The organism is Rhodovulum visakhapatnamense (assembly GCF_004365965.1).
GTDB lineage: Bacteria > Pseudomonadota > Alphaproteobacteria > Rhodobacterales > Rhodobacteraceae > Rhodovulum > Rhodovulum visakhapatnamense.
Map to the genome: position 1 here is coordinate 56,587 of NZ_SOEB01000001.1, position 55,419 is coordinate 112,005.

A 55,419-nucleotide genomic window follows, 5' to 3' on the forward strand; every position below is an offset into this window, starting at 1 on the left:
GCAGGCCCGGTCGGCAATGGCGATCTCGCGCTCGATCCGGTCGATCTGGTCCTGCAGGATCAGCGTGCTGGCATCGGCGGCCGAGGCCTCGGGCGGCGGCGCGGGGCAGAACGAGACACCCGCAAGCCCGCGCAATCCGCAGGCCGGGACCAGAAGCGCCACGATCGCGGCCAGCATCAGCGCGAGGATCAGCCAGCCGAGCCAGAGCAGCAGCGGCCAAAGCCCGATTCCGCCGCCCCGCGCCGCGACCGCAGCGGCGGCGCCGTCGGGCACCGTGCCGATCCCGGCGCCGGTGGCCGACGCCCCGGCCGCAGCCGCAGCGACCGGGGCGCGCGGCGGGGTCCGGGCCGCGCCGGTCAACTGCCCGCGCTCGGACCGCTGGCGGTCCCCGGTCCAGGCCCAGTTGACCAGAACCGGCTGCGGTGCAGGACCGTCTCCGATGGCATGGATGCAGTCCTCGCCCGGCACCTGCAGCGCATTCCGCAACGCCTCGGACAGCCGTTCGGCCGCAGGGCTCCCCTCGGCGCCGATCTCGTCGGCCAGCGCCCCGATATCCGCGCGCAGTGCCTCGAGCCTTTGCAGCAGTGCCCCGCGCTCTTCGGGGGTCAGCGCATCGAACCGCCGCACCCGGCCCGGCACCGGCGCGTACCAGTCGTAGCGGTCGCCCTGTTCGGTCGCCACCGGCTCGGCGAACAGCGCCGCGTGATCGGGGCCGAGCCGGTCGCGCACGGTATCGGCGATCAGTTCGTAGGACCGCTGTTCGCGGCTGCCCAGCGCGGTCAGCCCGGCCGACGAGGTGGTGACGATGAGCGCCTCGAACATCGCCGCCGTCCTATTCGCTGGGAGAGGAACGGAGGTTGAAGTTCGGCACCCCGGTCGAGGGCGCGGCCGCGCCTGCATCCTCCGGCGTGTCGGGTGTTGCGGGCGTCACCATCGGGCGCAGCAGTTGCGGCTGGCAGGGCCGGGTGACGGTCGCAGGTGTCAGCGCGGCGGATTCGAGGAAGGCCAGCAGATCGTCCGAAGAGAGCGCAAAGTTCAGATTGCGCAGCGCGCCCTGCCGCACGAAGGTGTTGACCCCCACGACCCGGCCGCACATGTCGACCAGCGGCCCGCCGGAATTGCCCTGCGAGATCGGCGCCGAATGCACGATGGCGGGCGTGCCCTGCGTCAGCACCTGTTCGGCATTGACGGTGCCGTCGGTGACCGCGAGGTCCGGCACCGGGTCGGTGCCGCCCCGCCAGTCGCCCAGCAGGTCGTCGGGATAGCCCGCCGCGATCACGCTTTGCAGCTTCAGCGAATGGTCGGGCTTCAGCAGGGTGAAATGGGGCGCATTCACCCCATGCACCCGCAACAGGGCGAAATCGCGCCCGGTGCTGCCGAAGGGGCCCGCGGTCTTGATGACCGTCACCGGATATTGCTGGCCAAGGCCGCGATTGGTGACGAAGATCCGGTCCTCGGGCGCGCCCTCGACCACATGGTTGTTGGTCACCACAAGGTCGGGGCCGACGAAGAAGCCCGATCCGCGCTCGGCCCGCACCTGCTGGCCGGGCTGGGTATCGGCATCGGCCATATAGCGCACGACCATCACCGTGCGCGCCTCGATCAGCTCCAGCAGCGAGGTCAGGTCCATCGCCGAGGCGCCGTCCGAGGGCACCTGCACCCGCGCCGGATCGGGCGGCAGGATCGGGCGCGGATCTGCGGCGGCGCGGCTGCCGGGGGCGTCGGCGGGGTTGCCGGGCTCGGGCGGCAGCAGCCCCTCGATGGTGCGTCCGTCGGGCATGGTCAGCGTCCCGTCGGGGCGGCATTGCGCGCCGTCCAGCGCGGCCTGCAGCCGCGCCAGCCGCTGTTCGAGCGAGGCGTTGATCTCGGCCACAGCGGCGGCGGCCTCGGCGCGGTCGATGGCCGGGTCGGGGGCGCGGGCCGGAAAGATCCGGGTGCCGGGCATGAGCAGCCAGGCCAGCGCGCCGCCCGCGATCAGAAGCAGGACCAGAAGCGGCACCCAGGCGATGGGGCCGGGCCAGACGCGCCGCGCGGGCTCGGGCGCGACCGGGTCGGGCGCGATGACGGCCCCGGCGGGACCGGCGCCAGAGACCGGAGGCGCCGCCTCGGCCCCGGCGGGCGCGGCATCGCCCCGGCGGGCCAGTGCCTCGGCGGCACTCAGCGGCGGGGCCCCGGCCAGCGGCAGGAACCGCCCCAGCGTCGCCGCGACATGGGCGCCCCGGGTGTCGGGGTCGCGGGCCATGCCGGGGGGCAGCATGCCCCAGTTCAGGATCACCGGCTGGCCGTCGACCACCCAGATATCGCCATCGGGATGGTTTGCCAGATGCAGCGCCGCGCCAAAGAGCGGCCCGTCCTCCGGATCGCCCAGATGGGCGCGGATGCCGCGCAGCCGTTCGCTCAGCGCCGCTTCGGCCCTGACCCGGTCGGCCTCGTCCAGCGCGCGAAGCGGCCGGCCTTCGCCGGGATGATCGGTGTACCAGGCGACGCTGGCCGGGGCGGAATCGTTGCCGCGGCTCAGCAGCGGCTCGGCAAACAGCGCGGCGGCCTCCGGCGAGACCCGCTCGCGCAGCGCCTGGGTCAGCGCGCCATGGCTTTCCAGCGCCAGCCCGCCGCCGATCTCGAGGCACTGGCTCAGCTCGATCTGGCACTTGGTCAGGAAATGCTCGGCCATGGTCACTGGTCCTCGGTTCTGCGGCGCAGGCGGACCTCGCCGCGGCCGCCGGTCTCGGGCTGGAAGTTCACGCAACTGGCGCTGCCGTCGCCCGCCAGCTCGCAGGTGATGATGCGCTGATGGATGTAGCCGCCGTCGGAACAGCGCAGATTGCCCGGCTCGCGAACCTCGAGACGCTGGTCGCCGGCCGCCGCGCCGCTTGGGTCGAGGAACTGGCCCGAGACCGCGCCCCGGCAGGTGGTGCCATTGGTGGCGGTCATCGTCTCGCGGCCGTTGCCCTGGCGGTCGAAGCACATCTCCCACTGGGTGTAATGGGTGATCCGGCCGGTCTGGATGTCGCGGGTGCGGAAATCGGAATCGAGTTCCCAGCAGCCGTCCAGCACGCGGATGTCGCCCCGGTTCCAGCTGCCCGGGTCGATCCCGGCGCTGTCCGGCGCGGGGGCCGGTTCGGGCTCGGGCAGAGGGGCGGGCGGGGGCGCGGGCGGCACCGCTTCGCATTGCAGCGCGGCCAGTTCGTTCTCGGTCCGGCGGATATCGCGCGTGAGCGCCAGATTGAGGTCGCGCAGCGCGTCGAGCCGCGCGGCCGCCGCGATGTCGGCATCCGACGGGCAGCTTTGCGGAAGCCATCTGTCCAGCACCGCAAGTTCGATCCGGCAGGCGGCAAGGGCCGCATATCCGGCTGCGCCGACAATGGCCAGAAGTCCCAGCGCCATTCCCAAAATCGCCGCACGCAGCATCTCAATCCGCCGTCATCAAACGCATTCGCAAAGCGAAATTATGCCTTGAGTTAATGGCATTTGAAACAGCGGGTCAACCGCCGCGCGGGTCCCGGACCCGACGGCCCGGGACTGCACGGACCCGGATCGCGTCCGGACGCCGGTCAGTTCTGCCGGAGGTTGAAATTCGGCATGCCGGTCCCGGTCGACGAGGTCGCATTGCCGCCACCGGCAAGGCCCCCGGTCCGCAGCGCGGCGCGCATCACCGCCACGCGCTCGCCGCTCTGGCTGGGCCGGACGGCAGGATCGGCGCCCCGGTCGAGCGCGTCGAAGGCGATGTCGTACCAGCCCTGCGCCTGATCGGGATTGCGCGCGGTGCCGTAGCCGCCGCGCAGGTGGTGGCCGACCAGCTCGGCATAGGGCCGGGCGCCGGTGCCCACCAGCATCAGCGCCGAGGCCAGCGCGACCTGGGCATCGTCGGTGCGGTAGGCGTAGCCAAGACAGACCTTAGCCACGTCCGAGATCTGGCGCATGTCGGCGCCGATGTCGCGGATGCGCCGGTCGGCGGCCTCGGTCAGTTCGACCGCCGAGCGGCTGCCGAGCATCCCGATCTGATCGGCCATCCGGTCCACGACCCAACTGCAATTCTCGGACAGCGCCTGATCGGTCATGCCGCTGCCGTCCAGCAGGTTTTCGGACCGGCTGAGGGCATAGCTGCTGGCGCTGCAGAATTGTTCGTCCATCGCCTGCCGGGCGCGGTCGGGGCCGGTGATCCCGGCCGGGGTCAGGACCGGACCGCTGGCATTGGTGACCATCTGGCTGCTGGCGCAGGCATTGGCCATCGAGGCGCTGGTCGTCGGCATGTCGGGCAGGCGGGGCTGTGTCGTTTGGCCGGTGGAAGCCGCCTGCACCGGGCAGCGTCCGGTCTCGCGGCAATAATCGCCGCCGCGCGTCTCGGTATGATAGGCGCGCAAGAGCTCCTGACCATAGATCCCGGGATAGGCCGCGCCGTGGCCGGCCTGCGCCCAGTTATAGGCGCCGACGAGGGTCTGGCGCTGATAGGGGTCGAGCTGGCCGGTGACGGGATAGCCCATGTAGGTCTGATAGCGCGAGATCGCCTGGCGGGTATTCCGGCCCATCACGCCGTCTGCGCTACCTGCGCCGTAATCGAAATAGTTCAGCGCCTGCTGGTCGGTGCGGACCGTCGGGTCGGCCTGGACAGGGGGCTTGGGTGTGGGGCCGGGGGTCGGTCGCGGAGTGGGCTGCTGGCTCTGGCCGCCCATCCCGCAGCGCTGGGGATTGGCCATGCAGAACAAGATGCCTGCGGCTGCCCCCAGCTTGACGACATCGCCGGCATCGGCCCGCAGGGGGGCGGGGGCCGGCAGGCAAAGGGCTGTGGCGGTTGCGGCGATCAGGAAAGCCCTGGCTGTCATTTCGGTATCCTCCAAGTCACATCCGGCGGCCGGACGGTCTTTTCCCGGATCATAGCGTACGGTCCGCCGGGGTCGACCGCGGATCGGCGCCGGAGATGTCGGTTGGTTTCGGTCTCGGCAAGCCCCCGCTGATGGAAAACCAAGGGGGCTGCCCTTGAGGTCCGATAGCGAGGCCTGGGCGGCGGGCGGGGCTCCGGAGGGTGCCCCGCCCGCGCGCGCCCCGGCTCAGTTGCCGATGTTGAAGCTCGGCAGCGCGGCCGGGGCCGACGCTGCGGCCCCCGCGGCCGAGGCACCGGTCAGCACCGGGGCGGGCGCTCCGCCATCGAGGGCGGCCCGCATGATCGCCACGCGCTGGGCGCTCTGGCTCGGCAGGAAGACCGGCGTGGCGCCGCTATCGAGCGCGGCGAAGGCCGTGTCATACCAGCCGCGCGCCCTGGCCGGATCGGACCCGACCCCGAACCCGTCGCGCAGATGGTGGCCCAGAAGCTCGGCATAGGGCCGGGCACCGGCGCCGACCAGAAGCATCGAGGCGGCCAGCACCAGATCGGAATCGTCGGTGCGGTAGCCATAGCCCAGGCAAACCTCGCCGGTCTGGATCAGGCCCTGCGGATCGGCGCCCGCGGATTGCCGGATCTTCTGTTCGGCCGCGGCGGCCAGATCGGAGGCCTGTCGGCCGCTCAGCGCGTCGGTCTCGGGCTGCATGAAGTCGACGACCTGCTGGCAGTTCTGGGCCAGCTGATCGTCGCTGACCCCGGCGCCGCTCAGCATGCTTTCGGTGGTGCTGACGGCATAGGTGCTGGCACTGCAGAACTGTTCGTCCAGCGCCTGGGTCGGGTTGGTCACCCCGGCCGGGCCGGTCACCGCCCCGCCATTGGCCGAGGACACCATCTGCACGGTCTGGCAGTGATCGGCGACCGAACGATACGCGGTGCTGTCGGGCAGCTCGAAGCCGGGCAGCGCGCCGCCCGTCGTCAGCACCTGGTTCGCGACCTGCTGGGGCGCCTGGCCTTGCGGCTGCAGGAAGGGTTGCGGCGCGCCCTGCTGCGGATAGGACGGCACCGGCACCTGCGACGGCATCGCGCCATAGCCGGTTTCGGAGGGGTAGCCGTTGCCCGACGGATAGCCGGTGCCGCCCGGATAGCCGGTGCCGCCCGGATAGCCGTTGGCTCCGGCATAGCCCTGTCCGGCGCCATAGGCGTTCTGGCCGCCATAGCCGCCGCCCGCACAGCGCCCGGTCTCCTGGCAGTAATTGCCGCCGCGGGCATAGCTCGAATAGGCGCGCAGAAGCTCCTGGCCCTGGATGCCGGGATAGCTCGCGTTTCCGCCCGATTGCGCCCAGTTATAGGCGCCGACGAGATTCTGGCGCTGATAGGGATCGAGCTGGCCGGTCACCGGATAGCCCATATAGCCCTGATAGCGCGAGATCGCGTCGCGGGTCCGGCGGCCGGTGACGCCATCGGCGCCCCCGGCATCGTAGCCGAAATAGTTCAGCGCCTGCTGGTCGGTGCGGACCGTGGGGTCGCCCGCCGGGCGGGCCGCGGTGCGGTTGCTGCGGCCCTGATTGCGGCCGTTCAGACAGCCGGTGACGGCACAGAGGATCGCCCCGCCCACAATCACCTTGCCCAGATCGTCGGCCCGGACCCGCTCGGCCGGCATCGTCAGGGCGAGGCTGGCCATCGCCGTGGTCACAAAAAACGTCCTGACACGCATTCCCTATCCCCCAATAATTGGAAGTCAAATCTTAATCCGTTTGATTATAGCGAATTACGCCGCACGAATCTTCCAACAAAAAGCCCCTGCGCTCAAGGCGTTCCGGGCTTTGACGCAGCGCAGGGCGCGCCGGTCCGGGGTGGCCGCAGAATCGGCCGCCCCGGTGCTTTTCCGGTGTTTTTCCGTCGCGTTCCCGATGCTTTCCGGTTGCTCTCGCGCTGTTTTCCCGGGCCGTTTCGCGGCCCGGTGCGGGCGCTTTAAGGCCCCGCGGAGCATGACCGGAACCGCGGCAAGCGCCAGCCCGATCCCCAGCGCGTCGCGAAGCAGGAGGCCCTCTTGGAACACCGGTACGCCCAGAAGCGCCAGCGCGATCAGCGTGGCCGATGCGTAAAGCACCGCGACCAGCGCCAGGGCGTGGCCGCGCATCAGATAGAACCAGGCGAAGGCGGGGCTTCCGTAGCAGATCGCCCCCAGCGCGCGCCCCCGGGATGCGAGCCCCGTGGGCGAGGCGGATGCGATCTCGATGAGACCGCCACCGGCAATCGTCAATGCGGTTGCCAGGGCAAGCCAGACTTGCATTTCCAGTGAAAACCCTCCCGTACCGGCGCCGGACCTGCGTGACACAGTCGGCGTTCCGGCGGCAGCAACGTGCAACGACCTTCCTCGCACACGCGGCACCATCCTCCGCCGGATTTCGACCGGACGTCAACGCGGCGCAGAGGACGGAGGTCGCGGCCGGAGGCTGGCGCCTCCGGTTTCGCCGCGCGGCCCGGCCCGGAGATCCCGAGACATCGCCGCGCGGAGAAGGCAGGACGCGATCTAGAAATCCTGCCAGTCGCCGCCATTTGCGATGCGGCGCGGGGTCGGGCTCATGGTCAGATCCGCCGCCGGTGCGGGCGCGAAGGCCAGAGGCGTCGTTTCGCGCGGGCGCTGCCCGCCGCCGGCCCGGGTCTTCAGACGGAACCGGGCGACGAGGCTTTGCAGATTGCCCGCCTCCTGCTTCATCGTCACCGCGGCGGCGTTGGCCTCCTCGACCATGGCGGCGTTCTGCTGGGTAACCTTGTCAAGTTCGTTGATGCCGACATTGATCTCGCCCAAGCCCACCGACTGTTCCTGCGCACCGGTCGCGATGTCGCCGATCAGCACCGCGATGTTGCCGACACGCTCGACGATGTCGGTCAGCGCCTCGCCGGTCCGGTTCACCAGCGCGACACCGGATTCGACCTGATCGGAACTGGACGAAATCAGCGTCTTGATCTCTTTCGCGGCCTCGGAGGACCGCTGCGCCAGCGCCCGTACCTCTGACGCGACGACAGCGAACCCGCGTCCGGCCTCGCCCGCCCGCGCCGCCTCGACGCCCGCGTTCAGCGCCAGAAGGTTGGTCTGGAAGGCGATGTCGTCGATCACCCCGATGATCTGGCTGATCCCGTCGGAGGATTTCTTGATCTCGGACATCGCGCCGATGGCTTCCTTGACCACCAGACCCGATTGTTCGGCATTGCCCCGCGCCTCGCGCACCACATTCTCGACCTGGGCCGCGCCATCGGCCGCGGCGCGCACGCTGGCGGTCATCTCGTCCATGGCGGCGGCGGTCTCTTCCAGCGTGGCGGCCTGGTTCTCGGTCCGGCGCGACAGGTCGTCGGAGGCGCCGCTGATTTCCTCGGCCCGGGTGGTGATCTCGGTCGAGTTCTCGACGATTTCGCCCATCAGCGCGTTAAGCGTGTCGACGGTGGCGTTGAAGTCCTGACGCAGCTGTTCGTAGGCAGGGGCGAAGGTCGTGTCGATCGTCCGGGTCAGGTCGCCCTCGGACAGCGCCCGCAGCCCGACGCCCAGATCGGTCACCACGCGTTCCTGTTCGCGGCGGTCTTCCTCGCGGGCGGCGGCAAGCCGTTCGGACTCGGCCAGCTTGTCGCGGAACGCGGCCAGATCGCTCCCCAGAACGCCGATTTCGTCCTGGCGCTTTGCGGCGGGGATGTCGGCGTCATAGCGCGCATTGGCGACATCGCTCATGGATTTCACCAGCGCTGCAAGCGGCCCGGTGACGCTGCGGATCAGCACGGTCGACACCGCCACCATCAGCAATATGCCGATCACAAGCGTGATAATGGCGGGCGTCCGGATCGCGGCCAGTTCTTCCTCGATATCCGAGACATAGGCCCCCGTGCCGACCATCCAGCCCCAGGGCGTGAAGTCCTCGATGAAGCCGATCTTCATCTCGGCCTCGGCGCCGCCCGGCTTCTTGAACCAGTAGCGCACCGAGCCCTTGCCGTCGGTTTGCGCGACCTTGCGCATCTCCTGGAAGATCTTCATCCCGTGGACATCGGAATAATCGGCCTGGCTCGTGCCCACCCAGTCCGGCATGGTCGGGTGCACCGTCACCACCAGATCGTGGTCGATGGCGAAGATATAGCCCGACTCGCCGAAATGCAGCGAGGTCAGAAGCGCCTGGCCGCGTGCCTTGGCCTCTTCAAGCTCGATCTCTCCGGCCGCCACCTGCCGGTCGAGGCTTTCCAGAAGGCTGACCGCCTGTCCGGTCAGATCATGCAGTCCGGCCTCGCGGATCTTGTAGGCCAAATCCGTGGCACGCGACATCAGCAAGGCAAAAAGTAAAGAAGACAGCACCAGCGACAAGACCACGATGGCGTAGATCCGCACGGGGATCCTTCTGAAGACAGCGGACATGGGACACCCTTTCCCGAACTCGAATGCAATCAGATCTAGAGTAACAGCCCTAAAGCGATCCTTTCGCGCAGCGGGCACGCGCCTGGAGCAGGACCCGCTAAGCCCTTGGGACGCCGGGTGCTCGTGACAAATGGAAAGATCATTTCGGTAACTCTTGCGCGCCCGGTCCCGGCCTTCGCGGCCAAAGGCCTGTCCGATTCGGCCTTCAGGGGCCGGGTCGGGGCTTGCGGTCGGATGCCCCGCGGCGGCAGTCTGGGGCGGCAGTCTGGGGCGGCACAGGGGGGACAGGCATGCTTGACGGGATGATGCGCCGTCTGATCGATCCGCCGCTCGACCGGCTGGGCCAGCGGCTGGCGGCGCGAGGGATCACGGCCGACGGGGTGACGCTGGCGGGGCTCGGCCTCGGACTCGCGGCGGCGGGGCTGATCGCGCTGGGGGCGCCGGGGCTTGCGCTTTGGCCGATGCTGGCCGGGCGGCTGGCGGACGGACTTGACGGGGCGGTGGCGCGGGCCAGCCGCAAGACCGATTTCGGCGGCTATCTCGATATCGTTGCCGATTTCCTGGTCTATGGCGCGGTGCCGCTGGGCTTCGTGCTGCTCGATCCGGCGGCGAACGGGGCGGCGGGCGCGTTCCTTCTGACCAGCTTCTATGTGAACGGCGCCACCTTCCTCGGCTTCGCGATCCTGGCCGAACGCCGCAAGATGGAGACCCGCGCGCGCGGCGTGAAATCGCTGTATTTCACCGGAGGGTTGCTGGAAGGGACCGAAACCATCGCCTTTTTCGCCGCGATCTGCCTGTTCCCGTCCTGGTTCGCGCCGCTGGCCTGGGGCTTCGGCGCGCTGTGTTTCGTGACCGCGCTGTCGCGGGTGCTGCTGGCGCGGCGGGTCTTTCCGGGGGGCTGAGGCTCGGGGCGCCCGGGCTCAGGGCGCCCAGCCGAGGAAATTGGCAATCAGCCGCAGCCCGGTCGCCTGGCTCTTTTCCGGGTGGAACTGGGTGCCCACCATGGTGCCCCGCCCGACGATGGCGGTGACCGGGCCGCCATAGTCGCAATGCGCCAGCCTGTGCGCCGGATCGGCGACGCGGAACTGGTAGGAATGGACGAAATAGGCGTGATCGCCGGTGGCGATGCCGTCGAGAACCGGGTGGCCCGCGTCCAGCACCAGATCGTTCCAGCCCATATGCGGCACCTTCAGATGGGCCTCGGCGGGCTCGATCCGCACCACCTCGCCGCCGATCCAGTCGAAACCCGGGGTGTCCTCGTATTCATGGCCGCGGCTCGCCATCATCTGCATGCCGATGCAGATCCCGAGAAACGGCCGCCCGCCCGCGACAACGGCCTCCTCGATGGCCTCGAAGACGCCGCGATGATCGAACAGCGCCCGGTGGCAGGCCGGATAGGCCCCGTCGCCCGGCAGCACCACGCGGTCGGCGCGGCGGATCGTATCGGGGTCAGAGGTGACCGCGACCGTGCCCGCCCCGGTTTCGCGGGCGACGCGTTCGAAGGCCTTCTGGGCGGAATGCAGGTTGCCCGAATCGTAATCGACGATGGCGGTCAGCATCGGTTTAAAGCGCCCCCTTGGTGGACGGAATGGCATCGGCCTTGCGCGGATCGGTCTCGACCGCGTCGCGCAGCGCGCGCGCCACCGCCTTGAAGGCCGCTTCGGCGATATGGTGGCTGTTGAGCCCGTGCAGGGCATCGACATGCAGCGTGATCCCGCCATGGGTCGACAGCGCCTGGAAGAACTCGCGCACCAGCTCGGTGTCGAAGCCGCCGATCTTCTGGGTCGGGAAATCGACAGTCCAGACCAGATAGGGCCGCCCCGACAGATCGAGCGCCGCGCGCACCAGCGCGTCGTCCATTGGCAGAAGGCAGGACCCGTAGCGGCGGATGCCGCGCTTGTCGCCCAGGGCGTCGGCCAGCGCCTGACCCAGCGCGATGCCCACATCCTCGACGCTGTGATGGTCGTCGATATGGGTGTCGCCCTGACAGCGCACGGTCATGTCGATCAGCGAATGGCGGGCCAGCTGGTCCAGCATGTGGTCGAAAAAGCCGACGCCGGTCGCGATGTCGTAGCGTCCGGTCCCGTCGAGGTCGATCTCGACGGAAATGTCGGTCTCGGCCGTCTTGCGCGTGATCTTCGCCGTCCGCATGGGTGCCTCCGCCAGTGGGTCCGGGCCGCTTATAGGCGCGGGCGGGCGCCGGGCCAAGAGGGGGGCCGTGCGGCGCGGGCGATTGCGGCTTGAAGGTCCCCGGGGCTCTGGTAGGTTTGCGCGGCATCAGCCGAGAAGGAGCCGCCCATGACCACTTGCGTCTTCGTGCAACTGCGTTGCCGCCCGGGCAAGACCTATGAGGTGGCCGAAGAGATCGTCCTGCGCGAGATCCATTCCGAGCTTTACTCGACCAGCGGCGATTACGATCTGCTGATGAAGCTTTACATCCCGAAATCCGAGGATGTGGGCAAGTTCGTCAATGACCGGCTGCTGGACATTCCGGGCATCGACCGGTCGCTGACCACGCTGACCTTCAAGGCGTTCTGAGCCGTCCGGCCGTTCCGGGGCCTTGCTCAGCCCGCCTGAACCGGGTCGGGCAGGGGGCGCGACCGGCCGGTCTCGTCGATCGCGACGAAGGTGAAGAGGCCCTTGGTGACCTGTTCGCTCCATTCCTGACAGCGCGGACGGTGCCAGGCGCGGACCTCGATGGTCATCGAGCTGCGGCCGCGTTTGACCAGCTTGGCATAAAGCGTCACCTCGTCGCCGACCTTCACCGGCTTCAGAAACTGCATGCCCTCGACCGCGATGGTCGCGGCGCGCCCGCGCGCGACCCGGGCCGCCACGCTGCCCGCGGCAAGGTCCATCTGCGACATCAGCCAGCCGCCGAAGATATCGCCCGCCGGGTTGGTGTCGGCGGGCATGGCGATGGTGCGGATCACGGGCTCGCCGCGTTCGGGGGAAAGCTCGGGCATGACTGGCGGTCTCCTTCGTCCTCGGACCGCCTATAGCGGGTTGACGACAGGCTGAGAAGCGCGCGGCGGGTACGCTTTGCCGCAGGCGGGCCGTCCCGGGCGGCCACGCGCGCAGGTCGAAAGTTACCGGAAAATTAACGATGGCCTGACGGAACCGGGTTAGCGTTAAATCAAGACCAGTTCGAATGGATCATTCGAATCGGAGCGCGGGTCCCGGAGCCGGGGTCCGCCGGGCCTGTCGCTGACGTCTGGGGGGACGGACATGACCGGGAGCGAGACGGGACGCGGATCTGCGCGGTTGCACCTTCTGGGCGCGCCGTGCCTGACCGATGCCGAGGGGCGCGACATCACGCCGAAAAGCCGCAAGGCGCAGGCGCTTCTGGCGCTGCTGGCGCTGTCGCCGCGCGGCACGCGCACGCGGATCTGGCTGCGCGACAAGCTCTGGAGCGAAAGCGACGAAGGCCGCGCCTCGGGCAGCCTGCGCCAGTCGGTCTATGAACTGAAGCGCGCGCTGAAGGCGGTGGACGACACGCTCCTGACCACCGACCGTAACGCGCTCTGCCTCGATCTCGACCGGCTCTGGGTCGATCTTCGGGCGATCCGCGAGGGGGGCGGGCGGCTGCCCGCGGGGGTGGACCCGGGCGCCGACCTTCTGGAGGGGCTCGACATTCCCGACGAGGAATTCGAGGACTGGCTGACGCTGGAGAGGTCGGCCTGGGCGCGGCTGCGCGACGAGATCGGGTCGGGCGGCCCCGCGGCCCGGAAGGCCGAACCTCCCACCGGACCCGCGGGCCCGACGGCCGCACCCGCCGCGCGGCGGATGCCGCGGGGGATCGAGATCGGGCTCTTGCCCGGCATCGTTCATGGCGGGCTCAGAAGCGGTGCCTTCATCGGCGATTACATCATCGAATCCGTGGCGCGCGCGCTGCGCGACTATCACCCAGTGCAGATCGTCGATCTGCGCGAGGCGGGGGCGGGCGGCGCCTGCGAACCGCGCCAGGGCGAACCCGATTTCCTGATCCGGACCCGCACGCTGGTGGTGGGCGACACCGCCTCGGTCAGTTTCCTCGTCTACGAGAACGGCACCAATTCGCTGGTACTCAGCCAGTCGATGCAGACCCGGCAAAAGGATTTCTACGAGGACGAATTCGCGCTGACCAACCAGTTCGTGGCGCAGAATGTCGACCATCTGGCCAAGATCATCGGCAGCACCCGCGACGGCCCGACGGGCATTCGCAACGACTACAGCGCGCTGATCGGCTATGGCGTGCTGGCGGGCATGTTCGACCTCGACCCCGCGCGAATGCAGGCGACGACCGAGGTTCTGGACCGGCTGAACGAGCGCACCGAGAACAGCCTGTTCCCGAGCCTCAGCGCCTATGCCAGTTCCTTCGCGCTCGGCGAGAATATCGGCGGCTGGGACGCCGAGCGGCGCGAGCGGACCGAGGCGCTGGCGATGAACATCCTGCAGGACAATCCGTTCAACTCGATCGCGCTGGCCTGCATCGGCCATGTGATGGGCTTTGTGCTGGACCGCCACGACATCGCCGCCGAGATTTTCGGGCGCGCGGTCGAGCTGAACCCGATGCAGGCCTTCGTCTGGGACCATCTTGCGCTGCACGAGCTTTACTGCGGCGATCTCGGCCGCGCCCGCGCGGCCTCGGAACGGGCGGTCAATCTGGGCAAGTACAGCCCGATCAGCTATACCTACGAGACCACCGCCTGCATGGTCGCGACGCTTGCGGGCGATCACGCCCGCGCCGTCCAGCTTGGCCGTTGCGCGCTGGTCAAGCAGCCGCGGTTCAACGCGGCGATGCGCTACACGCTGGCGGCGCTGGGCCATCTGGACGACGGCGGCGCGGCCGAGACGCTGCGCGCCGATCTGCTGGCGCTCGATCCCGGTTTCGCCGACCGCGAAACGCGCGAAATGCGGTTCCGGCTGCCGCGGCGCGAGGCCTGCGACCATGTTCTGGAGGGCCTTGCCCGTGCCGGACTTTAAGGGGGGAAAGGTGAGTAATTCCTTTGAGATATTGAAGAGGGCCGAATTCGTCGTCTCGACGACGGGTCTGGTTCTCAAGGGCGCGGGCGGCAGCCTGAGCGATGCCGGATTTCCCGGCTTCGACGCCGGAGAGGCGGCGGCGGGCGGGTCCTTGTCGACGCTTCTGGCGATGAACCGGTCCAGCCTGAACCGGAACCGCAATCGCAACCGGAACAGGAACCGCAACCGGAACGCCAGCGAGAACCGCGAAAGCGGGGCCGATACCGACGGCGCGCAGCTGACGCTGGAACCCTGGCGCGAACGCGCGGCGCTGTACGGGATGGAGCCGAAATGGATCGACCTGCCGGTGGCGCTGCCGCCCGCGCTCGACCAGCTGCGCGCCGAGGCCGTCGAGCTTCTGAAGAAGCAGGTGCGGCTCAGGCGGGGCGAAGAGGCGCTGCGCCGAGAGGAAATCCTGCGCGAGAGCCGGCTGGAGCTGTCGGCCTATCTGCGCCCCTATGGCATCGAGGGCCGCTCGGGCTATTCGGCCACCATCGGGCTGGTGCTGCTGGTGCTGCTTCTGTGCGACGAGATCGGGCTGCGCTACAAGGAGCGCTTCGACGTCCCGCGCCCCAACGCGGTCGAGCCGCGGCTCAGGCCGTTCCTGCCGATCCCGGCGCATGCCTCCTATCCCTCGAACCATTCCTTCCAGTCCTTCACGGTCGCCTTCGTGCTGTCGCGGATCGTGCCCGAGCACCCGGCCAGTTCCGAGGTCTTCGTCGCTGCGCGCCGGGTGGCCGAGAACCGCGAATGGGCGGGGCTGCACTATCCCAGCGATACCCGCGCGGGGCACGACCTTGCCCGGATGATCCTGCCGGTCCTGGAAGTCGTCTGCCGGGACCAGATGCTTGCCGCCCAGAAGGAGTGGATCTGAGATGTTCGGAGACGAGACCCGCCGGCCGCAGGGCCGCGAGATCTATGACGACTACGCCGCGCTCTGGCACCTGGAAAGCATTGGCGTGCTTGGCCTTCTGCGCGACGGTCCGAAGCCCCGCAAGGGCCGCAAAAGCCGCGTCGCCGTGATCGATACCTCGGTCGCGGTCGATCATCCCTGCCTGGTGCCCGCGATCGACCGGACCCTCGCGATCGATTTCTTCTCGAACCGCCTCGGCGCCTTTCCCTGCCATCCGGGCGATCACCGCCTGACGCTCGATCTGCCCAACCTGGCGACCACGGTGGCCGACGATCTGCCCGAGACGCGGGCGCTGCTGGGCGAGCTGGTCGACCGGCTGTCGCCCGGGGCCATCGCCCATGTGAATGGCGTGGCGCCCGCGACCTCGCCCGATTTCTCGAACCACGGCACCGCCATCGCGGGGCTCGTCGGCGCGCGTCCGGCGCTGGTCGAGATCGCGGCCGAGTATCGCGGCGCAGGCGCGCAGGCGCTGACGGTGCCGCTGCCCTATGCGGGCGTCGATCCGTTCTGCGAGCTGGTGCCGATCTCGACCAATTTCGACACCGATCCCGAGATGCTGATCCTGGCCTTCCTCTATGCCGAGATCATCGGCGCCGATGTGGTGCTGCTGCCCCGTTCGATCCCCGATCCCGGGCGGATCGTGCCGGAACTGGCCAGTGTCGATCTGGACGGCGAGGATCTGGGTGCGCTTGCGACCCAGGTCGAGATCCCGCCGCGCGAGAGGGCGCTTTGGGACGAACTGGCCCGGCTGATCGTGGCGGTCTCGATGCGCCGCCCCGTCATCTGCGCGGCGGGCAATTCGCAGGAAAGCGGCGGCATCTACCCGGCCAATCTGGCCAGCGAACATAACGGCGTCATCGCGGTCGGCGCGGCCAATGCCAAGGGCATGGTCGCGGGCTATTCGCAGGTCGCGGGCGCGACGCTGCTGGCGCCCAGCAACGATGCGGAAACCTTCGACCGGGTCTCGATCCGGCTCGACGAACAGCAGGCGCGCTTTGCCGACCGGCTGTGCCCGCCCCATAACGACAACCGCAAGTTCTCGCATTTCGAGATCGTCTCGACCGACGTGCCGGGCCGCCACGGCTATTCCTACAGCCCCTATGCCAGCGACGAGCCGCCCGAGGGGCTGCGCGAGTTCGGGTCGTATTTCTGCCGCTTCGGCGGCAGTTCGGCGGCCTCGGCCATCGTCGCGGGCTTCGTGTCGCTCGGCCGCTCGCTGGGCGAGATCGACGCCTGCGCCGATGGCCCGGCGGCCCGCAACTGGCTGTTGTCGCGCTGTGTGTCGATCGACACCGACGAGGGCAGCTTTCTTTACCCCTCCTGGACCGGCAAGGTCAGCTTCCCCGATCTTTACGGGCTCTGATCCGGCCCCTGCCGGACAGGGTGCCGCGGCCCGGGCGCGAAGGCCCGCCCGGGCCGCGTGTCGGGCCGCCTTTCGGACCGTCGAGCCCCTTGCCCCACGGGGCGGGCTCGCGTAGAAGGCGCCGGAAGCGTTTCCCGGTGTAACCGACCGGCGTACCCCTGTACCCGGACCCGTGCCCCGGAAACGAAGAAACCAGATGGTTGTTTCCGAACGACCGGCGTCGAATGTTGGGGCTGGCGCCGCCTGGCCTTGGGGGATCTCCCCGCCGGTCCCGCCCGGAATGGATGAGAAGGACGATACGCAGATGCAGGTCACCGAGACCCTGAAAGACGGCCTGAAGCGCGGCTACACGATTACCGTGACCGCCGCCGAACTGGAGGCGAAGGTCAACGAGAAGCTCGCCGAGGCCCAGCCCCAGATCGAAATGAAGGGCTTCCGCAAGGGCAAGGTGCCGATGCCGCTTCTGAAGAAGCAGTTCGGCGAGCGCCTGATGGGCGAGGCGATGCAGGAAACCATCGACGGCGCCATGAGCAGCCATTTCGACGAGTCCGGCGACCGCCCGGCGATGCAGCCCCAGGTCAAGATGACCGACGAGGACTGGAAGCCCGGCGACGACGTTACCGTCGAGATGACCTACGAGGCGCTGCCCGAGATCCCGGAAACCGACCTCAAGGCGATCAAGCTTGAAAAGCTGATCGTGGAACCGGCCGAGGCCGAGATCACCGAGGCGCTGGAGAAACTGGCCGGCACCGCCCAGACCTATGCCGACCGCCGCAAGGGCTCGAAGGCCAAGGAGGGCGATCAGGTCATCATCGACTTCGTCGGCAAGCTGGGCGACGAGCCCTTCGAGGGCGGCTCGGCCGAGGATTATCCGCTGGTTCTGGGTTCGGACAGCTTCATCCCCGGCTTCGAGGATCAACTGGTCGGCGCCAAGGCCGAGGATGAGGTGACCGTCACCGTCACCTTCCCGGAAAACTACGGGGCCGAGAACCTCAAGGGCAAGGAAGCCACCTTCGACGTCACCGTGAAGGCGGTGAAGGCGCCCAAGCCCGCCGAGATCGACGACGATCTGGCCAAGCAGTTCGGCGCCGAGGATCTGGAGGCGCTGAAGGGCCAGGTGGCCGAGCGTCTTAAGGCCGAATTCGGCGGTGCCGCCCGCGCGGTGATGAAACGCGCCCTGCTGGACGCGCTGGACGAGGCGGTGCAGTTCGAGGTGCCCCCGAGCCTGCTCGAGGCCGAGGCCGGGCAGATCGCCCACCAGCTGTATCACGAAGAGCATCCCGACGATCACGGCCATGACCATGGCGCGATCGAGCCGACCGAAGAGCATCTGAAACTGGCCGAACGCCGCGTGCGTCTGGGCCTGCTGCTGGCCGAGATCGGCCGCAAGGCCGAGGTGTCGGTGTCGGACAACGAGATGACCCAGGCGGTTCTGGCCCAGGCGCGCCAGTTCCCCGGTCAGGAACGTCAGTTCTTCGAATATGTCCGTCAGAACCAGGCGCTGCAGCAGCAGATCCGGGCGCCGCTCTTCGAGGACAAGGTCGTCGACTATGTCTTCGAACTGGCCGACGTGACCGAAAAGCCGGTCAGCAAGGACGACCTGCAGAAAGCTGTCGAGAAGCTCGAAGAAGAATAAGACCCGCGGCTCCGGGAACGCCGGAGGCCAGCGAGAGGACAGGCCGCCCCCTCGGGGCGGCCTTTTTATTGCGCGCCCGGCTGTGGGGCGATCAGGCGACGCTGCTGTCGAACTTGCCGTCGCGGACCATGGCGTACATGGGCTTCGGGTCGTCCTCGACCTTTTCCATGGTGTTGATCGAAATGTGCGGCCAGCGGATCAGCCCGGGCGAGCCGTCGCCGCGCGGGAAGAAGTCGAGGAACACGAACTGCGCATATTGCAGCAGCATGCGCGGCTTGTCGGGGCTGGTGCCCTTGACCTTGTGGATCCAGAAGATCGAGCGCATCGAGGTGGCATTGGCCTCGTCCACGACGAAGGGAATGTTCAGGATGCCGCCGCTTTCGATGGTGGTGTCGAAATCGAGCACCGTGGTTTCCAGCACGGTCTCGCCCGCCAGCGCCTCGCGCAGCAGCCGTGTGGTGTCGACCGGCTCGAAGCCCGGGAAGTCGGGAAGGCCCGCCAGCGTGCCCTTGAACGGGGCATGGTAGAAATGGCGGTAGGGCGCGACATAGTCGTTGCGGTTCGTGGCGTCGGCCGGCTTCAGAACCTCGTCCAGAATGGTATGGCCGAGGCGGGTCCCGACCGGCAGGCCGCTCATCGGCGGGATGCCGAGGCTTTTGTGCACGGTGCCCAGCGCCAGCACGGAATCGCCATGGGGGATGGTCCCCAGCCGCGCCACGTCGAAGGTGCCCAGCGCTTCGTCGGACCTGGCCTTGTTGGTCATGTGCAGGAAGAGGCCCGGCTCGTGGTGGATCGGTGTGTCGTTCCTGGCCTTCAGCCCGCTTTCGGGAAAATCGGCGGCGGCGATCTGGGTGGTCACCTGCTGATAGTCCAGCGCGACGACGAACTGGTCGCCGCTGATCCCGGTCGCGGCGGTCTCGACGCCGCGGTTCGGCACCCCGGTATCCGCGATCTCGAAGGTCAGGTCCTCGTTATACTGGTTCATCAGCAGGCGGTAGCCGAACGGCCCCTCGAAGAAGGGCAGGGCGATGATGTTCCAGCCGCGGCCGGGCAGGGCGTCGTTGCTCCAGCGGCCGGGAAGGTCCTTCAGCGGACCGAGCTTGGTCTTGTCGGCCTCGACGGCCGGGGTGATGACGCGGCCGGTCTCTCGGATGTCTTCAATGGAACTTTCAGGTAACATTTTTTCCTCCGGGAAATGAAATTACCAAAAACGAAGCCATTCTATCCGAATCTGCGTCAAAGCAGCATCATCGGGCCCGACGCGGTCTGTCTTGCGGTCCGCGGTCAGGCCCGGAAACGAAAAGCGCCGCCCCCGAAGGGACGGCGCGTTTCAAAGGCGTGAATGCGGTGTCGCGGTCGATCAGGCCTGCTCGTCGTCCTCGTCGTCGGAGGCGGCCGACCCGATATCGTCGAACAGCTCCTGGATCTCGAACTCGGCCGCGGCTTCTTCCTCGGCGGCCAGTTCCTGGATCGACTTGCCCGAAGCCTGCAGTTCGGCCTCTTCGGCCGAGCGGGCGACGTTGACCGCCACGGTCACGTCGACCTCGGGGTGCAACAGCACATGGACCGTATGCAGGCCCAGTTCCTTGATCGGACCGGCCAGCACGACCTGCTTGCGGTCGACCGAGAAGCCGGCCTCGGTCGCGGCGTCCGCGATGTCGCGGGGCGTGACCGAGCCGTAAAGCGCGCCGCCATCCGAGGCAGAGCGAATCACGACGAATTGCTGACCGTCGAGCTTCGTGGCGAGCGCTTCGGCTTCTTTCTTGGTTTCGAGGTTGCGCGCCTCGAGCTGGGCCTTGTCGGCCTCGAAGCGGGCGATGTTGGTCGCGTTGGCGCGCAGCGCCTTGCCCTGCGGCAGCAGGAAGTTGCGGGCGTAGCCGTCCTTGACGTTGACGACTTCGCCCATCTGGCCAAGCTTGGCCACGCGTTCCAGAAGGATCACTTGCATGGGGTCGCTCCTTACTTCACGGCGTAGGGCAGCAGGGCGAGGAAGCGGGCGCGCTTGATGGCGCGGGCCAGTTCACGCTGCTTCTTCGCCGAGACGGCGGTGATGCGCGAGGGCACGATCTTGCCGCGCTCGGAGATGTAGCGCTGCAGCAGACGGGTGTCCTTGTAGTCGATCTTCGGCGCGTTGTCGCCGGAGAAGGGGCAGACCTTGCGACGGCGGAAAAACGGTTTTGCGGCCATGGTTCAGGCTCCTTTGCTCAGGCGGACGGTCAACGGCGCTCGCGGCGGTCGCCGCGTTCTTCGCGCTTCTGCATCTGCACCGAGGGGCCTTCCTCATGGGCATCGACCTTGACGGTCAGAACGCGCATGACATCCTCGTGCAGCCGCATCAGGCGCTCCATCTCCTGCACCGCCGGCGCCGGGGCGTCGGTGCGCAGATAGGCGTAATGGCCCTTGCGGTTCTTGTTGATCTTGTAGGCCATCGTCTTCACGCCCCAGTACTCGCTTTCGACGACCTTGCCGCCGTTATCCGCGAGGACGGTGGAGAAGTGTTCGACAAGGCCTTCGGCCTGCGCGTTGGACAGGTCCTGGCGCGCGATGAAGACATGCTCGTAAAGCGGCATGCATACTCCAGTTCTGTTGCAGGTGCGCTTCAAAAGGCGGGGTCTTGCGACACCTTCCGTCCCGCCCACGAGAGGCTGCACCGGATACCGTTCGGTCGGAAGGACCCGCGCCTTATACAGGGATTGCCACCCGATGCAAGCCGGGCGCGGGCCTGGGTGTGTCGGGCGCCGGGGCAAGGCTTTCGCGCCCATGACCTCTGTTCAGAGCCGAACAGAGTCTGTGGGCCCCTGTGCAGTTGCGCAGAGTGGCGGGCAAGACGACCTCTGCCACAGCGGACCGCCCCCGGGCGGTGCGACCCAAGGATCCGACCCACGAACAGGAGCTGTCCATGAACCCGATCCACGCCGCGGCCGCCGCCGCCCTCGTCGCCCTGACCGCGCTGCCGGCTGCGGCAGACGCGGTCGACTACGATCTCGATCCCGGCCACAGCCAGGTGCTGTTCTCCTATGAACATCTCGGCTTCTCGACCACCTGGAACCTGTTTTCGGGCTGGCAGGGCAAGATCGCCTTCGATGCCGAGGACCCGGCGGCCTCCAGCGTTTCGGTCTCGATCCCGACCGACGCGCTTTTCACCGGCTGGGACGCGCGGTTCGAGCATTTCATGTCCGACGCCTTCTTCGACGCGGCCAACAACGATCTGGTGACCTTCACCTCGACCGATATCGAGGTCACCGGCGACGATACCGCGAAGATCACCGGCGATCTGACCCTGAACGGGATCACCAGGCCGGTGGTGCTGGACGCGACGCTGACCCGGCACGCCACCCATCCGATGGAAAACCGCGACTGGCTGGGCTTTTACGCGACGACCACGCTGAAGCGGTCCGACTTCGACATGGGCGAATACGTGCCCGCGGTCAGCGACGAGGTCGAGGTCCGGATCTCGATCGAGGCGGGCAAGGCCGCGAACTGATCCGGCAGGCGGGGCGCGGCGGCTGGCATCCCGGCCGCCGTCCCGCTAGTCTCGCGCCGGTCCAGTCTGTCCGGAGCGAGCATGCGCAGGTTCTTCAACCGGCCGATCACCAAGCTGTCCTTCGCCCCGCCCGCGCCCCGCCCGGGCCGTGCGGGGCTTGCCATCGTCCTGATCGTGAAGAACGAGGCACGCCATATCGGCGAATGGGCACGCTTCCACCGCGCCGCCGGGGCCGCCCATGTCTACGCCTATGACAACGGCTCGACCGACGGCACCGGCGCCGAACTGGCCGTGGCGCTTGGCGACCGGCTGACCCTTTTGCCCTGGGATCAGAAGCTTTTCGACGGACGGTCTGGGCGCGAGATCCACAATCAGGTGCTGGCCTATGCCCATGCCCTGCGGAATTTCGGCGGGGCCCATCGCTGGATGGCCTGCATCGATGCCGACGAGTTTCTGGTGCCGAAACGGGCCGACAGCCTCGATGCCGCGCTTGCGCATCTGGACGACATCCCGTCCGTCACGCTGCCCTGGCACAATTTCGGCCGCAATGGCCATGACGCCCCGCCCGAGGGCGGGATTGTCGCGAACTATACCCGCCGCGCGGCCGACCCTCTCAGCGGGGCGCGCGGGGTGACCAATTTCAAGACGCTGGTCGATGCGACGCGCGTGACCGCGCTCAAGGTCCACAGCGTCTGGGTCGACGGGAAGGCCGCTACCTGGAACGACCGGGGCGAACAGACCGATCACAAGGGCCGCGCCGATCCGGCCTTCTATTCGGCCGATCACCTGCAACTCAACCACTACTATACCCGCTCGGAACAGGAACTGGCCGCCAAGATCGCGCGCGGTTCGAACCAGTCGGTCGAAGCCCGCCGCCATGCCGCCCGGGTCCGGCGCAATGTCGCGAATATCGAGGCGCAGGAGGTCGAGGATCTGTGCGCGCCCGACTTCCTTCTGCGCCGCGGCTGATCGGCGCGAGGCGCCCTCGCGGTCCGCGCGCGCTTGGCAAGCCCGGTCCAAGCCGTTAGATCGACGCCCAGACAAATGAGGGCGAGGGGCATTCGATGCGTGCATTCGTATTTCCGGGCCAGGGGGCGCAGACGATCGGCATGGGCAAGGCCCTGGCCGACGCCTATCCGCAGGCCCGGGCCGTGTTCGAAGAGGTCGACGAGGCACTGGGCGAAAGCCTCTCGGCCCTGATCTGGCAGGGCGATCAGGCCGAGCTGACGCTGACCCGCAATGCGCAACCGGCGCTGATGGCGACCTCGATGGCGGCGATGGCGGCGCTTGGTGCCGAAGGCGTGTCGGTGACGGCGGCGTCCTTCGTGGCGGGCCATTCGCTGGGCGAATATTCGGCGCTGTGCGCGGCGGGCGCGATCAGCCTCGCGGACACAGCGCGGCTGTTGCGGCTGCGCGGCGAGGCGATGCAGGCGGCGGTGCCGGTCGGCGAGGGCGCGATGGCGGCGCTGCTGGGGCTCGATCTGGCTGCGGTGCGCGAGATCGCGGCCGAGGCGGCGGCGGGGCAGGTGGTTCAGGCCGCCAATGACAACGACCCGGCCCAGGTGGTGATTTCGGGCCATGCGGCGGCCGTCGAACGCGCGGTCGAGCTGGCCAAGGCGCGCGGCGCCAAGCGTGCGGTGATGCTGCCGGTCTCGGCGCCCTTCCACTGCGCGCTGATGGCGCCGGCGGCGGCCGCCATGGCCGAGGCGCTGGACGATGTCGAGATCGAGGCGCCGCTGGTGCCGGTCGTGGCCAATGTGCGCGCCTGCGGCGAGAGCGATCCGGCGACGATCCGGGCGCTGCTGGTCGAGCAGGTGACCGGCGCCGTCCGCTGGCGCGAATCCGTCGCCTGGATGGCCGGGCAGGGCGTCACCGAGATCTGGGAAATCGGCGCGGGCAAGGCGCTGTCGGGCATGGTCAAGCGCATCGCGCGCGAGGTCGCGACCCGGCAGGTCGGCACGCCCGAAGAGGTGACTGCGGCCGTCGACAGCATGAACGCGGCGGCCTGAACGCCGCGACCTGAACGGAGGTAAGACCATATGTTCGATCTGACCGGAAAGACCGCGCTGGTGACCGGCGCCTCGGGCGGCATCGGCGGCGCCATCGCGCGCGGGCTGCATGCCCAGGGCGCGACCGTCGGCCTTTCGGGCACCCGCGAGGCGCCGCTGGCCGAGCTGGCGGCCGATCTCGGCGAGCGGGCCCATGTGCTGCCCTGCAACCTCTCGGACCCCGAGGCCGTCGAGGCGCTGCCGAAGGCCGCCGCCGAGGCCATGGGCGGGCTCGACATCCTGGTGAACAATGCCGGGATCACCCGCGACATGCTGTTCATGCGGCTCAAGGACGAGGACTGGCAGTCGGTGCTCGACGTCAACCTGACGGCGGCGATGCGGCTGTGCCGGGGCGCGATGCGCGGCATGATGAAGGCGCGCTGGGGCCGGATCGTCAACATCACCTCGGTCGTCGGCACCACGGGCAATCCGGGGCAGGCGAACTACTGCGCGGCCAAGGCCGGTCTTGTCGGTCTGTCGAAGTCGCTGGCCCATGAACTCGCGTCGCGCGGGGTCACCGTGAACTGCGTGGCGCCCGGCTTCATCGAGACCGCGATGACCGACAAGCTGACCGGCGATCAGAAGTCGGGAATCCTCGGCGCGGTGCCGATGGGACGCATGGGCACCCCCGAAGAGATCGCCGCCGCCGTGGTCTATCTGGCCAGTCTCGAGGCGGGCTATGTCACCGGCGCGACAGTTCATGTGAATGGCGGGATGGTGATGGTCTGACCCCGCCGCCGCCTGCGACGCGAAAGCGTTTGCGTCGTGTAAACGATGTGTTATAGGCGGCGCAGTTTTTGCCGGGGGGCACCCCGCGCGTTGCATCTCCCGCGCCCAAGCGGGGAAAAGGGCCTCTCCTGGCCACCAGCATCAAGACGGGCTCGCTGCCTAAGCAAATGTGAGGAATGGAAATGAGCGACATCGCGGACCGCGTGAAAAAGATCGTCGTCGAGCATCTGGGCGTCGAGGAAGACAAGGTGACCGAGAACGCCTCGTTCATCGACGATCTGGGCGCGGACAGCCTTGACACCGTGGAACTGGTCATGGCCTTCGAAGAAGAATTCGGGATCGAGATCCCGGACGACGCGGCCGAAACCATCCAGACCTTCGGCGACGCGGTGAAGTTCATCCAGGACGCCGCCTGAGCGGCTCCGATCCGCTGACGGATCAGAAGGCGGTGCCCCCGGGGCGCCGCCTTTTTCATGTGAGACAAGCCGGGCCCGCTCTGCCCTACGGAGCCTTGGCATGGCGGTCGCGGGGCGCAGATCCGGCGCACTGCCCGCAGCCGGGCGGCCGCGCGAAGGCAGGCATCTCGGGCGGGCGGCCTTGGCCTGGGGCATCCACAGCTTTCGGCGCAGGATCTCCGGGGCGCCGGTCCGGCCTGTTTGGCGGTCGCTCCGCAAGAGGCGTCTGGCCACCGGCGCATGAAGCTGTGACAGGTACCGGTGCACCATCGGTCCGGTCGAACCCGGGCCTTCGGCGGCGGCCCTTCCGGTCGAACGGATCGGGCCGAACATGGGCGCCATCCGGTCGCGAGCCCCGATCGGGCGTCCCAGACAGGCCATTGAGACGCGCGGCGGCAACGGGACAGGGCGTTCGGGTCGGTTCTGGCGCGGCGTACAGCGGGTCCGGCCCGCCGCTGTCCGAGCAGACGCTTGGCGCGTGCCGTGCGGCGCGGGGCGCGGCAGCGGGGTCGGGGGCTCCAAGGAAAGGCCGTCGGTCACGGCGCCTCTGCCGGGCAGGTGGCGCCGTCAGCCGACGAAAGATCCAGGACAGGCCACCGCGACACTGCCGGGATGGTCTTCATAGGAACCACGGCTGAAGGGAAAGGTCCGGTTCGGCTTCTTCCGGGCGCGCGGGTGGATGCGCCAGAGCGGCCGAAGCGGGGTCCGCGCTTCGGTGTGCAATGCATGGCCCCGCCCCTGTCCGGAGTCCCGGAGCACGCCTCCCGATAGAGGTTTTTCCGGCGGACCCCGGGCTTACCGTGCGAGGCGTCGTGGGGGGCAGGGACGGCCTCCGGGTCGTCTATGTCTTGAGCGCGCGGCCCGCCCCGGCCGAGGCCGCTGCGGCGGCCGCGGAACCGCCAACTGGTCTGGCCGGTCCTCCGGCGGGGGTCGGCGGCTGTGCCGGGCGCGGCCTGTCGGTCTCGGCGGTATTGTCCCAGCGGTGCCAGTGCAGCAGGGTTTCGAACTCGGCCTTCTCAAGAGCGCGCAGAAAGACCAGCCCGACGAAGAAATGAGTCGACCAGGCAATGCGGCAAGGCACCTCGACGCCGCTGAGTTCCAGCGTGCCGCGCAAGCCGGGTTCCGGTTCGGTCGTGAGATTGAGCTTGGCACCGTTCGGGCTGATATCGACGGCAACGGTCGGGCAACGGCCGTCGGGCAGGCGCAGCACCGCGTTCATGTGGCAGGCCGTGCGCGGTGCCTTGCGTCGAAGCCGTGCGCGCAGCACCAGCACAGTTCCCGCTATCGCGGCCAGACCGGCGAGTCCGACGCCGCCCATCAGGATCCAGCGCAGCGGCCCGGCGGCCGCCCGTTGCTTCGGCATCGATGGCAGCCGGGTGCCGACCTGGCCCTGGCTGATGGCGTCTTCGGAAAAGCCGGGTTTGGCTTTCAGGGCCTCGGTGCTGGTGGCGGCACCGCCACGGGGTGCGGACGGAGCCTCCAGTGTGCTGTCTGCGGGCGTCTCGGGCGGCGTCTCGGGTTCGGCCCCCTGCGCCGCTTGGTCCGGCGTGGCCGCCACGGCATGCGCTGCGGACGGATCGTCCGCGGCATCGGGCGCGCCGGGCGCCCCATCGTCCAGCGCGCCTGCGGTGTGCCCGGGCCGTGCTTCGGTCCCGGGCGGGCCGGTCTCGGGCAGGGTCAGATCGGCCCGCCAGCCGGGATCGGCACCGCATCGCAGGTCCTGCAGATAGCCCTGCATGCGCTGCGCCACCTCCTGGGTGTCCGGTTCGGGGCGTGCGAAGCTCAGCCGCTGACCCACCAGCCCGACATAATCGGTCACGACCGGCAAGCCGTCGTCCAGACCGACCTTGCCCATCAGGCGCGACAGACGTTCGGTATCGGCGCTTTTGACCGCCCCGGAAAGCCGCAGCGCGTGATCAAGCCGGATCAGCCCGGGTCCGTCGCGGCCGAGGGTTTCGCCCTCGACATAGATCCAGACGAGCCAGTCATGCATCGGGCAGGGCGGTGCCGCGCGCAGGGCACTGCCTCCGGTCAGCAGGAAAAGCGCGGTCAGCGCAAGGAGGGGCAAGACAGACATGGCGCGGCCGGGTCCCTTGGCGCGTGTCAACCTTCGACGGCGAGCAGAGCGGAGTATTGCGTCAAACGGTTGACGAATGTTTGCCATGGCCGCGGCGGGCTGCCGAAAACGTCGCTGGGACAGCCGCTCCCTTGCCCATCGCGCCCAAACCGCTGTATCAGATCGCCGAAAGGGGCCTGGGCCGGGGCCAAGAGCGAGGAGAGGCATATGCGTCGTGTGGTTGTCACCGGGCTGGGGATGGTGTCCCCGCTGGCCTGTGGTGTGGAAGAAACCTGGAAACGTCTGCTTGCGGGGCAGTCGGGTATCGGGCCGATCACGCGCTTCGATGCCAGCCGCGTGGTCACGACCTATGCCGCCGAGATCCCGTACGGCGATGGCTCGGACGGCACTTTCAATCCGGATGACTGGATGGAGCCGAAGGAGCGCCGGAAGGTCGACGATTTCATCCTGTACGCGATGGCGGCGGCAAGCCAGGCGGTGGCCGATTCCGGCTGGGCGCCCGAGACCGACGCCGAGCGCGAGCGGACCGGCGTCATGATCGGCTCTGGCATCGGCGGGCTGAATGCCATTGCCGATACCGCCGTGCTGATCCAGCAGAAGGGGCCGCGCCGGGTGTCGCCCTTCTTCATTCCCTCGGCGCTGATCAACCTCGCCTCTGGGCAGGTCTCGATCCGCTTCGGCTTCAAGGGGCCGAACCACGCGGTGGTGACCGCCTGCTCGACCGGGGCGCATGCCATCGGCGACGCGGCGCGTCTGATCCAGTGGGGCGATGCCGACGTGATGGTCGCGGGCGGCACCGAAAGCCCGATTTCCGAGATCGGGATCGCCGGGTTCAACGCCTGCAAGGCGCTGTCGACCAAACGCGCCGATGCGCCCGAGACCGCCTCGCGGCCCTGGGACGCCGAGCGCGACGGCTTCGTGATGGGCGAGGGCGCGGGCGTCGTGATCCTCGAAGAGCTGGAACATGCCAAGGCGCGCGGCGCCAAGATCTACGCCGAAGTGCTGGGCTATGGCCTTTCGGGCGATGCCTATCACATCACCGCACCGGCCGAGGATGGCGATGGCGGGTTCCGGTCGATGCAGGCGGCGCTGAAACGGGCGGGGCTGAGCCCGGCGGATATCGACTATATCAACGCGCATGGCACCTCGACCATGGCCGATACCATCGAGCTGGGCGCGGTCGAGCGGCTGCTGGGCGAGGCGGCAGAGCGTACCACCATGTCCTCGACCAAATCCTCGATCGGCCACCTGCTGGGGGCCGCGGGCGCGGTCGAGGCGATCTTCTGCATCCTCGCGCTGCGCGATCAGGTGGCGCCGCCCACGCTGAACCTCGACACGCCGCCGGACGGCACCCGGATCGATCTTGCACCGAAGGCCGCGGTTCGGCGCGAGATCGGCGTGGCTCTGTCGAATTCCTTCGGCTTCGGTGGCACCAACGCCTCGCTCGTGATGGGCCGCGGGGACCGCTGATGTGGAAGGCCGTCGCCTCGAACGCGCTGACGCTGTTCATCGTGGTGCTGCTTCTGGCGGGCGGGCTGGTGATCTGGGCCAAGCAGAAATACGCCGAGCCCGGACCGCTTGAGACCGCGATCTGCCTGCGCGTCGAGCCGGGCTCGACCATGGCCGGGGTGTCGCGCGATCTGGGCGGCGAGGGGGCGGTCAGCCACCCGCTGATCTTCCGGCTCGGGGCGCGCTATGCGGGCAAGGATGCCGAATTGAAGGCGGGCAGCTTCCTGCTGCCGGCCCAGTCCTCGATGGAAGAGATCGTCGATCTGGTGACCCGCGCGGGCCGCTCGACCTGCGGCACGGACGTCAATTTCCGGATCGGGATCGCCAGCGCCGAGCTGCAGGTCCGGACGCTAGATCCGGCGACCGGGCGCTATCAAGAGGTGCTGGCCTTCGACCCCCGTGCGGGCGAGGTGCCCGAGGGCTATGACGCGCTGATGGCCGAACCCGATCTGCGCTACCGGGTAACGCTGGCCGAGGGCGTGACCAGCTGGCAGGTGGTCGAGGAACTGAAACAGGCCGCGTTCCTCAAGGGCGAGATCGCCGAGGTTCCGGCCGAGGGCAGCCTCGCCCCGGACAGTTACGAGGTGACGCCCGGGATGGACCGAGGGATCCTTCTGGCCGAGATGACGGAGCGGCAGACGGCGCTTCTGGACCGGCTCTGGGAGACGCGCGCCGAGGGGTTGCCGCTGGCCAGCAAGGAAGAGGCGCTGGTTCTGGCCTCGATCGTCGAGAAGGAGACAGGCGTGCCGGACGAGCGCCGCCGGGTCGCGAGCGTCTTCGTCAACCGGCTGGAACGCGGCATCCGGCTGCAGACCGACCCGACCGTGATCTACGGGCTGACGGACGGCAAGGCCCCGCTCGGCCGCGGCATCCGGCAAAGCGAACTGGCGCGGCGGACACCTTACAATACCTATCTGATCGACGGCCTGCCGCCGACGCCCATTGCCAATCCGGGCCGCGCCTCGATCGAGGCTGCGCTGAACCCGGAAACCACGGAGTATCTCTATTTCGTGGCCGACGGGACGGGCGGCCATGCCTTCGCCCAGACCCTCGACGAGCATAACCGCAACGTCGCGCGCTGGCGCAAGATCGAAGCCGGGCAGGGCGGCAACTGACCGCCCGCGCCCGCGCGCTCCGGCTCGGATTTTTCGCAGAAAAATCGCGCCCCGCCCCGGCGTTTCGCTCTCAGGAGGACAAAAGCGCCCGCGCCGCGGCCCGCGCCGCATCGGTCACGGTGTCGCCCGACATCATCCGGGCGATCTCGTCGACCCGCGCGGCGGCATCGAGCGGCGTCACCGTCGACAGCGTCACGTCCCCCTCGACACGCTTTTCCACACGCCAGTGATGATCGCCCTGTGCGGCGACCTGCGGCGAATGGGTAACGACAAGCACCTGCGCCGAGCCCGCCAGCGCCGCCAGCCTCCGCCCGACCGCATCGGCCGTGGCCCCGCCGACACCGCGGTCGATCTCGTCGAAGATAAGCGTCAGCGGGCTTGCCCCGCGCACGAGACACACCTTCAGCGCCAGCAGAAAGCGCGACAGCTCGCCCCCGGACGCGATCCGGTCCAGCGGCCCCGCGGGTGCGCCCGGATTGGTCGCCACGGTGAAGGCCACCGCATCGCGGCCCTCGGGTCCGGGCTCGGCCTCGGCGATCCCGGTCGAAAAGACCGCCCGTTCCATCTTCAGCGGCGCAAGCTCGCCCGCCATCGCCGCGTCGAGCCGCACCGCCGCCGCGCGGCGGGCCTCGCTCAGCGCCGCCGCTGCCGCGTCAAAGGCCGCCCGCGCGGTCTCTGCCGCGCGCCGCTGCCCGGCCAGATCGCCCTCTCCGGCGTCGAGTGCCGCCAGCCGGGTCTGCAGGTCTTCGGCAAAACGCCCCAGGTCGTCGGGCAGCACGCCATGCTTGCGCGCCAGCGCCCGGATCGCGAAGAGCCGCTCTTCGGCCGCTTCCAACGCGCCCGGGTCGAAGTCGAGCGCCTCAAGACAGTCCTCTACGCCCTGCACCGCCTCGCCCAGCTCGATCAGCGCGCGCGAGAGCGCGGCCAGCGGCGTGTCGAGCCGTCCCTCGGCCCTGTCGGCCGCGCCTTCGAGCCAGCGGAGCGCGTCGCCCATCCGTCCCTCGGCGCCCTCTCCGGGGCCCAGGGCGGCATGGGCACGGGTAATATCCTCACGAATGCGCTCGGCTGCTTGCATGGTCCGGCGGCGGGCGTCGAGTTCGGCCTCTTCGCCGGTCAAGGGCGACAGCTCGGTCATCTCCGCGACCGCGTGGCGCAGGAAATCCTCTTCGGCGCGGAGCGCGGCCAGCCGCGCTTCGGCCTCGGCGACCGCGCGCTCGGCGCGCGACCGGGCGCGCCAGGCGGCCCGCACCGCGTCAAGTTGCGCGTCGAGCCCTCCGAAGGCGTCCAGCAGCTGGCGGTGGCCGCGTGGGTTGAGAAGCCCCCGGTCGTCCTGCTGGCCATGCAGCTCGACCAGCGTGTCCGACAACGCGCGCAGCACCTCGCCCGAGACCCGGCGGTCGTTGACCCAGGCGGTCTTGCGGCCCTCGGCGCTGTTGACCCGGCGCAGGATCAGCTCGTCCCCGGCCTCGAGCCCGGCCTCGGCCAGAACCTCGCGCGCCGGGTGTCCGGCGGGCAGCTCGAACACCGCCACCACCTCGCCCTGGGCGGCGCCGGTGCGCACCAGATCGGCGCGGCCGCGCCAGCCCAGAACGAAGCCCAGGGAATCGAGCAGGATCGACTTGCCGGCGCCGGTCTCGCCGGTCAGCACGTTCAGCCCCGGCCGGAACGCTAGCTCCAGCCGGTCGATGATCAGCATGTCCCGGATGTCGAGACTGCGCAGCATCACCCCAGGTCCCGCGCTCGGATCAGAGCCACTCGCCCTTGATCATCTGCCGGTAGATCGTGCTGAGCCAGCCGTCGCCCTTGGCCTCGGGTTCCAGCCCCTTGGCCTGCAGCAGCTTGTAGCCGTCCGCGTACCAGTCAGTGCTCTGGAAGTTGTGACCGAGGATCGCACCGGCCGTCTGCGCCTCGCTGTCGAGCCCGAGCGCCAGATAGGCTTCGATCAGCCGGTAGAGCGCCTCGGCGGTATGGGTGGTGGTCTGGAAGTCCTCGACCACCACGCGGAACCGATTCACGGCCGCCGAATAATTCTTTCTTTTCAGATAGAAACGGCCGACTTCCATCTCTTTCGCCGCCAGATGGTTGAAGGCGAGGTCGAATTTGAGGATCGCGGACTGGGCATATTCGCTGTCGGGATAGCGCTCGATCACGGTCCGAAGCGCCTGCAGCGCCTGGAAGGTCAGCCCCTGGTCGCGGCCCACGAGGTCGATCTGGTCGTAATAGCTCAGCGCCAGCAGATACTGGGCATAGGCCGCATCCTCGTCGGCCGGATAAAAGTCGATATAGCGCTGCGACGAGGCGCGGGCGTTCTCGTAATCCTTGGCCTGATGATAGGTATAGGCCTGCATGATGAGCGCGCGCTTGGCCCATTCGGAATAGGGGAACAGCCGCTCGACCTCGCCGTAAAGACGCGCGGCCTCTTCAAGGTCGCGGTCCTTCTCAAGCTTGGTCTCGGCCATCTGGAAGATGGTGGGCGCGTCATAGGATTCGAGCGGCGGCGGCTTGCGCGATCCGATCGGATCGCAGGCCGCCGTAAGCGAAAGCACCAAGATTGCCGCTACCGCTCCGATGCGCCTGCTACCTGTCGCCATCTGCCCGTTACCCCGTCCTCAAACGCTGCCCGCGACCGGTGCTTGATGCGCACTCCTTCCGGGCCTTGGGGCTGTCCTAGCACAGAAAAATCCGGTGCAAAACGCCTTTGGCGCGGAAACTGCAGCGCTCAGGCAACGGCCTTCAGATCGGCGGAATTGACGCCGAAGCCGGGCAGGACCGCGCCCTGGTCGGGCGAACAGGTTTCCAGCCGGAACGCCCCCGGCTGCGAAAAGAGCGTGCGCAAAAGCCGGTTGGTCAGCGCGTGCCCGGCGCGTTCGCCGCGATAACGTCCAAGGATCGGGGCGCCCGCAAGCGCGAGATCGCCCAGTGCATCCAGCATCTTGTGGCGCACGGGCTCGTCGCGATGGCGCAGCCCGCCGGGGCTCAGGACCTTGTCGCCATCGAACACGACCGCGTTGTCGAAGGTGCCGCCGAGCGCCAGACCGGCCGCGCGCATCGCCTCGACATCGGCGTTGCGGCAGAAGGTGCGGCTGTCGCACAGCTCGCGCACGAAAGCGCCATTGGCCATGTTCAGCCGCCGGGCCTGATGGCCGATGGCGGTATCGGCGAAGGTGATCTCGAAGTCGATTTCCAGCGTCTCGGCTGGGCCGAGGCTGGCCCGGGCCTCGCCTTCGGACACCTCGACATGTTCGAGGACGCGCAGCACCCGGACTGGCGCGGCCAGGCGACGCAGGCCGCGCGACAGGATGCCCTGCACGAAGGGCGCGGAGGATCCGTCCATCACCGGCACTTCGGGGCCGTCGATCTCGATCAGGGCGTTGTGCACACCGCAACCGGCAAGCGCCGCCATCAGGTGTTCGACCGTCATCACCGAGGCCCGGCCATTGGCCAGCTTGGTGCAGAGCCGCGACGGCTCGACCGCATCCCAGCGCGCCGGGATCAGCGCATCGGGCCCGTCGATATCGGTGCGGCGGAACCACAACCCGTATTCGGCAGAGGCAGGATGGATCGTCAGGCGCACCGGACGCCCGGTGTGAAGGCCGGTGCCCGTGAAGGTGATCGGGGATTTCAGCGTCGTCTGCATTTCGGACCTGCTCTCGGTTGATCCGGGCTTCGCACGTCCCGGCATCTTGGATGTAGAGGCCCGCCCCGGTCTGCTCAATTCAAACATTGCAACGGTCTGAAACAACGGCCCGGCCCGGTCGGCGGGAACTCGCCTGCCTTGCAGGGACTTGAAATGAAATGGAAAATTCTGCACCTCCGATGGCGGGCCTAAATCCGACGTTGCGTCACGTCCGCACGAACACGCGAGCGGGCGAAACGAAAACGGGGCCGGCGAACCGGCCCCTGTCCCGCGATCTGCGGAGCTGCGCCCATGGCGCCCCCCGGGAGGGCGGCGGTCAGTTCGCCTGACGACGCAGGAAGGCCGGGATCTCGATCCGTTCCTGATCGGGGTCCAGATCCTCTTCTTCCTGATAGGCCGCAGGCCCGCGGCTATAAAGCGGAGGCTGCTGGCGGTAGGTGTGGGGGCTCCGCTCGGGTTGCTCCGGCGCATGGCCCGACATCCGGTTGATGAGCGACCCGATGCCGAACCGGCCCTTGTCGCCGCGCGGATCGTCCTGCTGAGCCGCGGTCATCGTGGCCTGAACCGGCTGGCGGGCCGGGGTCTTGGCGACGGCTGCGCGCAGACGGGCCAGCGTCTCGGGGGTCGGCTCGCCCGGAGACCGCGGACGCGGCGCGACGAAGCTCTCCGCTTCGGGCTCCTCGGCCGGCTGGTAGGCGGGCGGAGGCAGATCGGCACCGCCGCGGGCGGTTTCGACCAGATCCTCGACGCTCGACCCGGCATTGGCCGGATCGAAGCCCGAGAAAAGCGAGGGCTCTTCGACCGGCTCCTGCACCAAAGGCTCGCGGGCGACGGCCGCGGCGGCCGGACGCTGGGCCGGGGCGGGCGCCTGCACATGAGCGGGCTGGGCGGCCGCCGGGGCGTCCTGCACCTCGGCGCGGCGCAGCGGCTCGCGCATCGGGCGCCGCGGCAGCGGGATATCCTCGGTCCGCGCGGCGGCGTCGATGCCGGTCGCCACGACCGAGACGCGCATCCGCCCGTCCATGTCCGGATCGAGGGTCGAGCCGACGATGATGTTGGCATCGGGATCGACCACGTCGCGGATGCGGTTCGCCGCCTCGTCCAGTTCGAACAGCGTCAGGTCGTAGCCGCCGGTGATGTTGATCAGCACACCCTTGGCGCCGTTCAGGCTGATTTCGTCCAGCAGCGGGTTGGCGATCGCGGCTTCGGCGGCCTGGATCGCGCGATCCTCGCCATCGGCCTCGCCGGTGCCCATCATCGCCTTGCCCATCTCGTCCATCACCGCGCGCACGTCGGCGAAGTCGAGGTTGATCAGGCCCGGACGGACCATCAGGTCGGTCACGCCCTTCACACCCTGATAGAGCACGTCATCGGCCAACGAGAAGGCCTCGGTGAAGGTGGTCTTTTCGTTGGCCAGCCGGAACAGGTTCTGGTTGGGGATGATGATCAGCGTGTCGACGACCTTCTGCAGGTTCTCGACGCCGTCCTCGGCCTGACGCATCCGCTTGGAGCCCTCGAACTGGAAGGGCTTGGTCACCACGCCGACGGTCAGAACCCCCAGCTCGCGCGCGGCCTGGGCGATGATCGGGGCGGCGCCGGTGCCGGTGCCGCCGCCCATCCCGGCGGTGATGAAGCACATGTGCGCGCCCGCCAGATGATCGACGATCTGTTCGATCGATTCCTCGGCCGCGGCCGCGCCCACCGTCGGACGGGCCCCGGCGCCGAGACCCTCGGTCACCTTCACGCCCATCTGGATCCGGGCCTGCGCATTCGATTGCTGAAGCGCCTGGGCATCGGTGTTCGCCACCACGAACTCGACGCCTTCCAGACGCTTCTCGATCATGTTGTTGACGGCGTTGCCCCCGGCGCCACCGACGCCGAACACCGTGATCCGCGGCTTGAGCTCTTCCTGCTCAGGCATGGTGAGGTTTAGTGCCATAGGTTTTGGTCCGCCTGCTGTTTTCTTTGTGGCCCGGGGGCCGTTCTACGCAAAATCTAGTCTTATCCTACGCAACTAGTGCGTGATCGTCACGGAAAAAACGCTTTAATACCACAAAATCCATATGCGGCTTGACATCTGTCCGCGAGATTTTGCCGATGGCGCGATATCTTGCGGTCACCAGTTTTCCTTGAACCATCTGACGGCCCTTTTCAGCGACCGGGCCGGATACCGATCCATCGGCATCTCGAAATCCCACCATTCGTCCTGCGGCTGCGCGGCGAAAAGGCACAGTCCCACCAGCGCCGCGAATCCGGGGCCGGTCGCCGATTGCGGCAGCCCGTGCACGCGAAGCGGCCGGCCGAGCCGGACCTGGTTGCCGAGGATTCGCGCGGCCAGCCCGTCGAGCCCGGGGATCTGGCTGCCGCCCCCGGTCAAGACGATCCGCTGGCTCGGCAGATGCTCGAAGCCCGCGGCGTCGAGCCGCGCGCGCACCTCTTCGAGGATCTCCTCGACCCGCGGGCGCATGATCCCGATCAGCTCGGCCCGGCTGACCGAGCGGGTGTCGGTCTCGTAATCGCCGCTGTCGCCGCCCAGATCGATCATCTCGCGGTCGTCCATGCCGGTCGCGACCACGCCGCCGTAAAGCGTCTTGATCCGCTCGGCCGTCGACAGCGGCACATGCAGCCCCTTCGAGATGTCCGAGGTCACGTGCTCGCCGCCCATGCGCACGCTGTCGGCATAGATCATGTGCTTCTTGATGAAGACCGAGATGCCGGTCGCGCCGCCGCCCAGATCGATGCAGGCCGCGCCAAGTTCCTGTTCGTCCTCGACCAGCGCCGAGATGCCCGCAGCATAGGCCGACGAGGCCAGCCCGGCGGGTTCCAGATCGCAGCGCTTGATGCAATGGACGAGGTTCTGCACCGCGCCGCCATCGACTGTCAGCATATGCATGTCGCAGGCCAGCCGGTGGCCGACCTGGCCGCGCGGATCGACAAGGCCCGAGCGGTGGTCCAGCGCGAAATTCACCGGCTGGGCATGCAGCACCTCGCGGTTCGCGCCAATCTCGGGCATGTCGCAGGCGGCCAGCACCCGGGCGACGTCCTGTTCGGCGACCGCATCGTCCAGCACGGTGACCTGACCGTCGAGCCCGTAGGACCGCGGCTCGCCGCCCGAGAAGCAGGCGATCACCTGATCGACGCGCACCTGCGCCATCTTCTGGGCGGCCTGCAGCGCCGTGCGGATCGCGCGTTCGGCCTCGTTCATGCCGTGGATCTCGCCAAAGCGGATCCCGCGCGAGCGGGTGGTGGCGGCGCCGATCACCCGGAACCGCGACTGCCCGGCCAGCGCGCCCATCTGTTCGACCCCGCCGCGCGGCGCAATGCCGTCGAAGCGCAGCACCAGACAGGCGACCTTCGAGCTGCCCACGTCGAGGATGGCGATCACGCCCCGGTCCATCGCCAGCTTGCGCATCCGCCGCATCGCCCGCTGCGAGTGATAGAGGTCCGTCATCAATTCACCGCTCCTGCCTGTGTTGTCTGGATTTTCCGGAAGTCTTCGATGGCGGCCGGCGCCAGCCTCAGCGTCGGCCGCGACGGGTTGCGCAGGTCGACCGCGACGATGTCGCGCGCCAGCATGCCCGACACGTCCTCAAGCGCGATCACCCGTTCCAGCGCCGCGACCGCGCCGGTTTCGGGCAGAAGGATGCGCTGGTCGCGGTCCAGAACCACGTCCCAGCGGCGCTCGCCCATGCGCACCAGCCCGCGCACCCGTTCGGAAATCGGCGCGGCGGCGGCGAACAGCGCCACCGCCTCGGGCGCCGCGGTCTCGGCGCCATCGCCCGCGATCAGGGGCAGGTCGGCGCGGGATTCGCGGCTGTCGAGCGCGGCAACGCGGCGGCCGCCGGCATCGAGCAGGCTCAGCCCGTCGCGGCTGCGCCAGACAAGCGCCGCCTCGCGCTGCTGGATCTTCATTTCCAGCACGCCGCCGGACCGGATCCGCAACTCGGCCGATTTCACGGCATCGAGCGCGGTGACCGCCTGCCGCATCGCCTCGAGGTCCAGATCGAAGGACGAAGCGGGCAGGTTCAACGGCACGGTGGCGCGGATTTCGCGGTCGATCGGCGCCGAGGCGCCCTCGATCACCAGCAGCTTGACCATGAATTCGGGCCGGGTCTCGATGTCCCGGCGGATCTCGGCGAGGCCGTCGCCGATGGCGGCGCGGCGGTCGGCATCGGCCAGCCAGATCGTGGGGATCGCGGCCAGCACCACCAGCGGCAGCCCCTTCAGCACCGCCTTGCGGACGAAGGGCGTCAGCCACAGCCGCTGGGCGCGATAGGCCCAGCGCGACGGCGCGGGATCGCGGAACGCGGGCGGGCTCAGCGGTCGCATGAGGCGTCCTCCACCAGCCAGCGGCACAGCTGACCGAAGGAAATCCCGCATTGCGCGGCCTGTTCGGGCGCCAGCGAGGTGGGGGTCATCCCGGGTTGGGTATTGGTCTCCAGCAGGATCAGCCCGTCGAGCCCGCGGCTGTCGTCCCAGCGGAAATCGGTGCGGCTGACGCCCCGGCAGCCCAGCGCGTCATGGGCGCGCAGCGCGAAGTCGAGGCAGGCCTCGAAGACCTCGGCCGGCAGATCGGCGGGCACCACATGGCGCGATCCGCCCTGCGCGTATTTGGCGTGATAGTCGTACCAGCCGTCGGTCAGGATGTCGGTCACGGTCAGCGCCCGGTCGCCCATCACCGTGGTCGTCAGCTCGCGGCCCGGCGCATAGCTTTCGACCATGACGATCTCGGGCATCTCGGCGCCAAGCAGCGGCGGGGTGTTGGCGGCCTCATGGACGATATGGATACCGACCGACGAGCCCTCGTTGTTGGGCTTGACCACATAGGGAGGCGCGATGACATGGCGCGCGGAAACCTCGGCCTTGCTGGCCAGGCGGCTTTCGACCACCGGCAGCCCGGCGGCGCGATAGGCCTCTTTCGAGCGCTGCTTGTCCATCGCCAGAGCCGAGGCCAGCACGCCCGAATGGGTATAGGGAAGGCGCAGCCATTCCAGCAGGCCCTGCACGCAGCCATCTTCGCCCCAGCGGCCATGCAATGCATTGAAGACGACGTCGGGCGCAGACGCACGAAGCTGCTCGGGCAGGTCCTGCCCGGCATCCACCTCGATCACGTCGAAGCCTTCCCCTCGCAGGGCGATGGCGCATTCGCGCCCGGACGACAGCGACACCTCGCGTTCCGACGAGGGGCCACCCATCAATACCGCCACACGGGGGGCTGTCCTGCTCGACTCGCCCGCCACTGGTGCTGCCTCGTGTTGCGCGGGCCTTTTCGCTCCGCGCGCTTATGGTTTGACCGGGGCCGGTTCGCCGACCCTCAGTACCTCCCATTCTAGCTGTATTCCCGAGGATTGAAAAACCCTTTTTCGGACGTCCTCGCCAAGCCCTTCCAGATCCGCGGCCGTTGCGCCGCCGGTGTTGATCAGGAAATTCGAATGCTTTTCAGATATTTGCGCGCCGCCCTTGCGAAGTCCCCTTAAGCCCGCAGCATCGATCAGGCTCCAGGCTTTCAGCTCGTGGGTGTCATCTGCCGCACCGGTCGAACTGAAGCCCGCGGGGTTGCGGAAGGTCGATCCGGCGGTCCGCTCTTTGGTGGGCTGCGAGGCGTCGCGGCGCGCAAGCTGGTCGGCCATTCGCGCCGCCAGCGCCTCGGGATTGCCCGGGGGCCCGGCCAGCACGGCTTCGGCGATGACCCAGCCCTCGGGCAGGTCGGTCTGGCGGTAGCGGAAGTTCAGGTCTTCGGCCGTCAGCGTCACGATCTCGCCCTGGCGCGTGACCGCGCGGGCCGAGACGAAGACATCGGCGAGATAGCGCCCATAGCAGCCCGCATTCATCCGAACGGCGCCGCCGATGGCGCCCGGAATCGTGCGCAGGAAGCTCAGGTCGACCCCCGCCGCCGCCGCCTGACGCGCCACGAAGGAATCGAGCGCCGCGGCCCCGGCCGTCACCTGTCCGTCCGCGACCGAGATCGCGTTGAAGCCGCGGCCGAGCCGGATCACCACCCCCCGGAGCCCGCCGTCGCGCACGATCAGGTTCGAGCCCACGCCCATCGGAAAGACCGGCATCTCGGGTGGCAGGGCGGCAAGGAAGGCGGCCAGATCCTCGATATCGGCGGGCTGGAACAGCCAGTCGGCCGGGCCGCCGACGCGCAGCCAGGTCAGCTCGGCCAGGCTCCGGCCGGGGGTCAGCGTGCCGCGGGTCGCGGGCATTGGGGTCATTCGCTGTCTCCGATCCATGCGCCGAGCGCATATAACAGCGCCGACAGCACCGCAACGCCCCCCCAGGGCGCCAGCACCGCGATCGGGGCGAGACCGCCGCCGCCGCTGGCCTTCTGAAGCAGCAGGCCGCCCCAGATCAGCCAGACGGCGGTGGTGTAAAGGCCGAACAGAACGGTGAACCCGATGGCGCTGCGCTTCAGCCCGTGGCCGAGTGCTGCATAGGCGACGACGGGACCGACGGCCCAACTGGCATAGGCCAGCAGGAGCGTCGGCCCGGTCATTCGCCCGAATGGCTGCGCCTGCGCTTGGTCAGGCTGCGGCCCAGATAGATCAGCGGCCAGCGCAGGATCGACACCCCCGCCGCCAGGGCGATGAGCCCCCAGACCGGGCCGCTCTGGTAGGTCACGAAGCCCACCAGCGGGATGCCGGTGGCGATCAGGGCATAAGCGCCGGGCCAGTGGAACTTTTCGGGCAAAAGGCCGACCACGGTCGCGACCAGCACCCAGAGACAGGCCAGAACCAGCGAGAGGGTCATGTCAGGGCCTTTCGGACCGGGGTGGCGGGACCGTCGGGCCGGGCCCGGTGGCAAGGTCTGGCGGGGCGACTGGCGGATGGCGTGCCGCCGGTCGCGCGCGCGGCGGGAGGCGGGCCGGACGGACGGGCCGGGACGGTGCGGCCCCTGACCCTGCGCGCGATCATTCTGCGCCGCCTTCGGACCGGTTGTCGCCCGAGAGTGCCCCGAGCGCGCCGCCGATGCCCGCGGGCAGGTCGACCAGCAACGTGGCGGATTCGCGGAACGGTCCGGCCAAGGCGGCCTCGGGCCCGAAGAGATCGCCGGTCGGAACCAGCGAGACCGCGACCGCCGCCGCCGTCAGCAGCACCGCCGCGGTGATCGAGGGCGAGGTGCGCCTCAGCGCCCGCAGACCCAGCACGCCCGCCACCAGCGCCGCGCCGCAGATTGCTATGACCAGATAGGGAATCATGCCGCTCCGTCCGCTCCCTTATCCTTTCAGCCGCGCGGGCAGGTTGTTGGCCCAGGCGCTGATCGTGCCGGCGCCAAGGCAGACCACCATGTCGCCCGGCCCGGCCTGCTCGCGCACCAGCCGTTCAAGATCGTCTTCGCAAAGGATGGCCCGGGCATGGCGATGGCCGTGCCGGATCAGCCCGGCGACCAGATCGTCGCGGGTCGCGCCCGCAATCGGGTCCTCGCCCGCGCCATAGACTTCGGCAATGCCCACCACATCGGCCTCGTTGAAACAGGTGCAGAAATCGTCGAACAGCGAATGCAGCCGCGTGTAGCGGTGCGGTTGATGTACGGCGATGACGCGCCCTTCCGTCGCTTGCCGCGCGGCTTTCAGCACGGCGGCGATTTCCACCGGGTGGTGGCCGTAATCGTCGATGACGGCGATCCCGTTGGCCTCGCCCGCCTTGGTAAAGCGCCGGTTGACGCCGCCGAAGGCCGCCAACGCACTGCGGATCTCGTCGGCCTTCAGCCCCAGATGGCGGGCGACCGCCACCGCGCCCAGCGCGTTCGAGACGTTGTGATCGCCGGGCATCGGCAGCGTGCAGCCCTCGATCAGCATGTCCTCGGTCTGCAGCGCGATGTCGAATTCGGCCTGGCCCGCGCGATAGCGCAGGTTCACCGCGCGCACATCGGCCTGGGCGTTGAAGCCAAAGGTCACCACCTTGCGGTCCGTCACCCGGCCGACCAGCGCCTGAACCTCGGGATGATCGGTGCAGCAGACCGCCAGCCCGTAGAACGGGATGTTCGACACGAAGTCGTAAAAGCCCTGCCGCAGCGCCTCGAAGCTGCCCCAGTGCTCCATGTGTTCGGGGTCGATATTGGTCACCACCGCGATGGTCGCGGGCAGGCGGTTGAAGGTGCCGTCGGATTCGTCGGCCTCGACCACCATCCATTCGCCCGCGCCCATCCGGGCGTTCGAGCCATAGGCATGGATGATGCCGCCATTGATGACGGTCGGGTCGAGCCCGCCCGCATCGAGAAGCGTCGCCACCATCGTCGTCGTGGTGGTCTTGCCATGGGTGCCCGCGATCGCGACGTTCGATTTCAGCCGCATCAGCTCGGCCAGCATCTCGGCCCGGCGCACGATGGGCAGGCCGCGCCGCCGCGCCGCGTCAAGCTCGGGGTTGCCGGGCTTGATGGCCGAGGAAATGACCACGACCTCGGCGTTTTCCAGGTTCTCCTCGCGCTGGCCCTCGAAAACGGTCGCGCCCAGGCCCGCCAGCCGGTCGGTGATCTTGCTCGATTTCAGGTCCGAGCCCTGCACCCGGTAGCCGAGGTTCAACAGCACCTCGGCAATGCCCGACATGCCGATGCCTCCGATTCCGACGAAATGGATCGGCCCCACATCGGTGGGCAGCTTTGTCGCCGCGTTCATCATTTTCCTTCTCCGCCCAGCGCCTCGACGATCTCGGCCAGCCCGTCGACGGCATCGGGTTTGCCGCAGCGCATCGCCGCCACGGCCATCTGCATCGCTCCCTTGGGCTGGCCCAGAACCGTGGCGATCTGGTCTGAAAGCGCGGCCGGGTCAAGCGCGGATTCCGGGATCAGGATCGCGGCCCCCGCCGCGACCAGGCCCCGCGCATTGGCGGTCTGGTGATCGCCCGCGGCATGCGGGTAGGGGATCAGGATCGCCGGCCGCCCGATGGCCGAGATATCGGCCACCGACGAGGCGCCCGAGCGGCTGATGACCAGCTGCGCCTCGGCCAGCCGGGCGGGAATGTCGTCGAAGAAGGGCCGGACCTCGGCCGTGACGCCCGCGGCGTCATAGGCCGCGACCACGCGGTCCACATCCTCTTCGCGGGCCTGATGCGACACCCTCAGATAGCCGCGCATCTCGGCGGGCAGGGCGGCGATGGCCGCGGGCACGCTGTCCGACAGCGCCCGCGCGCCCTGGCTGCCGCCGATGGCCACAAGGCTCATCGGATAGTCGCCGGGCGGGATATAGGGGGCGCCCGCGCGTTCGCGCACGGCGGCCCGGATCGGGTTGCCGGTATGGAAGGCCTCGACGCCCTCGGGCAGATCGGTCGGCCAGACCCCGCAGGCGACCGCATGGACCTTGGGCGCGAACAGCCGGTTGACCTTGCCCAGCACGCCGTTCTGTTCGTGGATCATCCGCGGGCGTTTCAGCAGCGTCGCCGCCGTCAGGGCCGGGAAGGACGGATAGCCGCCAAAGCCCGCGACGACGGCGGGCTTGTCGCGCAGCATCCGCCACAGCATCGCCGCGACGCCCGCGCCCAGCCGGAGGGGCGAGGCCGCGCGTGCCACAAGACCGCCCCGGTCGGGGCTGTCGGCGGCGATGGTCTCGATCTCGACCGCGCCCGGAAAGCCGCCCGCATAGCGCGCGCCGCGCGCATCGGTCGACAGCTTCACGCGCCAGCCGCGCGCCAGCATCGTCTCGGCCAGGGCCTGGGCCGGGAACATGTGCCCGCCGGTGCCCCCGGCTGCGATGACCAAAAGCGGGGCGCTCATTCGCGGGTCCTCCGGCGCAGAAGGTCGGTGATTTCGCCCTGGGGCCGGTTGCGGGTCAGCGCCAGCAGCATGCCGACCATGATGCCCCCCGCGATCAGCGACGAGCCCCCATAGCTGACGAAGGGCAGGGTCATGCCCTTGGCGGGCAACAACTTGACCGCGACGCCCATGTTGATCAGCGCCTGCACCCCGAAAGTGCAGGCGAGCCCTGTGCCCGCGATGCGGATGAAGGGATCGCGCTCTTTCAGCAGCCGGAAGAGCGACCGGATCACGATGGCGCAGTAAAGCGCGATGATGACCGCGACCAGCACCAGGCCGTATTCCTCGGCCGCGACCGCGATGATGAAGTCGGTATGCGCGTCGGGCAGCGACCACTTGACCTGGCCCTCGCCCACGCCGACGCCGAAGAAGCCGCCCTCGCGGATCGCGTTGGTGGCATAGCCCAGCTGGGTGCGCGGGTCGATCTCGGGGTTCAGGAAGCCGTCGATCCGGCGCGCGAAGTGGTCCGAATTCTCATAGGCGACGGTGCCCGCGAAGACGACGGCCCCGGCTACCGCCACCAGGATCATGAAGGGGGCGCCTGCCACGAAATACATCACCCCCCAGGCGAAGAGGATCAGCGCCGCCTGCCCGAAATCGGGCTGCAGCGCCAGGAAGCTCACGACGACCACGGCCAGCGCCAGCGACATGGTCTTGCCGGGCGGGCCCTCGACCTCCTGGGCCGCGGCCATCAGCCAGGCGGTGAGGATGATGAAGCCGGGCTTGAGAAATTCCGACGGCTGGACCGAGCCGAACCCCAGCGAATACCAGCGCACCGCGCCCTTGCCGAAATCGGTGCCGAAGACCGGCAGGAAGACCAGCGCCAGCAGAGCCACACCGCAGCCGATGACCCCGAGCCGCCGCACCTGTGTCGGCGAGAACATCGAGACGATCAGCATCGTGCACAGCGCGAGCCCGCCATAGACCGCCTGCCGTTCCACGTAATAGAAGGGCGGAAAGCCGTTTTTCTCGGCCAGCGGCGGCGAGGCCGCAAGGCCCAGCAGCATGCCCACGCCGAACAGCAGCAGCACGCAGGACATCGCCCACTTGTCTACCGTCCGCCACCAGCGCGGCAGGACGGGTTCACCCGCCCGAATGGGCGCGGTGCCATAGACCATCTCCGTCATGGGCCACTGCCTCGATCAGCCTCTGTCAATGCCCGTTTTCCGGGTCTGATGGGCAGTGTAGCGGCAAAACCTCATCGGCACCAGTGCGGAAAGGCGGATCGCTGCGTTTCGCAAGGCCGTCCGGGCGGGGCACCGCCTGCCATCGGGGCCTGTCTGTCCGTTGCGCCGGGGGCCGCGCAAGGGGCGGCCCCGCGCCTGTGGGCGGCGGGGGCCGGACCCCGTTGCCCGAGGGGCGGTTGGTCAGTTCCCGGGCACCATCTTGCCGGGGTTCATCAGCGCCGAGGGGTCGAGGGCGCGCTTGATCTCGCCCATCACGTCCCAGGCCTGGCCGTGTTCTTCTTCCATGTAGCCGAGCTTGCCCATGCCGATGCCATGTTCGCCGGTGACCGTGCCCCCCAGGCGCAGCGCCCGCTCGACCATGCGGTGGGACAGCGCCTTGGCCTCGGCCAGTTCGGCCTCGTTGCCGGGCTCGACCAGCAGGATCGCGTGGAAGTTGCCGTCGCCCACATGACCGAGGATCGGCCCGGGGATCGAGGATCGGGCGATGTCGGCGCGGGTCTCTTCCACCGCCTCGGCCAGGCGCGAGATCGGCACGCACATGTCGGTGACCAGCGCGGTGGCGCCGGGGCGCAGCCCCAGACAGGCGTAATAGGCGTTGTGCCGCATGGTCCAGAGGGCGGTGCGGTCCTCGGGACGCGACGACCAGCTGAACCCGTCCCCGCCATTGTCGGCGACGATCTGACCGAAGCTCTCGGCCTGTTCCGCCACTGCCGAGGCCGACCCGTGGAACTCGATCATCAGATGCGGTTTCTCGGGCATCTCGGCGCCCGCATAGGAGTTGAAGGCGGCGGCGGTCGCGGCATCGACGAATTCGATCCGGGCCATCGGAATACCCAGCTGTATGGTCTGGATCACGGTATCGACGGCCGGGCCGATTTCGTCGAAGGCGCAGACCGCGGCCGAAATCGCCTCGGGCTGGCCATGCAGTTTCAGCGTCAGTTCGGTGATGAGCCCCAGCGTGCCTTCCGCGCCCACGAACAGCCCGGTCAGGTCGTAACCCGCCGCCGATTTGCGCGCCCGCGTCCCGGTGCGGATCACCCGCCCGTCCGCCAGCACGACCTCAAGCCCCAGGACGTTCTCGCGCATGGTGCCGTAGCGCACCGCCGTGGTGCCCGAGGCCCGGGTCGAGGCCATACCGCCCAGCGAGGCATTGGCGCCGGGATCGACCGGGAAGAACAGCCCGGTCGCGCGCAGCTCGCGGTTCAGTTCCTCGCGGGTCAGCCCGGGCTGAACCACGACGTCCATGTCCTCGGGATGCACCTTCAGCACCCGGTTCATCCGGCTGAAATCGACCGAGATCCCGCCCTTCAGCGCCAGCGCGTGCCCTTCCAGCGACGTGCCCCGGCCCCAGCCGGTCAGCGGCACCCCGTGCGCGGCGCAGATCCGCACGATCTTTGCGACCTCTTCGGTCGTCTCGGGATAGACGACGGCGTCGGGCGGCAGAAGCGGGAAATAGGTCTCGTTCCGTCCGTGAAGATCCAGATCGGACTTGGAGCGGCTGAAGCGATCGCCTAGCATTTCCCCGAGAGCGGTGAGGGCGTCCGGTTTCGACATCGGGGTACTCCATACGGTTCCAGCGGCGGGCACCCTAGGCGAGAGCGGCGGCCGGGAAAAGCCTCGGCAAATCTACGCGGCCAAAAGAGGCGAAATGCCGGGCGGGACGGGGTGAAAAGGCGGAAATCGACAACTCTCGGTGGCTTTTTCCGCCTGTTGAATGACGCAATGCGTGTGCTGCGCGTCCATGGGCCGACCCAGATCCAATTCTGGTTCATTGCCGCGGCCATCGGCGTGGCGGCGGGATTCGCGGCGCTGGGGTTCCGTCTGGCGATCGACGCCCTGCAAAGCGCGCTTTACGGCGTCGAGGACCCGCACCGGCTGCACAGCCTTGCCGAGACCGTGCATTGGGCCTGGATCCTGCTGATCCCGGCCTGCGGCGGGCTGGTGGTGGGGCTTGTGCTGCACCGCTTTACCCCCGATGCGCGGGTGCGCTCGGTTGCCGATGTCATCGAGGGCGCGGCGCTGAACGAGGGCCGGGTCGAGGTCAAGGCGGGGATCGCCTCGGCGCTGGCCTCGCTGATCACGCTGTCCTCTGGCGGCTCGACCGGGCGCGAGGGGCCGGTGGTGCATATGGCGGGCGTGGTCGCGACCTGGGTGTCGAACCGGATCCATGCCGACGGCATCACCGGGCGCGACCTTCTGGGCTGCGCCGTCGCGGCCGCCGTCTCGGCCTCGTTCAACGCGCCGATCGCGGGCACGCTCTTCGCGCTCGAGGTCGTCTTGCGGCATTTCGCGGTCCATGCCTTCGCGCCGATCACCGTGGCGGCGGTGGCGGGCACGGTCATCAACCGGCTTGAATTCGGCGGGGTGCCGGAATTCACCCTGCCGCAGGACGACCGGCTGGCCTTCTATGGCGAACTGCCCGCCTTTCTGCTGCTGGGGCTGGTCTGCGGTCTGGTCGCGGTGATCCTGATGCGGTCGATCTTCTGGGCCGAGGGGATCGGCGACGCGGTCCAGCGCAAGACCCGGATGCCGCGCTGGCTGCGGCCCGCGGTCTCGGGGCTGGGCCTCGGGGCGATGGCGATCTGGTTTCCGCATATCATCGGCGTCGGCTATGAAACCACCTCGGCCGCTCTGACGGGGACGCTGGTCTTTCACGAGGCGGTGGTGTTCTGCCTGCTGAAATGCGTGGCCGTGTCGCTGACCATGGCCGGGCGGATGGGGGGCGGCGTCTTCTCGCCCTCGCTGATGGTGGGGGCTTTGACCGGGCTCGCCTTCGGTTATGTCGCGACCGCGGCCTTTCCCAATGTCTCGGGGGCCGAGACGCTGTATGCGCTGGCCGGGATGGGGGCGGTCGCGGCGGCGGTGCTGGGCGCGCCGATCTCGACCACGATGATCGTCTTCGAGATGACCGGCGACTGGCAGACCGGGCTTGCCGTGATGGTGGCGGTGTCGCTGTCGACCGCTTTGGCCAGCCGCCTCGTCGACCGGTCCTTCTTCCTGACCCAGCTGGAACGGCGCGGCAAGCGGCTGGCGGCGGGGCCGCAATCCTATCTGCTGGCGGCCTTCACCGCGGGCGTGCTGATGCGCCCGAAGGACAGCGCCGGAGCGCCGTCAGAGGCGGCCTGCGCGGACCTGATCGGGCAGGGGGTGATGTTCGAGGCGGACGCGACCCTGGTCGAGGCGCTGCCGCATTTCGAGAAATGGGGCCACAGCTTCGTGCCGGTGGTGGCCCGCCCCGCCGACGGGGGCGCGCCCGCGCTCATGGGCGCGCTTTTCCATGTCGATGCGCTGCGCGCCTATTCGCGGGCGCTGGCGATGACCGCCGCGGAGGAGCATTCCTGAGCGGCTGACGGGCCTAAAGCTGTTCGACCGTCACCTTGTCGGCATAAAAGGCCAGATGCCCCGCGATGCGTTCGAGGCCGGGTTTCGGGTCCTCGTAGGACCAGGCCGCATCCTCGATGTCGTAGCTTTTGGCGCGCAGGGTGAAATAGCTCGCCACGCCCTTGTGCGGGCAGGTCGTGCGGCTGTCCGAGCGGTCGAGGAAGGCCATCGCCACATCCTCGCGCGGGAAGTAGATCACGGGCTTCAGGCTGCCCTCGGACAGTTCCAGTGCGTTCCGGCTTTCGGCGATCACCGCGCCTCCGGCCCGGACCACCCAGGCCCCCTCGGCCTTGTGGATCGTGATATGGTCGGACATGCGTGTTCTCCCTCGTTCCTGTCGGATGCCTTGCGGCGGCAGGTTTCGCGCCGCCGTTCTGTCATGCTTGGCTTTGTCTTGTCCAGTTCCGGCCGGGCGCGCGGTCTCTTTGCCCGGTCGGACGGGGCCGGTCGGGCCGCCGGTCAGATCGGCAGCGTCGCCCCGACCAGCCAGGCCCGCGCCCGGTCCGAGAGATCCGGCCCGGCCCGGTGCGCGACCTCGGCGTGATAGGCGTTGAGCCAGGCGCGCTCGCCCGCATCCAGCATCTCGGGCGCGATCAGGCGGCGGTCGATGGGCACCCAGGTCAGCGTCTCGAAGGACAGCATGCGCCGGTCGTCGCCGCCCGTCAGCGCCGGGGCCTCCTCGACCGCGAACAGGTTCTCGATCCGGATGCCGAAGGCGCCTTCGCGGTAATAGCCGGGCTCGTTCGACAGGATCATCCCGGGCTCCAGCGGCACGGTCGAGATCCGGGCGATGCGCTGCGGCCCCTCATGCACACACAGATAGGCGCCGACGCCATGGCCGGTGCCATGGTCGTAATCCTGCCCGGCCTGCCACAGCGCATTGCGCGCCAGCGCGTCGAGATCGCGGCCCGCGAGCCCCCTGGGGAACCGCGCCCGCGAGATTGCGATCATGCCCTTCAGCACCCGGGTAAAGGGCGCCTTCGCGTCTTCGGGCACCGGGCCGATGGCCAGGGTACGGGTGATGTCGGTGGTCCCGTCGAGATATTGCGCGCCCGAATCGACCAGCAGCAGATCGCCCGGCGCAACGCGGCGGTTGGTGGCCTCGGTCACCCGGTAATGCACGATGGCGCCGTTCGGCCCGGCGCCCGCGATGGTCTCGAAGCTGATGTCGCGAAGCTTGCCGGTCGCGGCGCGGAACTCTTCCAGCCCGCGCACCACGTCGATTTCGGTCAGCCCGCCCTGCGGCGCTTCGGCGTCGATCCAGGCCAGAAACTCGATCATCGCGAGGGCGTCGCGGGCATGAGCCGCGCGCGCGCCTGCCAGCTCGGCTGCGGTCTTGCGCGCCTTGGGCAGGATGCAGGGATCGTCGGCCAGCGCGACCTCACTGCCCGCATCCTCGAGCTGGCGCAGCACCCACAGGGGCGCCGAGGCCGGATCGACGCGGACCTTGCCCGGAAGGCTGCGCAGACCCGGCCCGAAGGCGGCTGCGGGGCGCAACGTGATCTCGGGGCCCAGATGGGCCTTCAGCGCGTCGGTCACCTTGGAGGGATCTGCATAAAGCGTCACCCGGCCGTCATCATGCAGGATCGCGAAGGCATGGGGCACCGGGTTGCGGGGAATGTCCGCGCCCCGGACATTCAGCAGCCAGGCGATGGAATCGGGCAGGGTCAGCACGGCCGCACTTTGGCCGGCCTCGGCCAGCAGCCGCCCGATCCGGGCGCGCTTGTCGGCATGGGTCTCGCCCGCCAGATCCTCGGGATAGGGTGCGATCGGGCCTTGCGGCGGGGCGGGCTGGTCGGCCCAGATCCGGTCGACCAGATTGGGCGTTTCCCGGATTGCGACCTGGGTGCCTTCCAGCGCCGCGGTCAGCGCCTCCAGATCCTTGGGCGTATGCAGCCAGGGATCGATCCCGACCGCGCCGCCCTGCGGCAGCGCCGCTTTCAGCCAGTCGCCGGGTTTCGTCTCGGGCCAGGGCACGGGGGTGAAATGCGCCAGATCGACCTGCGCCTTGACCTGCACTCGGTAGCGCCCGTCGATGAAGACGCCCGCGCGGTCCATCAGGATGCAGGCGATCCCGGCCGAGCCGGTGAAGCCCGTCAGCCAGGCCAGCCGGTCGTCATGGGGCGCCACATATTCGCCCTGATGGGCATCGGCGCGGGGCACCAGAAAGCCTGCCAGCCCCTCGCGGGCCATTTCCTCACGCAGGCGGGCCAGCCGGACCGGGCCGTCCTCGGGACGGGTGGTGCTGTCGAAGCTCTGGAACATCTAGCTTGCCTTCCTGATCCCGAACATGCGCGCGCGGGCGCGGGGGTCCTTGTCGAACAGCGCGGCCAGCTGTTCGGTCATCGCGCCTGCCAGCTGTTCGACATCGGTGATGGTCACGGCGCGCTGATAATAGCGCGTCACGTCATGGCCGATGCCGATGGCGATCAGCTCGACGGCCTTGCGGCGCTCGACCATGGCGATCACGTCGCGCAGGTGCTTTTCCAGATAGTTGGCGGCATTGACCGACAGGGTCGAATCGTCGACCGGCGCCCCGTCCGAGATCACCATCAGGATCTTGCGCGCCTCGGGCCGCCCCAGCATCCGCCTGTGCGCCCATTCCAGCGCCTCGCCGTCGATATTTTCCTTCAGCAGGCCCTCTTTCATCATCAGGCCCAGATTCTCGCGCGCCCGCCGCCAGGGCGCGTCGGCATTCTTGTAGATGATGTGGCGCAGATCGTTCAGACGGCCCGGGCTTTGCGGGCGGCCCTCGGCCAGCCATTGCTCGCGCGACTGCCCGCCCTTCCAGGCGCGGGTGGTAAAGCCCAGGATCTCGACCTTGACCTGACAGCGTTCCAGCGTGCGCGCCAGCACATCGGCGCAGATCGCGGCAATCGAGATCGGCCGCCCGCGCATCGAACCGGAATTGTCCAGCAGCAGCGTCACCACCGTATCGCGGAACTCGGTATCCTTCTCGACCTTGAAGCTGAGCGGCGTCGTCGGATTGGCCACGACGCGGGCCAGCCGTCCGGCATCGAGGATGCCTTCCTCGCGGTCGAATTCCCAGCTGCGGTTCTGCTGGGCCTGCAGCCGCCGCTGCAGCTTGTTGGCCAGCCGTCCGACCGCGCCCTTCAGCGGGTCGAGCTGCTGATCCAGATAGGCGCGCAGCCGTTCCAGTTCGGCCGGTTCGGCCAGGTCCTGGGCGCCGATCTCTTCGTCGAAGGTGGCGGTGAAGACCTTGTATTCGGGATCGGCCTCGGAATGGGGCGCGGGCGGCGGAGGTTCCAGCGGCGCCTCGCCCTCGGGCAGCTCGGTTTCCTCGCCCATCTCCATGTCGCTGATGTCGTCGGGATTGACATGGGCCTGGGCCGCGTCCTGCAGGTCGTCCTGGGACTGTTCGGGGCTGGCATCGGCCTCGTCGCTGTCCTGGCTTTCCTCCTCGCCGTATTCCTCGGGCGCGTCCTCCTCGGTCTCGGCCGAGCTGTCCTCGTCGTCGTTCTGATCGGCGTCGGGGTCGTCGCCCAGCTGATCGGCATAGCCCAGATCGGCGATCACCTTGCGGGCCAGCCGCGCAAAGGCTGCCTGATCGGCCAGCGCATGGTCGAGCCCGTCAAGCGCCGCGCCCGCCTGCTCCTCGATGAACCCGCGCCACAGTTCCATGGCCTGATCGGCGCCCTTGGGCAGTGGGCGGCCGGTCGCCAGATGGCGCACCATATAGGCCGCCGCGACCGGCAGCGGCACTTCGCTCGCCTCGCGGGCCTGGGCATAGCCCTTCTTCGCGGCCTCGGCGCCGATCATCGCGTCGATATTGCTGGCGGTGCCGGGCATGACGCGCGCGCCCACCGCCTCGCAGCGGGCCATCTCCATCGCCTCGTAAAGATCGCGCGCCATCTGCCCCGACGGGCGATAGCGCGAATGGGTGGCACTGTCGTGATACTTGTGGCGCAGCGCAAAGGCGTCGGCCGTGCCGCGCGCCAGCAGCACCTCGTCGCGGGTCATCCGGCGCGAGACCTGCGGCAGCCGCACCGCGTCATCGGTCAGACCGGGCGGGTCCACCGAATAGCTGATGCCAAGATCGGGGTCGTCGGCCATGACCTTGGTGGCCTCGGCCAGCGCCTTCTTGAACGGATCGGCGGGATTGTCGGTGGGTTTGGTCATGGGGCAGGGTCCGCGTGGCTTGCGGAGGTCAATCTAGAAAGGTTGACCGGAATTGGCCAGTGGCCGCGCGGGGAAAGACGGTCGTCCGGGCTCAGCCGCCCAGAAGCAACCCGGTGCAATCCGACATCCGGTCGGCCAGCGCCGCGCGCGCCCGGTCGGCGCGGCCGCTGTCGAAGCTGTAGGCGATATCGGCCAGAAGGCCCGCCATCTCGGCCCAGCCGGCCGAGCGCCACATCACGGGTTCGTCCTTCGGAACGCCGAAGCGGATCGCCTCGGGCAGGGTCGCCTCGAGCATGAGGTTGAACATGTCGCGCTGGTCCATGGTGCGGGGCCAGGCCGGATCGTCGACCGCCTGCTGGCGCGCCGTAATGGCCGAAAGGCGGCCCGAGCAGGTGGCGAAAAGTTCGGCCCGTTTCCAGGGCGTGCCGGGCGTCGCTGGACGCGCGGCCGCCGCGCTGGCGGCGAGCGCCAGACAAAGCGCGACGCCCGCTATGCGTGTGGCCACCTGCTCCATGTGACAATGGTATGACAGATGGACGCTACGTCAAGATGTATATACGAGTGATGTAAATGCGCTGTCATCTTTCTGGCCGAACCCCCTTTTTTAACAGGCGTAAGGTGGCTATCGGCCCGGACCCTGATGGCCGGGCAAGGCGGCGTCGCGGCCGAAATCGTCGCACAGCCCCGACAGGCGGACATACCGGTCGCGGGCGCGGCGATTCCCGTTAAGGATGTATCGTTTCAGCAGCAGAAGGTAGATCGGGCGCAGCTTGGCGATACGGGCATCGACCTCGGCCTCCGGGTCGTCCGACAGCGCGACAGCGGCATCGCGGAAGGCGCGGGCCATGGCGCGGGCCTCGTCGGGCGGCCCTTCGGCCAGCGCGTAGAGGGCGCGGAAGTCGGCGGTGGCGTCCCAGAGCGCGGCGCAGTCGAGGGCGGGAAAGGCCGGGTCGGTTGTCCGGGCCGGGGCAGGGCCAACGAGGGCAAGACAGGCGGCCAGCGCCGCAGCGATGCGAAACGGTCGCGCTTCAGGCCGCCACATCGGACAGCGCGACAGCAGCCGCCGCAAGCTGCGCCACATGCACCTCCAGCGTACCGCCCACCGGATAGCCCGGATCGCTGCCGTCGAGGGCGAGGTCGAGATCGGTGCGGATTGCTGCCGCCCAAGGTTCGCGGGTTGGTGGCATCGTGGGGTCAAGGGCCGATCCCATTTGATCTCATGAAGCTGAGGCAACGACTTGGGATGTCCTCCGCTTATGATCGGTTTCCCGCGCGCTTTGAAACCGCTTGAAGTCTCTGCGGGACGCAAGGTGCCTGCGGTCGAACGCATCATACATGCCCAGACCGTTCACGTCTCGGTCTTCGGGAAACCCGCACCGGCAGGGGATCTTGACCAGGCAGAGTTCCTCCGCCTTAAGGAGCCGTGGCCGGTCCTTGTCGATGGATCGTGGATTTCCCCCGACGGGTCGGAGCTTCTTGGACCGGTGGTCCCATCAGCTCATCTTCGAACTGAAGACGCTTTTTCTCGATGCTGTGAAGACCACAGGGTGAACCCCACAATCCGTTGGACCGAGATTTACCACCGCCATCTCGGCGATGTGGTCTATACCCATCTCGCGCCAGAGGCCGGAATTCACGATCAGTCGCACCGAGAGCTTGGGTGTTGGGTGCAGGAATTTCGCCCTGATATTCCAGAGCAAAGACACAATCGCAACTGCGAGGGACAGGAGACTGGCAATCAGCGCATAGTCCGCCGTCGTCCAGCCTGTCGGCCTCACCCCAGGCTCATGCTCGCAGCACTTTCGGGCAGTTCCTCGTCGAAGAGGCGTTGATAGAACTCGGCCACGGTCTGGCGTTCGAGCTCGTCGCATTTGTTCAGGAAGGTCACCCGGAAGGCAAAGCCCACGCTGCGGAAGATCTCGGCGTTCTGCGCCCAGGCGATCACCGTCCGCGGGCTCATCACCGTCGAGAGATCGCCATTCATGAAGGCGGTCCGGGTCAGTTCGGCCACGGTCACCATATGGTTGATCTGCTTGCGGCCCTTGTCGGTGTTGTAGTGCGGGCATTTGGCCAGGACGATCGCGGTTTCCGCGTCGTGGCTGAGGTAGTTCAGCGTCGCGACCAGCGACCAGCGGTCCATCTGGCCCTGGTTGATCTGCTGGGTGCCGTGATAAAGCCCGGTCGTGTCGCCCAGACCGACCGTGTTCGCCGTCGCGAACAGCCGGAAATAGGGGTGGGGGGTGATCACCTGGTTCTGGTCCAGAAGCGTCAGCTTGCCGTCCACCTCCAGCACCCGCTGGATCACGAACATCACATCGGCCCGGCCCGCATCGTATTCGTCGAAGACGATGGCGCAGGGGTTGCGCAGCGCCCAGGGCAGGATGCCCTCCTGGAACTCGGTGACCTGGACCCCGTCCTTGAGCTTGATCGCATCCTTGCCGATCAGGTCGATCCGGCTGATATGGCTGTCGAGGTTGACCCGCACGCAGGGCCAGTTCAGCCGGGCTGCGACCTGCTCGATATGGGTCGACTTGCCGGTGCCGTGATAACCCTGAATCATCACCCGGCGGTTATGGGTAAAGCCCGCAAGGATCGCCAGCGTGGTATCGGGATCGAACTTGTAGGTCGGGTCGAGATCGGGCACCCGGTCGGTCGGCGTCTCGAACCCCTTCACGATCATGTCGGTGTCGATGCCGAAGACCTCGCGGACCGAGATCTCTTCGGTGGGTTTCTCTGCACTGGTCATCCTGGCCCCGTCGGATTGGCTTCGTCTCCCGCCGTCTTGGAACATATCTCGGGGGGGTGCAAGGGGCAGGACCCCATGGCCGCCCGGACCGCAGGTCGGATCGGGGCAGGGCCGGGCCGCCGATCGTGACCGGACGTGAGCTTGCCCGGCGCAGCGGCCGCGCCAGCTATGCCAGGGGACGTTGGACGAACACCAAGGGGAGGGAAGGATGTTTCGCCGCCGATTTCTGGGCCGGGTTCTGATGGGCGTCGCCGGGGCGGCCCTGGTTCGCCCGGCCGCTGCCGCCGAGGAAGACCACTTCGAGGTGATGCGCAGCGAGGCCGAGTGGCGGGCGCGGCTCGGCCCGCTGGAATACAGGGTGATGCGCGAGGAGGGCACCGAGCGCGCCTTCACCAGCCCGCTGAACGACGAACATCGCGACGGGGTCTTCCGCTGCAAGGGCTGCGATCTGCCGCTTTATGCGTCGAAGGACAAGTTCGACAGCGGCACGGGCTGGCCCAGCTTCACCCGGGCCTTGCCCGACGCGGTCCGAACCCGGCCGGACCGCAGCTTCTTCATGGTCCGGACCGAGGTCCATTGCCGCCGCTGCGGCAGCCATCTGGGGCATGTCTTCGATGACGGGCCGCCGCCCACCGGCAAGCGGCACTGCATCAACGGCGTCAGCCTGACCTTCGCGCCGGTCTAGCGGAAGCTGCGGCTGTCCTTGATCTGGTCCCAGGCCCAGACGACCTCCTGCAGGCGTTCCTCGTCGGCGCGGTTGCCGCCGTTCATGTCGGGGTGCAGATCCTTGACCAGCGACTTGTACTGCTTGCGGATCTCGGCCTTGGTCCAGCTGTCCTGCGCCTCGAGGATTTCCAGCGCCTTGCGTTCGGTCGGCGGCAGCCGCCGGGTCGTGGTGCCGGTCTTGCCAGGGTTGCGGGTCGCGTTCTCGCCCAGCACCTGATGCGGGTCGTCGACCCCGAGCCGCGCCCAGGCGCGCTGTTCGTCGCGATTGCCGAAGGGCTGGGTCTCGCGCTCCCACACCCGGTCCTTGTCGATC

53 protein-coding genes (2 of these 53 cut by a window edge) are annotated in these 55,419 nt (G+C 68.6%); 15 read left to right on the forward strand and 38 right to left on the reverse strand.

The genetic code is table 11. The annotated features are described in order from the left end of the window. The 7 genes from EV657_RS00260 to EV657_RS00290 form a co-directional block, all read right to left on the reverse strand. Positions 1 to 822 carry the 5' portion of a hypothetical protein gene (locus EV657_RS00260; RefSeq protein ID WP_134076788.1) on the reverse strand. 444 nt of this gene lie to the left of the window's left edge, so 822 of the gene's 1,266 nt are visible here — the first part of the coding sequence; it begins with the start codon at positions 820 to 822; the stop codon falls past the left edge of the window. A 10-nt stretch (positions 823 to 832) separates the two neighbouring features. Further along, a complete protein-coding gene (locus tag EV657_RS00265; RefSeq protein WP_134076789.1) occupies positions 833 to 2,671 on the reverse strand; it encodes a trypsin-like peptidase domain-containing protein in 1,839 nt (612 codons plus the stop codon). Between the two features lie 2 nt (positions 2,672 to 2,673). Further along, entirely contained in the window at positions 2,674 to 3,384 is a 711-nt protein-coding gene (locus EV657_RS00270) for a hypothetical protein (protein ID WP_243837450.1), read from the reverse strand. 167 nt (positions 3,385 to 3,551) lie between these two features. Continuing rightward, positions 3,552 to 4,820, reverse strand: a complete 1,269-nt coding sequence (locus EV657_RS00275) for a peptidoglycan-binding domain-containing protein (RefSeq protein ID WP_134076791.1) — start codon at positions 4,818 to 4,820, stop codon at positions 3,552 to 3,554. Positions 4,821 to 5,045: 225 nt separating this feature from the next. After that, positions 5,046 to 6,509, reverse strand: coding sequence for a peptidoglycan-binding domain-containing protein (locus EV657_RS00280; RefSeq protein ID WP_166673610.1), 1,464 nt, complete (start codon positions 6,507 to 6,509; stop codon positions 5,046 to 5,048). Positions 6,510 to 6,584: 75 nt separating this feature from the next. Beyond that, positions 6,585 to 7,109: a hypothetical protein gene (locus EV657_RS00285; protein WP_166673611.1), complete on the reverse strand. Its 525-nt coding sequence runs from the start codon at positions 7,107 to 7,109 to the stop codon at positions 6,585 to 6,587. A 240-nt stretch (positions 7,110 to 7,349) separates the two neighbouring features. Beyond that, a complete protein-coding gene (locus EV657_RS00290; protein WP_243627617.1) occupies positions 7,350 to 9,185 on the reverse strand; it encodes a methyl-accepting chemotaxis protein in 1,836 nt (611 codons plus the stop codon). A gap of 317 nt (positions 9,186 to 9,502) precedes the next feature. Here EV657_RS00290 and EV657_RS00295 point away from each other — a divergent pair, with 317 nt between their 5' ends. Beyond that, on the forward strand, positions 9,503 to 10,114 hold the full coding sequence (locus EV657_RS00295; protein ID WP_075786572.1) for a CDP-alcohol phosphatidyltransferase family protein: 612 nt from the start codon (positions 9,503 to 9,505) through the stop codon (positions 10,112 to 10,114). Between the two features lie 18 nt (positions 10,115 to 10,132). Here EV657_RS00295 and hisH read toward each other — a convergent pair whose 3' ends face one another. Together hisH and hisB are read right to left on the reverse strand one after the other, a co-directional pair. After that, entirely contained in the window at positions 10,133 to 10,771 is a 639-nt protein-coding gene (gene hisH / locus EV657_RS00300; protein ID WP_134076795.1) for an imidazole glycerol phosphate synthase subunit HisH, read from the reverse strand. 4 nt (positions 10,772 to 10,775) lie between these two features. Then, a complete protein-coding gene (gene hisB / locus EV657_RS00305; RefSeq protein ID WP_113668302.1) occupies positions 10,776 to 11,363 on the reverse strand; it encodes an imidazoleglycerol-phosphate dehydratase HisB in 588 nt (195 codons plus the stop codon). A 147-nt stretch (positions 11,364 to 11,510) separates the two neighbouring features. Here hisB and EV657_RS00310 point away from each other — a divergent pair, with 147 nt between their 5' ends. Then, positions 11,511 to 11,750 carry an Lrp/AsnC family transcriptional regulator gene (locus EV657_RS00310; protein ID WP_075786569.1) on the forward strand — a complete coding sequence of 80 codons (240 nt, stop codon included), beginning with the start codon at positions 11,511 to 11,513 and terminating at the stop codon, positions 11,748 to 11,750. A 26-nt stretch (positions 11,751 to 11,776) separates the two neighbouring features. Here EV657_RS00310 and EV657_RS00315 read toward each other — a convergent pair whose 3' ends face one another. Beyond that, complete coding sequence (locus EV657_RS00315; RefSeq protein WP_075786568.1) at positions 11,777 to 12,175, reverse strand: acyl-CoA thioesterase; 399 nt, start codon at positions 12,173 to 12,175, stop codon at positions 11,777 to 11,779. Positions 12,176 to 12,437: 262 nt separating this feature from the next. Between EV657_RS00315 and EV657_RS00320 the strand changes: the two genes are divergently transcribed. From EV657_RS00320 to tig, 4 genes are all read left to right on the forward strand, one after another. Further along, positions 12,438 to 14,174, forward strand: a complete 1,737-nt coding sequence (locus EV657_RS00320; RefSeq protein WP_134076796.1) for an AfsR/SARP family transcriptional regulator — start codon at positions 12,438 to 12,440, stop codon at positions 14,172 to 14,174. Positions 14,175 to 14,184: 10 nt separating this feature from the next. Beyond that, a complete protein-coding gene (locus tag EV657_RS00325; RefSeq protein WP_243837451.1) occupies positions 14,185 to 15,087 on the forward strand; it encodes a phosphatase PAP2 family protein in 903 nt (300 codons plus the stop codon). A gap of 1 nt (position 15,088) precedes the next feature. Then, entirely contained in the window at positions 15,089 to 16,489 is a 1,401-nt protein-coding gene (locus tag EV657_RS00330) for a S8/S53 family peptidase (RefSeq protein WP_113668305.1), read from the forward strand. Positions 16,490 to 16,793: 304 nt separating this feature from the next. After that, entirely contained in the window at positions 16,794 to 18,125 is a 1,332-nt protein-coding gene (tig, locus tag EV657_RS00335; protein WP_075787636.1) for a trigger factor, read from the forward strand. Between the two features lie 91 nt (positions 18,126 to 18,216). Here the strand turns inward: tig and EV657_RS00340 are convergent, their stop codons facing one another. The 4 genes from EV657_RS00340 to rpsF all read right to left on the reverse strand — a co-directional run bounded on the left by EV657_RS00340 (position 18,217) and on the right by rpsF (position 20,695). Beyond that, on the reverse strand, positions 18,217 to 19,305 hold the full coding sequence (locus tag EV657_RS00340; protein WP_134076798.1) for a heme-binding protein: 1,089 nt from the start codon (positions 19,303 to 19,305) through the stop codon (positions 18,217 to 18,219). 180 nt (positions 19,306 to 19,485) lie between these two features. Further along, positions 19,486 to 20,073 (reverse strand): 50S ribosomal protein L9, encoded by a 588-nt coding sequence (gene rplI / locus EV657_RS00345; protein ID WP_075786563.1) that lies wholly within the window; start codon positions 20,071 to 20,073, stop codon positions 19,486 to 19,488. Between the two features lie 11 nt (positions 20,074 to 20,084). After that, positions 20,085 to 20,312, reverse strand: coding sequence for a 30S ribosomal protein S18 (gene rpsR, locus EV657_RS00350; RefSeq protein ID WP_005982441.1), 228 nt, complete (start codon positions 20,310 to 20,312; stop codon positions 20,085 to 20,087). A 29-nt stretch (positions 20,313 to 20,341) separates the two neighbouring features. After that, positions 20,342 to 20,695 (reverse strand): 30S ribosomal protein S6, encoded by a 354-nt coding sequence (rpsF, locus tag EV657_RS00355; protein ID WP_075786562.1) that lies wholly within the window; start codon positions 20,693 to 20,695, stop codon positions 20,342 to 20,344. A gap of 329 nt (positions 20,696 to 21,024) precedes the next feature. Here rpsF and EV657_RS00360 point away from each other — a divergent pair, with 329 nt between their 5' ends. From EV657_RS00360 to EV657_RS00380, 5 genes are all read left to right on the forward strand, one after another. Next, positions 21,025 to 21,609, forward strand: coding sequence for a YceI family protein (locus EV657_RS00360; RefSeq protein ID WP_134076799.1), 585 nt, complete (start codon positions 21,025 to 21,027; stop codon positions 21,607 to 21,609). Positions 21,610 to 21,690: 81 nt separating this feature from the next. Then, a complete protein-coding gene (locus EV657_RS00365) occupies positions 21,691 to 22,578 on the forward strand; it encodes a glycosyltransferase family 92 protein (protein ID WP_134076800.1) in 888 nt (295 codons plus the stop codon). Between the two features lie 95 nt (positions 22,579 to 22,673). Next, positions 22,674 to 23,618, forward strand: a complete 945-nt coding sequence (gene fabD / locus EV657_RS00370) for an ACP S-malonyltransferase (RefSeq protein WP_134076801.1) — start codon at positions 22,674 to 22,676, stop codon at positions 23,616 to 23,618. A 30-nt stretch (positions 23,619 to 23,648) separates the two neighbouring features. Further along, positions 23,649 to 24,386: a 3-oxoacyl-[acyl-carrier-protein] reductase gene (gene fabG / locus EV657_RS00375; RefSeq protein ID WP_134076802.1), complete on the forward strand. Its 738-nt coding sequence runs from the start codon at positions 23,649 to 23,651 to the stop codon at positions 24,384 to 24,386. 182 nt (positions 24,387 to 24,568) lie between these two features. Beyond that, the gene (locus EV657_RS00380) at positions 24,569 to 24,802 is read left to right on the forward strand and encodes an acyl carrier protein (protein WP_075786557.1); all 234 of its coding nucleotides are present in this window, start codon (positions 24,569 to 24,571) and stop codon (positions 24,800 to 24,802) included. Positions 24,803 to 25,682: 880 nt separating this feature from the next. On the opposite strand, the gene EV657_RS00385 is transcribed toward EV657_RS00380, so the two are convergent. Beyond that, positions 25,683 to 26,918, reverse strand: a complete 1,236-nt coding sequence (locus EV657_RS00385) for a PilZ domain-containing protein (protein WP_113668312.1) — start codon at positions 26,916 to 26,918, stop codon at positions 25,683 to 25,685. A 207-nt stretch (positions 26,919 to 27,125) separates the two neighbouring features. Between EV657_RS00385 and fabF the strand changes: the two genes are divergently transcribed. Beyond that, on the forward strand, positions 27,126 to 28,388 hold the full coding sequence (gene fabF, locus EV657_RS00390) for a beta-ketoacyl-ACP synthase II (RefSeq protein WP_134076803.1): 1,263 nt from the start codon (positions 27,126 to 27,128) through the stop codon (positions 28,386 to 28,388). Further along, positions 28,388 to 29,542: an endolytic transglycosylase MltG gene (gene mltG, locus EV657_RS00395; RefSeq protein WP_134076804.1), complete on the forward strand. Its 1,155-nt coding sequence runs from the start codon at positions 28,388 to 28,390 to the stop codon at positions 29,540 to 29,542. Before fabF ends, mltG begins: the two co-directional genes overlap by 1 nt. 70 nt (positions 29,543 to 29,612) lie before the next feature. Here mltG and recN read toward each other — a convergent pair whose 3' ends face one another. From recN to EV657_RS00470, 15 genes are all read right to left on the reverse strand, one after another. Further along, positions 29,613 to 31,265 carry a DNA repair protein RecN gene (recN, locus tag EV657_RS00400; protein WP_134076805.1) on the reverse strand — a complete coding sequence of 551 codons (1,653 nt, stop codon included), beginning with the start codon at positions 31,263 to 31,265 and terminating at the stop codon, positions 29,613 to 29,615. A 22-nt stretch (positions 31,266 to 31,287) separates the two neighbouring features. Continuing rightward, positions 31,288 to 32,133 carry an outer membrane protein assembly factor BamD gene (locus EV657_RS00405; RefSeq protein WP_075786552.1) on the reverse strand — a complete coding sequence of 282 codons (846 nt, stop codon included), beginning with the start codon at positions 32,131 to 32,133 and terminating at the stop codon, positions 31,288 to 31,290. Between the two features lie 128 nt (positions 32,134 to 32,261). Then, entirely contained in the window at positions 32,262 to 33,179 is a 918-nt protein-coding gene (gene lpxC, locus EV657_RS00410; RefSeq protein ID WP_113668314.1) for a UDP-3-O-acyl-N-acetylglucosamine deacetylase, read from the reverse strand. A 316-nt stretch (positions 33,180 to 33,495) separates the two neighbouring features. Then, positions 33,496 to 35,118 carry a cell division protein FtsZ gene (gene ftsZ / locus EV657_RS00415; RefSeq protein ID WP_113668315.1) on the reverse strand — a complete coding sequence of 541 codons (1,623 nt, stop codon included), beginning with the start codon at positions 35,116 to 35,118 and terminating at the stop codon, positions 33,496 to 33,498. Positions 35,119 to 35,295: 177 nt separating this feature from the next. After that, a complete protein-coding gene (ftsA, locus tag EV657_RS00420) occupies positions 35,296 to 36,630 on the reverse strand; it encodes a cell division protein FtsA (RefSeq protein ID WP_075786549.1) in 1,335 nt (444 codons plus the stop codon). Next, the gene (locus tag EV657_RS00425; protein ID WP_113668316.1) at positions 36,630 to 37,508 is read right to left on the reverse strand and encodes a cell division protein FtsQ/DivIB; all 879 of its coding nucleotides are present in this window, start codon (positions 37,506 to 37,508) and stop codon (positions 36,630 to 36,632) included. Before EV657_RS00425 ends, ftsA begins: the two co-directional genes overlap by 1 nt. Next, positions 37,496 to 38,374 (reverse strand): D-alanine--D-alanine ligase, encoded by an 879-nt coding sequence (locus tag EV657_RS00430; RefSeq protein WP_243837452.1) that lies wholly within the window; start codon positions 38,372 to 38,374, stop codon positions 37,496 to 37,498. Before EV657_RS00430 ends, EV657_RS00425 begins: the two co-directional genes overlap by 13 nt. Before the next feature lie 87 nt (positions 38,375 to 38,461). After that, positions 38,462 to 39,394, reverse strand: coding sequence for a UDP-N-acetylmuramate dehydrogenase (gene murB, locus EV657_RS00435; protein WP_134076807.1), 933 nt, complete (start codon positions 39,392 to 39,394; stop codon positions 38,462 to 38,464). Continuing rightward, the gene (locus EV657_RS00440) at positions 39,391 to 39,675 is read right to left on the reverse strand and encodes a hypothetical protein (RefSeq protein WP_075786545.1); all 285 of its coding nucleotides are present in this window, start codon (positions 39,673 to 39,675) and stop codon (positions 39,391 to 39,393) included. Before EV657_RS00440 ends, murB begins: the two co-directional genes overlap by 4 nt. After that, positions 39,672 to 39,929: a DUF2484 family protein gene (locus tag EV657_RS00445; RefSeq protein WP_075786544.1), complete on the reverse strand. Its 258-nt coding sequence runs from the start codon at positions 39,927 to 39,929 to the stop codon at positions 39,672 to 39,674. The genes EV657_RS00440 and EV657_RS00445 overlap by 4 nt, the downstream gene beginning before the upstream one ends. A 160-nt stretch (positions 39,930 to 40,089) precedes the next feature. Then, positions 40,090 to 40,377 carry a hypothetical protein gene (locus tag EV657_RS00450; protein WP_075786543.1) on the reverse strand — a complete coding sequence of 96 codons (288 nt, stop codon included), beginning with the start codon at positions 40,375 to 40,377 and terminating at the stop codon, positions 40,090 to 40,092. An 18-nt stretch (positions 40,378 to 40,395) separates the two neighbouring features. Further along, complete coding sequence (murC, locus tag EV657_RS00455) at positions 40,396 to 41,793, reverse strand: UDP-N-acetylmuramate--L-alanine ligase (RefSeq protein WP_134076808.1); 1,398 nt, start codon at positions 41,791 to 41,793, stop codon at positions 40,396 to 40,398. After that, positions 41,793 to 42,887, reverse strand: coding sequence for a UDP-N-acetylglucosamine--N-acetylmuramyl-(pentapeptide) pyrophosphoryl-undecaprenol N-acetylglucosamine transferase (locus tag EV657_RS00460; RefSeq protein WP_134076809.1), 1,095 nt, complete (start codon positions 42,885 to 42,887; stop codon positions 41,793 to 41,795). Before EV657_RS00460 ends, murC begins: the two co-directional genes overlap by 1 nt. After that, complete coding sequence (locus EV657_RS00465; protein ID WP_075786540.1) at positions 42,884 to 44,053, reverse strand: peptidoglycan glycosyltransferase FtsW; 1,170 nt, start codon at positions 44,051 to 44,053, stop codon at positions 42,884 to 42,886. Before EV657_RS00465 ends, EV657_RS00460 begins: the two co-directional genes overlap by 4 nt. Before the next feature lie 240 nt (positions 44,054 to 44,293). Further along, positions 44,294 to 45,667: an FAD-binding oxidoreductase gene (locus EV657_RS00470; protein WP_134076810.1), complete on the reverse strand. Its 1,374-nt coding sequence runs from the start codon at positions 45,665 to 45,667 to the stop codon at positions 44,294 to 44,296. Between the two features lie 168 nt (positions 45,668 to 45,835). Here EV657_RS00470 and EV657_RS00475 point away from each other — a divergent pair, with 168 nt between their 5' ends. Further along, positions 45,836 to 47,455: a chloride channel protein gene (locus EV657_RS00475; protein WP_134076811.1), complete on the forward strand. Its 1,620-nt coding sequence runs from the start codon at positions 45,836 to 45,838 to the stop codon at positions 47,453 to 47,455. Between the two features lie 13 nt (positions 47,456 to 47,468). Here EV657_RS00475 and EV657_RS00480 read toward each other — a convergent pair whose 3' ends face one another. The 7 genes from EV657_RS00480 to cobS form a co-directional block, all read right to left on the reverse strand. Next, positions 47,469 to 47,810 (reverse strand): DUF427 domain-containing protein, encoded by a 342-nt coding sequence (locus EV657_RS00480; protein WP_075786538.1) that lies wholly within the window; start codon positions 47,808 to 47,810, stop codon positions 47,469 to 47,471. Between the two features lie 143 nt (positions 47,811 to 47,953). Then, positions 47,954 to 49,759 (reverse strand): aminopeptidase P family protein, encoded by a 1,806-nt coding sequence (locus tag EV657_RS00485; protein WP_134076812.1) that lies wholly within the window; start codon positions 49,757 to 49,759, stop codon positions 47,954 to 47,956. Further along, positions 49,760 to 51,634 (reverse strand): cobaltochelatase subunit CobT, encoded by a 1,875-nt coding sequence (gene cobT / locus EV657_RS00490; RefSeq protein ID WP_113668321.1) that lies wholly within the window; start codon positions 51,632 to 51,634, stop codon positions 49,760 to 49,762. Positions 51,635 to 51,725: 91 nt separating this feature from the next. Continuing rightward, the gene (locus tag EV657_RS00495; RefSeq protein WP_134076813.1) at positions 51,726 to 52,139 is read right to left on the reverse strand and encodes a hypothetical protein; all 414 of its coding nucleotides are present in this window, start codon (positions 52,137 to 52,139) and stop codon (positions 51,726 to 51,728) included. 117 nt (positions 52,140 to 52,256) lie between these two features. Then, positions 52,257 to 52,715 (reverse strand): hypothetical protein, encoded by a 459-nt coding sequence (locus EV657_RS00500; protein ID WP_166673612.1) that lies wholly within the window; start codon positions 52,713 to 52,715, stop codon positions 52,257 to 52,259. Beyond that, positions 52,663 to 52,845 (reverse strand): hypothetical protein, encoded by a 183-nt coding sequence (locus tag EV657_RS00505; protein WP_113668324.1) that lies wholly within the window; start codon positions 52,843 to 52,845, stop codon positions 52,663 to 52,665. Before EV657_RS00505 ends, EV657_RS00500 begins: the two co-directional genes overlap by 53 nt. A 563-nt stretch (positions 52,846 to 53,408) precedes the next feature. Next, entirely contained in the window at positions 53,409 to 54,380 is a 972-nt protein-coding gene (cobS, locus tag EV657_RS00510; protein ID WP_113668326.1) for a cobaltochelatase subunit CobS, read from the reverse strand. A gap of 208 nt (positions 54,381 to 54,588) precedes the next feature. On the opposite strand from cobS, the gene msrB reads away from it, so the two are divergent. Continuing rightward, positions 54,589 to 55,065: a peptide-methionine (R)-S-oxide reductase MsrB gene (msrB, locus tag EV657_RS00515; protein ID WP_134076815.1), complete on the forward strand. Its 477-nt coding sequence runs from the start codon at positions 54,589 to 54,591 to the stop codon at positions 55,063 to 55,065. Here msrB and EV657_RS00520 read toward each other — a convergent pair. Next, positions 55,062 to 55,419: the 3' portion of a J domain-containing protein gene (locus tag EV657_RS00520; RefSeq protein WP_075786529.1), read on the reverse strand. Its footprint extends 269 nt past the window's final position; 358 of the gene's 627 nt are visible here — the last part of the coding sequence; its start codon lies off the right edge, out of view — the gene reads right to left on this strand; its stop codon occupies positions 55,062 to 55,064. The two genes, msrB and EV657_RS00520, sit on opposite strands and share 4 nt — an antisense overlap.

What these genes read in the sequence shown, in the direction of transcription:
- EV657_RS00265 (WP_134076789.1), bottom strand. Translation starts at nt 2,671, where the DNA reads ATGGCCGAGCATTTCCTGACCAAGTGCCAGATCGAGCTGAGCCAGTGC.
- EV657_RS00270 (WP_243837450.1), bottom strand. Translation starts at nt 3,384, where the DNA reads ATGGCGCTGGGACTTCTGGCCATTGTCGGCGCAGCCGGATATGCGGCC.
- EV657_RS00275 (WP_134076791.1), bottom strand. Translation starts at nt 4,820, where the DNA reads ATGACAGCCAGGGCTTTCCTGATCGCCGCAACCGCCACAGCCCTTTGC.
- EV657_RS00285 (WP_166673611.1), bottom strand. Translation starts at nt 7,109, where the DNA reads ATGCAAGTCTGGCTTGCCCTGGCAACCGCATTGACGATTGCCGGTGGC.
- EV657_RS00295 (WP_075786572.1), top strand. Translation starts at nt 9,503, where the DNA reads ATGCTTGACGGGATGATGCGCCGTCTGATCGATCCGCCGCTCGACCGG.
- hisH (WP_134076795.1), bottom strand. Translation starts at nt 10,771, where the DNA reads ATGCTGACCGCCATCGTCGATTACGATTCGGGCAACCTGCATTCCGCC.
- hisB (WP_113668302.1), bottom strand. Translation starts at nt 11,363, where the DNA reads ATGCGGACGGCGAAGATCACGCGCAAGACGGCCGAGACCGACATTTCC.
- EV657_RS00310 (WP_075786569.1), top strand. Translation starts at nt 11,511, where the DNA reads ATGACCACTTGCGTCTTCGTGCAACTGCGTTGCCGCCCGGGCAAGACC.
- EV657_RS00315 (WP_075786568.1), bottom strand. Translation starts at nt 12,175, where the DNA reads ATGCCCGAGCTTTCCCCCGAACGCGGCGAGCCCGTGATCCGCACCATC.
- EV657_RS00320 (WP_134076796.1), top strand. Translation starts at nt 12,438, where the DNA reads ATGACCGGGAGCGAGACGGGACGCGGATCTGCGCGGTTGCACCTTCTG.
- EV657_RS00330 (WP_113668305.1), top strand. Translation starts at nt 15,089, where the DNA reads ATGTTCGGAGACGAGACCCGCCGGCCGCAGGGCCGCGAGATCTATGAC.
- tig (WP_075787636.1), top strand. Translation starts at nt 16,794, where the DNA reads ATGCAGGTCACCGAGACCCTGAAAGACGGCCTGAAGCGCGGCTACACG.
- EV657_RS00340 (WP_134076798.1), bottom strand. Translation starts at nt 19,305, where the DNA reads ATGTTACCTGAAAGTTCCATTGAAGACATCCGAGAGACCGGCCGCGTC.
- rplI (WP_075786563.1), bottom strand. Translation starts at nt 20,073, where the DNA reads ATGCAAGTGATCCTTCTGGAACGCGTGGCCAAGCTTGGCCAGATGGGC.
- rpsR (WP_005982441.1), bottom strand. Translation starts at nt 20,312, where the DNA reads ATGGCCGCAAAACCGTTTTTCCGCCGTCGCAAGGTCTGCCCCTTCTCC.
- rpsF (WP_075786562.1), bottom strand. Translation starts at nt 20,695, where the DNA reads ATGCCGCTTTACGAGCATGTCTTCATCGCGCGCCAGGACCTGTCCAAC.
- EV657_RS00360 (WP_134076799.1), top strand. Translation starts at nt 21,025, where the DNA reads ATGAACCCGATCCACGCCGCGGCCGCCGCCGCCCTCGTCGCCCTGACC.
- EV657_RS00365 (WP_134076800.1), top strand. Translation starts at nt 21,691, where the DNA reads ATGCGCAGGTTCTTCAACCGGCCGATCACCAAGCTGTCCTTCGCCCCG.
- fabD (WP_134076801.1), top strand. Translation starts at nt 22,674, where the DNA reads ATGCGTGCATTCGTATTTCCGGGCCAGGGGGCGCAGACGATCGGCATG.
- fabG (WP_134076802.1), top strand. Translation starts at nt 23,649, where the DNA reads ATGTTCGATCTGACCGGAAAGACCGCGCTGGTGACCGGCGCCTCGGGC.
- EV657_RS00380 (WP_075786557.1), top strand. Translation starts at nt 24,569, where the DNA reads ATGAGCGACATCGCGGACCGCGTGAAAAAGATCGTCGTCGAGCATCTG.
- EV657_RS00385 (WP_113668312.1), bottom strand. Translation starts at nt 26,918, where the DNA reads ATGTCTGTCTTGCCCCTCCTTGCGCTGACCGCGCTTTTCCTGCTGACC.
- fabF (WP_134076803.1), top strand. Translation starts at nt 27,126, where the DNA reads ATGCGTCGTGTGGTTGTCACCGGGCTGGGGATGGTGTCCCCGCTGGCC.
- mltG (WP_134076804.1), top strand. Translation starts at nt 28,388, where the DNA reads ATGTGGAAGGCCGTCGCCTCGAACGCGCTGACGCTGTTCATCGTGGTG.
- recN (WP_134076805.1), bottom strand. Translation starts at nt 31,265, where the DNA reads ATGCTGCGCAGTCTCGACATCCGGGACATGCTGATCATCGACCGGCTG.
- EV657_RS00405 (WP_075786552.1), bottom strand. Translation starts at nt 32,133, where the DNA reads ATGGCGACAGGTAGCAGGCGCATCGGAGCGGTAGCGGCAATCTTGGTG.
- lpxC (WP_113668314.1), bottom strand. Translation starts at nt 33,179, where the DNA reads ATGCAGACGACGCTGAAATCCCCGATCACCTTCACGGGCACCGGCCTT.
- ftsZ (WP_113668315.1), bottom strand. Translation starts at nt 35,118, where the DNA reads ATGGCACTAAACCTCACCATGCCTGAGCAGGAAGAGCTCAAGCCGCGG.
- ftsA (WP_075786549.1), bottom strand. Translation starts at nt 36,630, where the DNA reads ATGACGGACCTCTATCACTCGCAGCGGGCGATGCGGCGGATGCGCAAG.
- EV657_RS00425 (WP_113668316.1), bottom strand. Translation starts at nt 37,508, where the DNA reads ATGCGACCGCTGAGCCCGCCCGCGTTCCGCGATCCCGCGCCGTCGCGC.
- EV657_RS00430 (WP_243837452.1), bottom strand. Translation starts at nt 38,374, where the DNA reads ATGGGTGGCCCCTCGTCGGAACGCGAGGTGTCGCTGTCGTCCGGGCGC.
- murB (WP_134076807.1), bottom strand. Translation starts at nt 39,394, where the DNA reads ATGACCCCAATGCCCGCGACCCGCGGCACGCTGACCCCCGGCCGGAGC.
- EV657_RS00440 (WP_075786545.1), bottom strand. Translation starts at nt 39,675, where the DNA reads ATGACCGGGCCGACGCTCCTGCTGGCCTATGCCAGTTGGGCCGTCGGT.
- EV657_RS00445 (WP_075786544.1), bottom strand. Translation starts at nt 39,929, where the DNA reads ATGACCCTCTCGCTGGTTCTGGCCTGTCTCTGGGTGCTGGTCGCGACC.
- EV657_RS00450 (WP_075786543.1), bottom strand. Translation starts at nt 40,377, where the DNA reads ATGATTCCCTATCTGGTCATAGCAATCTGCGGCGCGGCGCTGGTGGCG.
- murC (WP_134076808.1), bottom strand. Translation starts at nt 41,793, where the DNA reads ATGAACGCGGCGACAAAGCTGCCCACCGATGTGGGGCCGATCCATTTC.
- EV657_RS00460 (WP_134076809.1), bottom strand. Translation starts at nt 42,887, where the DNA reads ATGAGCGCCCCGCTTTTGGTCATCGCAGCCGGGGGCACCGGCGGGCAC.
- EV657_RS00465 (WP_075786540.1), bottom strand. Translation starts at nt 44,053, where the DNA reads ATGACGGAGATGGTCTATGGCACCGCGCCCATTCGGGCGGGTGAACCC.
- EV657_RS00470 (WP_134076810.1), bottom strand. Translation starts at nt 45,667, where the DNA reads ATGTCGAAACCGGACGCCCTCACCGCTCTCGGGGAAATGCTAGGCGAT.
- EV657_RS00475 (WP_134076811.1), top strand. Translation starts at nt 45,836, where the DNA reads ATGCGTGTGCTGCGCGTCCATGGGCCGACCCAGATCCAATTCTGGTTC.
- EV657_RS00480 (WP_075786538.1), bottom strand. Translation starts at nt 47,810, where the DNA reads ATGTCCGACCATATCACGATCCACAAGGCCGAGGGGGCCTGGGTGGTC.
- EV657_RS00485 (WP_134076812.1), bottom strand. Translation starts at nt 49,759, where the DNA reads ATGTTCCAGAGCTTCGACAGCACCACCCGTCCCGAGGACGGCCCGGTC.
- cobT (WP_113668321.1), bottom strand. Translation starts at nt 51,634, where the DNA reads ATGACCAAACCCACCGACAATCCCGCCGATCCGTTCAAGAAGGCGCTG.
- EV657_RS00500 (WP_166673612.1), bottom strand. Translation starts at nt 52,715, where the DNA reads ATGTGGCGCAGCTTGCGGCGGCTGCTGTCGCGCTGTCCGATGTGGCGG.
- EV657_RS00505 (WP_113668324.1), bottom strand. Translation starts at nt 52,845, where the DNA reads ATGGGATCGGCCCTTGACCCCACGATGCCACCAACCCGCGAACCTTGG.
- cobS (WP_113668326.1), bottom strand. Translation starts at nt 54,380, where the DNA reads ATGACCAGTGCAGAGAAACCCACCGAAGAGATCTCGGTCCGCGAGGTC.
- msrB (WP_134076815.1), top strand. Translation starts at nt 54,589, where the DNA reads ATGTTTCGCCGCCGATTTCTGGGCCGGGTTCTGATGGGCGTCGCCGGG.